Here is a 57,671-nt window from a genome sequence, read left to right on the forward strand (position 1 = left end):
GCCGCAGCGGGCACGTATTATGCCTTTTATTACGATTCAGTATTAGGTTGTTATAGTCCAGCGTCGACAGGAGTAGTTGTTACGGTAAATGCTTGTGATACCGATGGCGATGGAGATTTGGATACGACAGACCCAGCGCCTAATGATCCATGTGTATGGAGTAATAATCAAGTCTTAGCGAATACTACAACAACTTGGCGCAATGCAGATTGTGATGGAGATGGCGTTTCCAATTATAAAGAAGCTACTGGTACAGACAATGATCCGCTTACGATTGCTGATAATACTAATCCTTTGGATGGTTGTAGTTATAACGATATAGACCAAGTACTTGCGAATACTTCAATAGATTGGAAAGCACTTGATTGTGATAAGGATGGCAATCTCAACGGAACCGATAATCATCCTAAAGTACCATTTGTCGCAGACGATGTTTTGAATGTTAGCTTCGGTATAACTGGTATGGTCAATGTCCTAGCAAATGACGATTTTATCGGAGGTCTTGCAACAAGTTTGACAAGAACAGGAGGCACAGCAACTGGTACCGTTTTATTAAATGCTTTGACAGGTATCATGAGCTACACGCCAAATGCTTCTGAACCTGGCTCGAATGTTACTGTGATTTATCAGGTGTGTAATACTGCCACAATTCCAAGTGTTTGTGCTACCGCCACAGTCAATATCAGTGTGCCATTGGCTGGAGATACAGATGGTGATGGTGACCCTAACAATACAGACCCAGAACCGTTAAACGGATGTGTATGGAGTAATAATCAAGTTTTAGCCAATACTACTACCGCTTGGAAAAATAGTGACTGTGATGGTGATGGAGTGACTAACTACAAAGAACTCACAGGAACGGATGATAATCTAGCTACTACTGCCGATAATACTGACCCACTGGATGGTTGTAGTTATAATACTGTTGACCAAGTATTGCTAGCGACCAGTCCACTATGGAAATTGGCAGATTGTGACAAAGATGGTAATCTGAATGGCACAGACCCTAATCCAAAATTGGCAGTTGCCAACGATGATAGTTTCTTAGCAAACTTTGGAAGTGCAACTATATTTAATGTTTTGACAAACGACGATTTTCTTCCTGGTCTAGCTACAACTATTACTCAAACTGGTGGAACTGCTGGAGGAACTATTGCGATTGTTGGCTCAACAGGTGTATTGACCTACACGCCACTTCTGTCAGAACGTGGTACATTGGTAACGGTGATTTATCAGGTTTGTAATACTGCTACAACACCAAACGTATGTGCGTCTGCCACGGTGACTATCGCTGTACCTGCCGATACAGACTTGGATGGTATCCCTGATAGCCTCGATTTGGATGATGATAACGATGGTATTTTGGATACTGTAGAAGATGCTCAGTTGAGCGCTGATATTGATGGTGACGGAATTCCTAACCGTTTAGACTTGGATAGCGATAATGATGGTCTCAATGATGTAGACGAAGGTTTAGGTATAGACCTCAATCGTGACGGTATGGCCGATGGCATCGTATCTGTGGCCGGGATTCCTGCCACTGCTCTTGGAGGTCTGGTATTGAGTGCTCTGGATATTGATTTGGATTCCTTGCCAAATCCTTATGATTTAGACGGCAACAATGATGGAATGTTTGATTTGGTAGAAAATGGACTAAACGCGAATCTAGATCTAGACAATAACGGTGTTGTAGATTGTGTAAGCAATTGTGACCCTGATGGTGATGGTATTTTGACGCCTGTAGACGGTTTGCCAAATACTTGGAAGGATGCTGGACTTCCTGATTTGAGCCCAACGACGGATATTGATAATTTGGAATTTACGAATGTTATTAATAGTCGAGATTTTATCGTAAATATTTTTGAAATAAATAACATTCTTAATATTTCAGGTAGAACCATTAGTTTCCGAGTAGCCAAAATTTCTGGGTTTGACATTACTTATTCTACAACCTCTGGTTTGTCTGACGTATTGGGTGGTACTTCGAATACTAATAGTGATTGGGATTTTACAGAAAATGAAAACTCAATTACTGTCACAGCCAAAGCAGGAAGTGTTACCTTACAAAATACCAAAAAAGTAGTAGGGTTTACTATTACTCGAAAAGCGGGCACTCCTAGTATTACAAGCCAAAATATCACAGTTACTATCATCTATGGTTCGGCAGGCGAAGAACGTGTAAGCAATAATATTGTTGAAACAAAAGTTACTGCCAACTAATAAAACCAAGCAAGCCTTATGAATATTTTGAAGAAAATCCGAATTCTCTTAGCCTGCTTGACACTTTTTAGTGTAAAAATAAAGGCGCAGGATGTTAGTATCAATATCATTAACCAACCTGCTACACTGACTCAAGGCTCTGCCTTGGGTCGGGTAATGGTTGATATTTGTAATAATGATGGTGGTAGTCGTAATGCAGTAGCAGGAAAACTTCGCCCTTTAATTAGCTTTCCGAGTAGTTTGGTTGGAAATACCGTTGTTCCTATTACGTTCGCTGGATGGAATGTCTTAACAAATGACGGTCAATCTATTAGACTAGAAAACACGGTGGCTATTGCCCCTGGCGAGTGCTCTCATATTGTATTGGGTTATACTGGGGTAAACATCGGGGGACCTCTCACGGTTACAGGCACAATGGGTTTTAACGGTCCTCAAACGGTTGGAAATTTAACAGGGAATGACAATAGTACCACCTCCATTACAATTGCTGCAGGAGGAACCGATAGCGATGGTGATGGCGACCCTGACATTTCTGACCCAGCACCCAATGACCCATGTAACTGGGGCACAGGGCAAGTGATTGCAAATACAACTCTAGTATGGCGTAATGCTGACTGTGATGGCGATGGGGTAACTAATTATGCTGAAGCAACGGGCTTGGATGGTAATCCATCGACAATAGCCGATAATACAGATCCTAAAAGTGCTTGTAGTTTGAATCTTACACAAGTAACGCTTATGGCAACAAGTTCGGGCGATTGTGATGGAGATGGAGTTACCAATAAAGATGAAATTAATGGTTTGGATAGAAATCCACTTACTGTCGCTGATAACACTCATCCTCTTGATTTGTGCAGTTATAATGCCATAGACCAAGTAATAGCTAACACAAGTATGACTTGGCGAACGGGTGACTGTGATAAGGATGGAAATTCAAATTTTACAGATCCTAATCCTAAAACTCCAACAGCCAACAATGATGTTTTAACCACAAACTTTGGGTCAATTGGATCCGTTAATGTATTAGCAAATGACGATTTTTTACCTAATATAACTTTAAGTATTACTCGCTCTGGAGGTACTGCGCAAGGGACAGTTAATTTTTCGCCGACTACTGGATTTATGTCCTATTCGCCTCTTGCTTCTGAGCAAGGCTCAACGGTTTCTGTGAGTTATATTGTTTGTAATACGGCGGTAAGTCCTAGTGTTTGTGCCAATGCGGTGGTGAATGTAACAGTTACAGGATCATCACCACGTTTGAGCATTACAAAAGCTGTTTCTTCAGGGTTGTATTCTCTTTTCGATAATTTTACCTATACCCTTACCGTAAATAATACAGGATCAGTACCAACCTCAGGTATGATTATTATCAAAGATACGCTCCAAATGGGTTTGGCTTTGGTTTCAGCAACGGTCAATACTGGCTGGGGTTGTAGTGCTTCGGGGCAATTGGTTACTTGTACACGTACCAATAGTATTCCTGCTGGTGGCAGTAGTGCTGTTACTATAACTGTAGCTGCCTTGCAAGCAGGCACTTTTTACAACAAGGCAGGTGTATACGGGGGCGGAGATGCCGTTGCTACTAATGGAAACACTGCGGCTCAATCAAATGTTACGACTACATTTGTGTCGCAATTTTCTGTAAGGGTATCGTTGAAAGTTTTCCTCAAAGGAGCGTATAATCCTGTCGATGGACTAATGCAAGACAATTTACGATCACTAGGGCTTATACCGCTGGTACAACCTTACGGGAAAGGAGCTTACGCAGATATTCCGCATTTAGGACCAGATGAAGTTACTACTGCTGATGTTCTGGCTGTAACAGGAAACAACGCTATTGTGGATTGGGTCTCAGTAGAGTTACGAGATAAAAATAATCCCGCAAGTATATTGTCGAGCCGTTCGGGACTCATACAGCGAGATGGAGATATTGTCGATGTAGATGGGATAAGTTGTTTGAGGCTCATGAATGTAAATAACAACAATTATTATATCGCTATTCGTCACCGAAATCATTTGGCTGCCATGAGTGCTTTGAGTTATCCACTGACAGGTGCTTGTTTTAATTTGATTGATTTTACCAGCCCAAGTGTGAGCTTATATACAAAATCTAATACAGATCCAGAATTTAGTGCTTATCCGATGATGGATGTTGGAGGTATTCGTGCGTTGTGGGGAGGTAATGCCAGTCCTGATAGATTTGTCATATATCAAGGTCCTAATAATGATAGAACCTTTGTGGGAAGTGTAATTTTGACAGACCCTAATAATACAGAAAATTTGAATAATTATATGGTAACTGGGTATTTGCGAGCAGACTTAAATCTGGATGGGAATACCATTTTACAAGGACCGAACAATGATATAAATTTATTATTCAACGAAATATTTACACACCCTGAAAACGCTGAAAAGCTAAATAATTTTATTATTTTTCAGCAATTACCTTAAATATCTATTCAATGAAAGCTAAGCCGTTTAGCTTTTTTCTAAAAACCACGCAGTCTTTACGTAGTCTGTTTAAGTATGTTAACTTTAAAATTTACAACATTATATGTTAGCGGTCAAAATTAAAATTATTTTACCCGCACTAAGCTCTAGGCTTTATGCAGTAGGCTAAAAGTTAGATAGTATTTTTTATGAAGTATTAGATGCTTTTTTGCCTAATGCCTACGGCTTACGGTCTGAAGCGTATTAATTCAATTTTATGTTGTACTAATACCTAAGTTAGTGGGCAAAATATAATTAATTTTACCCGCACTAAGCTCTAGGCTTTATGCAGTAGGCTAAAAGTTAGATAGTATTTCTCATGAAGTAATAGATGCTTTTTTGCCTAATGCCTACGGCTTACAGCCTAAAGCGTATTAATGCAATTTTATGTTGCATTAATACTTATAAAATCGCTAAATAAAAAAATTGGTTAGGGTATTAGCTCTCTTTCTTAAGTAGCTGATACCCAATAACCTTTTAAAGTTTGTTTGGCATGTTTTGTGTAGTTCAAAAAACATCAAATTGATAAAATCTTATGAAAGCGTTTCTACATTATTTATTCCCTCTAATAGGGCTAATAGCAAGCTGTAATACTACTTTTGCTCAAAAATCAGTGAATCCTCATATTAGTTTTAAAATAGAGTTACGCCCAGATGGCTACTACTATGGAACCATGAAGTCGGATACAACGCTGAGTTCAGTAAGTCCCAGTAACAACATTTCTACCATACAATTTACGGTAGTTGCCCCTATAGGAACGTTTTCTCCTATCTCTTATACAGGCTCAACGGTACTTAACCTCCTAGGAAGTATTGAAGATTTAGTATCTTCAGACAATCTTGGTTCATATTTGTGGACTATTCAGCGATCTACCTACGATGCTAATACAGAGTATGCTTTTATAGGAATGACTGGTTCACCACGACTTACAAATACGATCACAAAAGATGTTGAAATTCCCTTGTTTCGTTTTAGACTGCAAAATTGTTTAGGAAATATCCGTATGTATCAAAATGGCATAGATTTACCAAGCCGTTCGGGAACAGCCTTGCTAAATACGGATTGCTCTGCCTATATCACAGGCATTAGTAAAGGTTTAGCTGACGCCTACAAAGATAATTATGGTGGACCCGCAGTATGTCTCACCGCTCCCGTCCCCGACTTGATGACGTCATTGACTGCACCATCTTCTGGTGCTCCCAATACGGCTTACACCTATACCATCAGCGTCATGAATGTAGGCTCAGGTGCTAGTTCAGGAATTGTGTCAGAAAGTTTTAGTTTGCCCGCAGGTTTGACTTTTAATAGTGGAGGAGGCAACGGCTGGACTTGTGCCGTTGCAGGCACATCCTCAGGGACAACGACAGTCACCTGTACCAATCCCGCACCCAATTTGCCTGCAAGCGGAAGTATCAATTTTCCATTAACGGTAACACCAACAAGTCTGGGTGCTTTTACCATCACAGCACAAGTATCGGGTGGGGGAGAAACCAATACCAATAACAACAATGCCACAAGTAATACCACCAGTATCGGTTGTGGCGTAAGCGCAGGAGGAATCAACAGACTTTAATCAATTTTTTGATTAAAGAGAAGACATATAAGCCTAAGGAGGACAGCAATAACAGCACTGCAAAGCGCTTTTATTGGCAGAAATTCAATAAGATAAGGAGTAACTATTTTTTCGTTGCGAGCGAAAATCAATACTTCAGCAGTACTAGAGGTTGGTATAATCTGCCAACCTCTTTTTTGGGAGATTGGTCGAGTGATTGGCGATAAAAGGATAGTTTTATGGTGGTAGTTATAGTTACGCTTGTTCACAATCATTTAATAAGAATGGATTCATACGAAATACTTAAAAGTACGCATAAAGTTGGACAACGCATTTCTGGCGTAGTTATAGGATTTGAACGATTTGAATATCAGGATTTTGTGACTTATCAAGTAGAGGTTGAAACAAACTCTAAATACAAATCAATATTAGTATATGATAGCACTCAATATGATTTGAATCTAACAAATGAAATTATACCTCAAAAAGGAACATATATTGAAATGGTTGTGAAAAACTTTGTTGATAAAACCTTATATCTAAGTGCCAATCCAAATGATTTAGACGAAACCGAGATAAAACTATATGAAGACTTTTATCATTTAATTGCAACTATTAAAGAAGGTACTAAACTAAAGGGTAAGATACTTAAAGTTAATCCTTTTGGAATTTTTGTTGATTTAAACTTCCCATTTATTGGGCTTGTAGATATTGGACACTCTAATTTTAATGAGGGAGAGAAACTTCCTAAGGACTTTTATACTTGGGCAAAAGAAGGTGACAGTATAGATTGTATTGTCTCTTATTATCGGTTTTATAACAGACAAATAGGATTAGGTTGGTTACCTGATGAAACAAAATAAATAGAAAACATTAGCTAGTGCTGGATTCCTATCCAGTATTTCATATTATGATATTCTTTGATTTGCTCTTATGTGAAATCAACCAGATAGTTATTTAGACAGTCTCATAATTAAATATGATAGAAGACTTAATTTATAAAGAACAAGATGATGTAGTTTGTATATTTCATCGACAATTATATTATGATTTCCTGTATAAATATGTTACGGAGGTATTGAAAGAAAAAATAGATGAAGAATCGAATAAACATTTCTTAAAGGTTTTATCAGACATGACTACGTTTGAAGATGTAGCCCTAATAACTATGGAATTTAGTTCATTTTGGATGTATATGATTATGGGTAAATTAAAAGATGGCTATGCCGAATACAACATAGTGAATCATCCTTCGATGAATGAAGGAATATTTCAATTTAAAAAAAGATTTTTTGTTGAAAATAACATAGAAGGATTTATAGAAGAAGTGCTTCCTGATGGTAGTTTTAAGAAATCATGTTGGTTATAGAATATTTACGACTAACTACCTTGCAGTCGCTCAGCTCTAGCCGAGTGAGGCTTATCAGTGAGCTCTCTGGATAGGAAATGAATTAAGATTAAAGGAAAAATATGTGAATTAATTCGTCAACTCATGGCATGGCTTATCATATTGAAGAGATTAATATCCTTAGGTCTAAATAGGAATGTGATAGACACTAAGCTTGCAGACCCAACCAGAAAATGTACATGGCTTGTTATGGAAAGATAATGGGCTAAAGTCTTGAAAGCTAAATAAAAGGTGGGTGAAAAAATTGAAGTAAAGTATGGAGCTGATATAAGATCAACAAGGTTTGTTGTAAGAGTATGGTTAAAAATTTTACTTGGCACGTATTTGTAAAACAAAATTTCTGTTCGCCACACCTTACTTTTCTTCACTGGGCCTGCCTCACATAGACGTACTCGTCTAACGCAAGAAGAGTAACCGCGCGGCAGCCGCAAAAGAAAGTCAAGAAATCTTAATTGATGACTTATAGAGTTTAAGCATACTCCAAACTATACAATTGATGGTATGAAAGCTTCTCCTAAATTTTTCAAATTAATTTATTATCATATGGAAAGTACAGAGCTTAAAACATTAATAGGCTTTATCAAAGAAAATACAGTTTTTAATGAAATAATATCAAAAACAATCATTGTAGAATATTATACTATTGAGAAAGGAGGAAGCCTAGATTCGATACTTCATTTGAAGAATGGAGATATTATAACATTCAGAGATTTTGATACCAGCTTTATTTGGAGTATTTGGTCATTAATTAATTTATATTTTAATGCAACCTCTTATAGTACAAATCGATGGAACAAGGCTGAGTTTACTGTATATAAAGATGGGCGATATGATGTAAAAACATGGTGGGATAGCGAATTTCAGATTTCTTTATATGGCGAAGACAACTAAATAATACACTAGCTACCGCTAGATTCCTATCCAGCACTCCTTTTTTCTAAGGATTCTATCCCTTGCAGGAGGCTGTCCAAAATGGATAGAATCCTGCAAGGGTCAATGTTATCGCAAGCTATAGTTTCCTACTCTTAGTTTAGCCAAGTCCAATTTGGATGATTTGAAGAGTTTATCATTTTCGGTAGTCTAATGGTGGCTTTCTATCGCCTGCCAAGGATTTATATTCAAATATTTTTGTTCCTCGTCTTTGGTACAATTCCTCTTTGGCTTGTTCAATCAAATTGGGTGATTTAAACAAGTTTTGAGCCGTTAGGGCAATCGTTTGGGCGGCGTTCATCATGCCTTTATGCCCAATACTCATACCATTGCAGGCAACAGCTTGCCAGCTGTGGGCGGGCACGCCTGGCACCCACGTGGCAGTAGAAAGCCCAGCCGTAGGCGTAACCCAACTCACATCGCCCACATCTGTAGAAGCAAGAAAAGCCAAGTCTGTGGTATAAGGACGTACCGTTTGGGCAGAAGTGATCGGGGCAAGTGTTTGGGCATTTACCGTCTGACGAATTTTTTCGGCAAAAGCTATTTCTTCAGGTGTGTAAGGTACACCTCCGACTTTTTCAAGGCTTTTTTGCATTTCTTTTGCCAAAATATCATTGGGGAGTAAATTGTATAATCCTGCCAAAATTTCGTAGCTCATTTTCGTTTCTGTACCATGAGCTGCCGCTTCTGCGGTTTTGAGGAGGCGTTGCCAAATTTCTTCTAAACCCTGTGCTGTAGGGTTACGAATTGTATATTCGACCATTGCATAATCGGGCACGATGTTGGAGGTAAGTCCACCGTTTTTAATCACATAATGAATACGTGTTTCGGGAGAAATATGTTCTCGCATCAAATTTACCATATAGTTCATGGCTTCAACGGCATCTAAAGCCGAGCGACCTTTTTCGGGACTAGCCGAAGCATGAGCCGCCAAGCCTGTAAAACTAAAATTGGCTACTCGATACGCCAAAGACGAGTTCGGACTAGCGTTGTTGTTATCGCCCGGGTGCCAGTGTAATACAGCATCTACATCTTTAAAAATACCTTCTTTTACCAAGTAGGTTTTGCCACCGCCAGCACCTTCTTCAGCTGGTGTGCCAATCAGACGAATGGTTCCTTTGATATGGGCTTTTGCCATCCAATTTTTGGTGGCAATGGCTGCCGCAACCGAGCCGACACCAAACAAGTTGTGTCCGCAAGCATGGCCATAGGCATTCACAAATTTAGCTTTTCTAAAAGGTACTGCTTCTTGTGATAAACCGGGCAAGGCATCCATTTCTGCCAAGATACCAATCACTGGAGAGCCAGTGCCGTAGGTAGCTATAAAAGCCGTTTGTATCGCTCCAACCCCTTTTTGTATTTGAAAGCCAGCTGCTTGCAATTCTTCTATCAGTGCGTTGGCGGTTTTGTCTTCTAAATATCCCGGTTCGGCCCATTGCCAAATTTTATCTGATAAGGCAGCGTATTGGATGGACTTTTGTTGTAATTCTTGGGTAATTTCTTGTTGAGCCAGCGCACACGGAATGCCTACCCAAAGGCAGAGGCATACATACAGTAGTTTTTTCATGGTTTTAGTTTTGGTGAATGAATGGAAAACAATTTTTTGACGTATTTTCGCCAATATCAAATTTAACCCATGAGCAAATCTAAATCAAGCAAGTAGCAGAATGTTATTTTGATGATACCCAAGCAAAGAAAATAAAATGAAAGCCTAGCTAGTGCTGGATTCCTATCCAGCACCCTTTTTTCGTAGGATTCTATCCTACATATCCCTCCATGGTTATGTTCTAATTAATCCAACCTAAAATCTCCACTACAAAACCCGATTGCGCAGTCTCATAAAGGGCTTTTCTATCAATATTTGTAAAAAGTAAGCGAATACGATACAAGTGATCGTCGAGATGACCAACATAAGATTGGGGTTCGATATATACTTAGATAACATTTGGTGTGTGATATGTATGATGCCTTTGTGAGTAAGATATAAACCATAAGATAAGCTAGCTAGTTGACTGGTAACCATTGATTTAGTTCGATACAAAAAGCTGTTTGGATTAATAGCTCCTGCTACCATCAAACCGTAACCTATGGCAATTATAGGAAAACCAAATACAGAGGCGTTGAAGGTTGTTTGATCTTCACACAAAAAATAAGCAAAGGATAACATTGCTAATGATGCCACCAATAATAAGTTGCCATACTGCGATATACGACCCCATACTTTGGGTGAAAATTGATAAAATCCTGCGATTGAAACGCCTACCAACAGTCCGTCGAGCCTTGTGTAGGTTGGATAGTAGAGATATTTGTACCAATACATCCAACTTAAGTTATCGGTACTTTTGGGCAGATATAAATACGTGTAGCTATAATAACGAATGGCAAATCCCCCCAAAAACAGCAAAATTAATAACCAATAGGAATACTTAAACACTGATTTGGCTTGTAATAAAAGCAATACCAAAGGGAGAAATAAATAGAAATGCTCTTCTACGCACAGTGACCAAGCATGTGAAAAAGCACCATTTAATTTAAGATTTAAGCCTAAGTTTTGGATAAAAGTTAGATATTTCCATAGAGGAGCTAAGCTATCTTTTTCTCGAAAAAAAGGTACACAAAAATAGAGTATCACCGTAAAGCCAAAGGCGGGAATAATCCTGAAAAAGCGTTTCAGGAAAAATGTTCTGAAGGAAATACTTTCACCTATTTTAATTTGTTCAAACAACTGTGATGAAATCAAAAAGCCGCTCAATACAAAAAATAAATCAACTCCTGTCCAGCCAAAGCTTGCCACTTTAGGTAGCCATTCGGGCTGACCTCCACTTAGAATATAATAATGAAACAAGAATACAACCAGAATGGCAAAGGCTCGCAGGTGGTCTAAGCCATAAAATTTGTGAGTGACAGTTTTGTTCAAGGTTTTGAATATTTATAGAATAGAATAATAAGGTTCGTTGCTATCTGGTTGGTTTAGTGTTGATTAGATGGTAAAATTGGAGCTATCCATTTGATAAAATCATGAGGCTCTAAGATATTCCAAATATGAAAGCCTCTGTTTTTTGTCGTAATATATTCTACATGTTTATTTCCCAGTCTTTGTAGCAACTGTTGAAGCTTTTCAGAATCTACCGCATTTATGTCTTCAAATTGTAGGGCTTCACAATACGTTTTTTGGACAAAAGCCAAATCTGGTTCGGCATATAAGCGAATTGGAATATTGGATAATAGTTTGGCGTTTCCACCATCTGCCTGATTCGCTGAAAATACAGAATTATGAATATATGCCTCTTGTTGTTCATTAGCTGAACCCTTTAACTTACCCTCTAAGTTATTTTTGATTGATAATCCTTCTTTTTTAATAAGATTGCTGGAGCAAGCATACTCTATTTTTCTCACCGAAGAAATATATAGCCTAGTTAAATCTAAAGGTGGGTCTATCGTAAAAATAGCATCTACTTTGGAAGGCGATTGTTGCGATGCCAAGTATTCAGCGTAGTGCAAAGCAATCGTTCCTCCAATCGATAAGCCTCCCAAAACACATGGGATATGTTTTGTCGAGGAGGTATTTTGGAATGTACGAATCAACTCATCAAGTTGAGCGAAAGTGTTTGGTTCTGGGGTAAATGATGGAGTCAGTTCTGGAATGATTGTCACAAAGCCTTTTTCTAGTAGTAAATAGGGGAGTTTATTTTTGTAAAAAACACTTTTGGGCTTTTCTCCCCAAGCAGGAATAAGCAAAAGGATGCCCTTGATTTCTTCTTGGGGTTTTAGATAGAAATAAGAAAAAGATTTATCCAGTGATTTGGCTTTCCCTTTTTGAATAGTTTGTCCGTGGCTTGTACTAAACTGAGCCATAAGACAAAGAAAGAGGATAAAGATTTTCATTAATGTTGTTTAGAGGAATAACGAAATATTTAAGAAAAATATTGATGAGGAATTTCCAAACTGGTGCTAGAATCTCTCGTTAGAGTTTGATTCTTATCCAGCCCTTTTTTTCTAAGGATGTTATAAAACACTCCTATTGTTTTCTTCACATTCAGTTCAACTGTTTTTTGTTAGTCTTGCATAATGCTTCTAATTGACTTCTCAACTGTATGGACTTTTTCGCCATTTGTGAGTGTACATACAAAGGTTTAAGTCTTTTGGTTAATGGTTATTTTGCCCTTGACAAGCAAGTAATGACAAGAGGAATAATGCAAAAACAGTGAATCTGTTAACAACCCACGGAGCTTTTGTTTTTCAGAAGTAAATAGTTACAAATTACGAAAATTCTAATAACAGGATATTTATAATAGTTTTTGTATAGCATCTACAGCTTGTTGAAAACGATTATCCCAATCACCCGAAAGTAAGATGTAATCGATTTTTTGAGATGCTAATTCTTGTTTATGGGAAAAATGCAACTTGAGTCTATCTTCCTTTTCAAGCCTAGTCCCATCCTGTACGAAGGGGGCGTCAATATCCGAGAAAAGGTATAAATCAAACGTATTCGCTTGCTTAATCCAATCGTCTATTAATAATTCTTTGTTAAATAAAAACTTGGCGTATGAATTTGTGATGTTCACATCGGTGTCAACAATTAATATCTTATTGGACAAAGGTGTTTTTTCAAGTATAGTTATGGCGTGTAAACTAGCAATTTGTTCAAGATGTGATAGCGTACATTCCTCTGTTTTTTCAATAACCTCACGTGCCGTTTCTGGGACATAATTAGTCTTGAAATACTGTGCTAGGTTAACAGTAAGAGTCGATTTTCCAGTACTCTCAGAACCATAAATACAGATTTTTTTTACAAAATACGGCTTGGCTGAATCAGCAATATAATCCCAATACCTTAATGGATGTTGCCTAATCAAACTAGCAGAGATGTTTGTGATTGTACGAGCAATGTCGTAAAAAATGGATTCACAATGAAGGTATTCTGCTAAATATGCGCCATAGGGTTCGGAGCTAATAATATAATCTAAATCAGGAATAAGACTCAGAATTTTATTTGCCCATACTTGCGAAACTTCTCTGGAGGAAACAGAAGTATTAGGCAGCTCCGACTCGTGGTATTCAAGAAGTATGGGATTAATATTAGGGCAGTTATTATATGACTTTTTTATCCATTCTAATCTGGTTTGCCCATCAATGCTTTCTGTATCTGAAGCACAAATCAACACGAAAAGTATATCACATTGCGTCTTCGCAAACTCAATTAGTTTTAAGTGTCCAAGGTGTAAGGGATAAAATTTGCCAAGAGTAAGCCCTTTCGTCATGATTTAAGAGATTTTTTCCAAGTCGACAGTCCATGAATGGCTAAAGATAGAAATATGAAGTACTCGATGCTAATGAATAATATGTTTTTTTGAAAATACACAAAAACACATAATATGTCAGTTAGAATCCAAAGAAGCCAGTTTTCAAGAATCTTTCTGGCTAATAGAACATTGGCAATGATGCTCGAAATAGCAATAAATGTATCAATATAAGGATAGGAGGCTGGCTTAGTAAATAAGCTGGGAAAAAACAAATGAATATGTTCGATGAAATAGCCCAAAATGCCCGTAGACAAAACTAGAATGATCAATATAGTTTGCTTTTGACGAGACGAAAGTTGTGTGATTTTAAGGGTATTATCTTCTTTTCTTTTCCAAATGAACCAGCCGTACAAACTTACTATAAAAAAATATACTTGTAAAAACATATCAGAATATAGACTGACTTGGGAAAAAATGAGGAAAAAACATACGACATTAATAATCCCTGTAGACCAAGTTAAAATATTTTGTCTTGTCGCAAAATATACGGATAATAGACCAAATAACGTCCCAACAAATTCTATATAGCTCAAGGGATAGCCCCAAACATTAGCAAACGTTGTGTTAATGTCGAAATAATACATTTTATATTTCTGCTTTTAATGAAGTAATAAATTATAACGCTATATGCTATTAGCCGCTGGGAATCAGAAAGAATAAAATTATCCTTTTCTAAAACCTAAAAAACTAAAAGAGAAGTATTAATTCTTCCGCTAGGTTAATAGAGGAGTTGCTTTACTCATGCACAAAGTAAATTTCTTTTACAAACTCAAACCCTAATCCGCCTTTTGCAATACAGATTTCCATAGGTTGATTTTCTTTGATTGCCATCCACATATCTTTATTGATGCTTAACCGTTCTTTTTGGTTTTGGTGTTGAAAATAAATGAAGTACGAAGAAGGGGTTCTTGAACTTTGTCCTTTTTCTAAAATAGGGAAAATGGCGCACGTTGTTGAATTAAATGGAAATGTTCGGTTATAAAAACTTGCTAAAGAAGGAGTACCTATCAGAAAGAGGAAAAATAGACTTTTAAGAAAAAAGTTCTTTTGGGCCATTGGATGACTAAGTAAGGGAGTTCTTTCTTTTATATGGTATATGGTTTGATAGCCTAGAATCAATCCAACCACTAAGAAGATTACAAACAACGTGCCTCCAAAGAAAATCTGATCCATTTGTTCGATTTCTAAACAAGCAAGTATAGTAATAAAAACCAATATGAATGCTAGCCCATCAAGTATTCGTAAAATGTTTATACTCTTTTGAGGCAAGGGAGGAAAATATTTAGTAGGCTTTCTTTTCTTTTTCATTCTCGGATTAGTATGTGAATTTTGTCAGTGCTACTTAAGGGCTAGCTAGTGCTGGATTCCTATCCAGCACCCTTCGTTCCAAGGATTCTATCCCTCATTTAGGCAATGTATTCGAAACCGCACTTGAATGAATACCTGATACGGATAAGTTTGACCAACATATTAAGTCGTTACTAGCCCAGAGAAGATTCCAATGAGGATAATTAAAAAGAATAAAAATGAGTAAGACATAGTCAGTAGTATGAACTTTACAATCGTTTTTACCCAACTTTGCTGATATACGTTTTTGATAGAAATCATGAAATACACTAAACTCAGAACTATCACAAACAATCCAATGTATCCTGATTGATCATAAAAATCTTGATTGAAAAAGTATTTGTGTAAATCATTCAGCAATTCACATATTGCCCAAAACACAAAAATAGCTGAGTGGGTATATAAGGTAAACACAAGGTGTTGAAAGTAATACCGCCACTTGGTACGTCTTTCGAAAAACCATAAGATATAGGCTGCAAACGGTAATAGAATAAACATGATTGTAGGCAAATAATTGTTGAACAACAACGTTCTGCCATTTATTTCTGATTTTAAGCCGTACTTTTCTTCAAGATAGCGATGGTATTCCTTCACAATACTATTTTTGATAGTTTTCCTGACAGGGAAGAATGTAGATATTCCCTTAGCTGTCAACACGGAATCTAAAGCCTCATCATTTAATTGAAAGTAGTAGGTGATAGAATCTTTTGGAATGATTAGTTTTTTGATAAGACCCAAATAAAATTTGGAGCCATCTTTTCTAGCATTATACTCTTTTTGAGCATCTTTCATACCTTTTCTGAATTCATCCAGATTACTTTTTGAGACAGTATCTGATTCCGATTCGAGGTTATGCGAAAGGTCTTTTTTAAATTGTCTAGCAAAGTTTCTACCGCTATTATAGTCTCTATTTTCAGCTTTTCTCAGCGAATCAATGGTAGTTTTGCTCTGTTGCTGGGTGCTGCTCTCATCTTTTAGTAGGTCTGAACTCATGATGAAAAAGAAGATAGCACTAACCCCAAAATACATTCTTACAGGGTGCATATATTTAACTCTTTTTCCTGAGTTAAAAGCCAAAGTCAGTTTACCTGGATGTGTGAAGATAATTCTTACTGTTTCAATATATTTTGTTTCAAAAAAAGTAATACCTCCAATAAATTCCATAATCAGGTCTTTCATGGGGGCATTCAAATTGTGGTTTTCTTGTCCACAATCATGGCAATAATTTTCATTGCGTTCAAGTACAGTTTCACAATTTGGACATAAATGGGTTTTACGACGTGCTTTTCTTTTTCGCATTATAAAATAGTAGTAGTAGGATTGAAAATGAGGTTATACAAATTTAGATAGTTTTAGGAAAAACTCCTTAAGCCTTCCTCGCTAGTGCTGGATTCCTATCCAGCACCCTTCGTTCTGAGGGTTTTATCTTTTTTAAAGCGTTTTATAGAATACTCATCTCTTTCTCATCATGTCTAGTCCAAATATATTCTGTTAGTCTTGCATAATGATCCTGATAAACTTCCCTACTGCATTGAATTTTTGTGATTGGTGAGTGCAAATGTCACTTCTTTCCCACCCATCCCAAATGCGTATGTTGAAAGCTATCGGTATATTTTAGTCCATAGCCCATGACTCTGTCCATAGCTGAATGACCAAACAAAATGATACCTGATAGAGTCATGAGGTCATGATTGAGCCAATATCCAAGACCAATTACAGCGATACCCAATAATTTGTGATGAAATAAGTTGTATGCCCAAGCGCCAATTTTGGTATTAAATAGGTATCCTAACATCGAAACATCTGGTAATAGAATACACGCTGGGTATATCCACCAAACATAATCTAGTTGTTGAAATAATAGTATTGAAAGCAGTAGCTGACCAAGTTCTTCTAATTTGAGGAGGAAATTCATATCTTTTGTCATGTTCGTTTTTGTTTTTGTGATGACACAAAATTCGAGCATTAAAAAGTATTTACTCTTGACAAAAATCAAGAACTCTCGGATTTACGTTTTCTGATACGACTAAATGTTTCGGCGCTCATGCCCAATACCGAAGCGATGTATTGAAGCGGAACTTGATTAAAAAGCTCTTTATTGTGTTCGAAGTACGCATCATAGCGTTCTTCGGCGGTCATCGACAAATGTGAAAACACACGATTTTCAATCATGGCAAAGCATTTGACAATGAATCGTTTTTCTATATCTAGCCATTTGGGAAACTCCTGGCAAAGTTTGAGATAATTTTTTTTCGAAAGGGTCAACAATTCAACATCGGTAAATGCTTGAATCGACCAGCGATTGGGCTGGTTGAAGAAAAAGCCTGCAATTTCGGTAATAAGATAATTTTCGGTCGAAATCCACTGGGTAATTTCCTTGCCATCTACAACAGCATAAACCCTTAGAATCCCACTTTTGATTAAACTAAGCTTATCACAAACTTTATCTGATTGGGTAAAATAAGCATTTTTAGGAAGTTTTTCTTCTTTAAAGAAGGAGCGAAGGAGTTCCAACTCAGCCTCAGAAAGTTGCCCGAAGTTGTCTTGAATAATAAGGTTAAAGTCTTGCACGGAAAAATTTGTTATAAATCTTGAGCATTTTCTGGATATAAGTAGAAAATGGCAATGAGCTGGTTTGTTGCTGTATCCCAAAACATCATATAAGCTTTTTCCTCAGTACTAAAAGTATTTAAACACACTTCCTTTGCTGAGGAACTTGAGAGTTGTTTAATCGCTTCTTCCCAAGAACTTATTTCTTCATTTTCAAAAAATGACCTTTTTAAACTTTTGTTAATTCTTAACCTTGTCGTGTATAATCCAGTTAGATACTCTCTCGTTTGAACTATTTCCTTTAGAATACTCTCAGGATTTTGTTGGAGTGCGACTGCACATTCTTGCGCCAGAAAAGACTCCTTTTCTGCTTGAAGGCCATTTAAAACTTGCTCCTGTGTCATTTAGATTTGGTTTTTGGATAAAAGGTGTCAAAGATATATGTCTAGTTACTGAATGTAGAGTTTAGGAGTGTTAAGAGTGCGCCAACTTAGCGTATCAGTGAAATATAGCAGGCTATGTTCTTAAAATCTTCTCCATTTTTTTACCTTTTGCTAGCTCATCGACTAGTTTGTCAAGATAACGAATTTGTTGCATCAATTTGTCTTCTATCTCTTCAATACGATATCCGCAAATGGTACCCGTAATTTTAAGGGCATTGGGGTTTATTTGAGGAGCATTGGCAAAAAAGCTTTCAAAATCTATTTTTTGCTCAATAATATGTTGAATATTGGCAACATCATAGCCTGTTAACCAACAAATCACTTCATGTAATTCGTCTACAGTCCGTCCTTTCTTTTCAACTTTCTGCACATAGTGAGGATACACACTCGCAAAAGACATTTTGAAAACTCTGGTATTCGTATTCATTAGTAAAGCGAAAGATTAATTGATAGTTCTATTTATAGGTTAAATGTACCATCCTTCTAAATATACCATTCTTCAACAGAAACGTATTGTCGGACATACCAGAACTTGCAGACTAAGTTTTACAAATAAAGATATAGCAAAAATTTCCAAAAGAAAATAAGTCATGTAAATAAGCTTTAACAAGCAAGAGTCTTTGTATCTTTTTGTAAAAAAGCTCTGTAAGAGCGACAGTTTGGTAGTATCAACTATAAACTAATGACCTCAGAGCGCCGTAGGTGCGAAAGATTACAGGTTTATTTTCTTTCGCACCTACGGCGCTCGTTTAATTATTCGGAATGATTGATTCAGTGCTACCAAACTGTCGCTCCTACGGAGCTGATGTAAATGAATGTTTCATTGCGATGTTATCAATAAATATGAGCCTAAAACCATTTAAAGTAATGAAGAAGAGCGACAGTCTGTGAATGTAATCTTGACATGAATTAAATTCCAAAAACCTCATTGAAAATAGCATTGATTTTGTCCTCAAGTATTTCTATCAACTCCACATCCATAAATTCATAATCATCGGGAATGCCTAATACTTCTATAGGTGGTAAATCAAGGAAGGTCTTTCTGTCATAAATGCTTTTTAGATATTTGATACTAATGTGACACTATTTTCAATCCAATAATAGAGCCAATTAAGGTACTGATAAAGAATAAGCGCCAAAAAGTAGCAGGTTCATTAAACACAAGGATTCCCAAAAGTACCGTTCCAACAGCACCAATGCCTGTCCAAACAGCATAAGCTGTAGCAATAGGAAGCGATTCAATGGCTTTCATCAAGAGCCCCATGCTGATAATCAAAGCCATGATAAATCCTGCGTACCAAAAATATACTTCGTTTCCTGTACTTTCTTTTACTTTGCCCAAACAAAATGTAAAGGCCACTTCAAACAAGCCTGCGATAATCAATACAATCCAATTCATATTTTTTGTGTTAAAATTCACCAGCAAAGTTCTGAATCGGAGTGGAAAATAAATTTTACAAATGTTAAAAAATACTTTTTATCGAATCTCAGCTCTAATTCTACTCAGACTTACTTGGCTTATGCCAAGGTATGAAGCAATATGCCCCAGTTGGACTCGCTGAATTAGGTCAGGATGTAATTGCAGAAGTTCATGATAGCGTTCGCTGGCGGTTCTGAATTGTCGGGCAATAAATCTTTCTTCCGTTTTGACGAGCTCTAGTTCTGCCAATTTTCGTCCCCAATTAGCGATATGAATATCACTTTGATAAAGATTTTCCAACACTTCTGTCTTTAATTGGTACAGTTCACAGTCTTCCAGTAACTCTACATCTTCATAGCCTTTTTGTCCAGTGACATAGCTTTTTAAAGACATTAAAGTATCCCCTTCTTTGCAAAACAGAAAAGTAACTTCATTGTCAGGCGTTTGAGTATAGAGTCTTGCAATTCCTTTTTTGATAAAATAAATACTACTTTCCACTTTATTGGCTCGCAGTAGAATATGACCTTTCGGGAAACTAACCTCAGAAATATGTTCTTCCAGCTTTTGCATGGAAGCTTCAGGTAAAGGGTAAATTGTATTTGAAATTTGTGATAGAGTCATATCAGTTGGAATCGATTGCTTCCCATTTTCCTTTTTTGAAATAGAGATTATTGAATTTAGGAGAGTAAAAAACTAAATGAAAGTACCAGGGATAACGGTAAGTTGTAGGGTTAGAACTGAGGATATGATGTGTTGGTTGAGCCATATTGATGAGTAAGTGTTCAGAAATATAGTTTTTAGTAACCCTGATTTTGCCTACATAAGTCCTCATGATTTGCTCTTTTTTGGTTACATAGAAATAGATGGAATCATTATCCTTTATTTCAAATCGAAAATGATTGTATTGCCAATCGGCTTGTTTTCCCGAAAAATAGGTTCTATCTACAATGTACAGCCCATAGTAATCATCTTTTTCTAGATTGGGTTTTCCTAATATCCAATTTAGACCAGACAAAACCATAACCATCGCCAAAAGACCCGACCACAAGAAGCCAATGATTTTCCCCCAATGATGTTTTCCTGTTATGAACCATGTAATCAAAAGAATTGCGGATAGAGGAACCACAAATAATATCATGAACAGGTTAAAGCCGAAGCCCATATATCATTGAAATTTAAGATAAATACTTGTAGGCTATTTGACAAAATCCAAATTCTGCATTTTATCAATGCAAGCCTCAACCGAATCATCCGTAGACTTCAGTTGATATTTTAAAGACCAAGTTTTACTTTTTACTAAAAATATTCCTAAAGATTTTTCGAAGTAAGCCTCTACTTTGCTGTCTATACCTACATCAGGATTGGTAAACTTTAATATCTGAATAGATTTTTGATGGATAGTATAGTCAAAAGAATCTACAGCAACCATCCTATCTGAACCCTCAGGAATATGATTTGTCCAAAGTGTGTCCGATTTTCCATACTCATATTTAACTACGTAGAAGCTACTCACTTTTTGTTGAACCGTTTTTTGCCTTTCAGTGCATGAGCTCAAGGCTATAAATACGATAATATGCAAAATTTTTGACATAGCATTATTGATGAAGTAATGTCAATAAATCAGTGTGTTGAAAGTTTTACGAAATTCGAAACAAAGATGAGAATATTCATTGGTTGACCATAATTTGTGAGATACAAAGAATTAAGGTATGGTAAACTTAAACATATTAGTGAATGAATTTATCAGTTTGATAGCAATTAATATAGACTTACACAACCATAGACGTGGTTTACCCCAGATTTTACCTCACAAATAAACAAACTAATTGGGTATAGAATAGCATATTCTTACTTATCTATTCTGGAAGAACATGATAAGATTTTAATGCAAAGTGTACGTGTATTGTCCGAGCTTGAAAGTTAACCCCAATTCAATCAAGCAATTAGTACAATCCCAAGAATAAATTTGACTTGTAATTAGCGAAAATTTGCTAAATGTATTTATAGAAATATTTGGTATAACTTCGTTTGTCATGGAATAATATTGTGTAGGTAGATACTTTGAGATAAAATTCTTTGTTTTATCCTGTTTAGTACAGTAAACGAAGATGCTATAAGGATTAGACAATATCTCAGAAAATCTTCTTCAAAAATTAGAATAAATAAAGATTAACGTCAAAAAAAGCGTTGAAAGAGATAGGTTTTGAAGTGAAAAAGGACACTTGAACAAAAATGCCACTCTCAAAAAAGTATAACGTTTAGCACGAAAAAAATTAGATTGTCGTGGAATTGTGAAATTTCTTCCCTAATTTTGCACCCGAAAAGAGTTAGTAAGTTTAAGATGTAATAAACCCCAGCCAAGCAAAGCGAAAAAAATCTCTTTCCTTATCTTGTAAAGGACTTGCATCCAACGAATAACCTCTCAAATCGAATTCCAAAATCACAAATCCAACTATAAAGAAATGGCATCAGTCAGACCAGATGAAGTGTCAGCCATCTTGAGAGAACAACTTTCAGGATCTAAGTCAGAGGCTGAACTCCAAGAAGTAGGTACCGTGCTACAAATCGGTGATGGTGTAGCTCGTATTTATGGACTATCGAAAGTACAAGCGGGTGAGTTGCTCGTATTTGAAAACGGCTTGAAAGCCCTAGCCCTTAACCTCGAAGAAGACAACGTAGGTGCGGTATTATTGGGTGAATCATCTGAAATCAAAGAAGGTGACACCGTAAAACGTACAGACGAAATCGCCTCTATCAAAGTAGGTGACGGTATCTTAGGTCGTGTCGTGAACACACTTGGCGAGCCAATTGACGGCAACGGTCCAATCGCAGGACAATTATACGATATGCCACTTGAGCGTAAAGCTCCAGGGGTAATTTATCGTCAACCAGTAACAGAACCTCTTCAATCAGGTATCAAAGCGATCGACGCTATGATTCCAGTAGGTCGTGGTCAACGTGAGTTAGTTATTGGTGACCGTCAGACAGGTAAAACAACTGTTTGTATTGACACAATTATCAACCAAAAAGAATTCTACGATGCAGGTCAACCAGTGTTCTGTATCTATGTAGCTTGTGGTCAGAAAGCTTCAACTATCAAACAAGTTGAGCAAGCTCTTCGCAAAGCAGGTGCTATGGATTACACAGTAATCGTAGCAGCTGGTTCAGCAGACCCAGCTCCAATGCAGTTCTTTGCTCCATTTACAGGTGCTGCTATTGGTGAATTCTTCCGCGATACAGGTCGTCCAGCATTAGTAGTGTATGACGATTTGTCTAAGCAAGCGGTAGCTTACCGTGAAGTTTCATTGCTTCTTCGTCGTCCTCCAGGTCGTGAAGCTTACCCTGGTGACGTATTCTATTTACATAGCCGTTTGTTGGAGCGCGCTGCGAAAATCAACGCATCTGACGAAATCGCAAAAAATATGAACGACCTTCCTGAATCTTTAAAAGGAATCGTAAAAGGTGGTGGTTCATTAACGGCTCTTCCAATTATCGAAACTCAAGCGGGTGACGTTTCTGCTTATATCCCGACTAACGTAATCTCTATTACTGACGGTCAGATCTTCTTGGAAACTAACTTGTTTAACGCAGGTATCCGTCCAGCTATCAACGTAGGTATCTCTGTATCTCGTGTAGGTGGTAACGCTCAAATCAAATCAATGAAGAAAGTAGCTGGTACATTAAAATTAGACCAAGCTCAATTCCGTGAATTGGAAGCCTTCGCTAAATTTGGTTCTGATTTGGATGCCTCTACTAAATTGACTATCGAACGTGGTCGTCGTAACCTTGAAATGTTGAAGCAACCAAATGGTAGCCCTCAACGTGTAGAAGATCAAGTCGCAATGATTTATGTTTCTACAAACGGGTTAATTGATTCTGTTGCGGTATCAAAAGTACGTGAGTTCGAGAAGGATTTCGTTACAGTTATGCATGCTACTCAAAAATCTACTATGGATGCTTTGAAAGCAGGTAAATTTGACGATTCTTTGACTGATGTATTGAAGAAAGTGGCGAAAGAAGTGGCAGTTAAATACCAAGGATAATATTTGAATGTAGGAGAGGGTAGCACGCTACTCTCTCTTTTACAGTAATTAATCAATCGACGAATTTTGAATTGTGAATGAGAAATCATCATAATACTCTTTCGAAAAATGATTACCGTTACAAAATATAAAATCATTACTTGACTTGAGGTAACTTTAACGTAAACTTTCTGAGCTCTTACAATTAACAGATACACCAATCACAAATAACGATTTTATTTACATCAAATACATCATTTCTATCATTCACTGTTTCAAACATTAGCAAAAGATGCCTTCATTAAAAGAAGTCCGTAACCGAATAGTGTCAGTAAACTCTACTCAGCAGATTACTAAAGCCATGAAAATGGTTTCGGCGGCTAAACTTCGCCGTGCAACTGATGCTATTGTTCAAATGCGCCCTTATTCGCAGAAGTTAACCGAAATGATTGCAACTGTTTCGGCTAATGCAGAAGGTGCTCAATCGAACCCATATACTATCACTCGCGATATTCAAAAAGTGTTAGTAATCGTTGTTACTTCTGACCGTGGTCTTTGTGGAGCATTCAACGCCAACGTTGGTAAGGCAACAGTAAACCTTATCGCTGAAAAATACGCTAGTCAAAATGCCGCAGGCAATGTTGAGGTTTTGGCTTTGGGTAAAAAAGGTGCTGAATACTTAACTCGTCGTGGTTATAAAGTAAACGAAAAATTTGTTCATATCTTCTCAAAATTATCTTTCACGTCGGTTCGTCAAGCAGCAGAATATGCAATGGACGGATTTGTTGCTGAAAAGTTTGATGTTGTAGAAGTTATTTTCAATGAGTTCAAAAACGTGGCAACTCAAATTTTGAGAGCAGAACAGATGTTGCCATTAGTTGATAAACAAGATAGTAACGTGAAAGCTTCAACTGTTGATTATATCTTCGAACCTTCGGAAGAAGAAATCATCAGCGAGTTGATTCCTAAAGCGTTGAAATTGCAAGTTTACAGAGCTGTTTTAGAATCAAATGCTTCTGAACACGGTGCTCGTATGACTGCAATGGATAAAGCTACAGAAAACGCAGGCGAGTTGTTGAAAGACTTAAAACTTGTTTACAACCGTTCTCGTCAAGCTGCGATTACGAAGGAAATCCTCGAAATCGTTGGTGGTGCCGAAGCGTTAGCCTCAGCTTAGTCTTGTTAAAAGATTATAAAAAAGACCTTCCGAAAGAAAGGTCTTTTTTTATGTTTAGACTTTAACATCTACAGAATTTTAAACTCGTCATTTCCTATTTTCTAGAATCTTTGAACACAATTACGACTCTTCCAATCAATCCTACCGAGATAATCCCACCAATAAGTAGAATAAAAAAGGTTTTTTCATTGAATCCATTGGTCGAATCAAGCAGTGCTATAGCACCCCAAGTGATTAATGCGACGGTGGAGATAATAGCTACAACCAGTAATATATAGGCAATATTTTTCATGAATTTTTCGATTTTTTCTAGTTCAAAACTAAAAGAAGGATATTGCTTAAACAAGAAAATAATAGAATTGTTATTTTGCTTACCTATTTGCTGGTCAATTCATCATAAGCTGCCGTCAAACTTCTTTGGATTCCATCGCCTTTCCATTCTGGTGCATTCGGAATGGCAGTTGTTTTAAGAATTTCTTCTTTACTTTTTCCAGCCTTTATTTCTTGTGAAACATAGCCTAAAAGCTGTTCTAAGTAGTTTTTGAAAGCTTTGATATCTTCGTGAGTACCTGTAATTTTCTCAGGATCAAAAGCATGTCCAAAGACAAAAATAGTATCCTTGTCAAAAGTAGCATTGATTTTGTCCAGCACATTGATCCAAGAATTCATACTAGCGCCAGCGTTGCGGTCTACCACAGGAAAGCGACGGTTGAATACCAAATCCCCACAGTGTGCTACATTGGCACGTTCAAAGTGAATGATAGAATCGCCATTGGTATGACCTGCACCAAAATAATGCATTTTTATAGTCTCTTTTCCTAATTTCTCTTTGTGGGTGTCTTGATAAGTGATATCTGGGAAAAGCTGTTTCTCTACCGTGTTTTGTTTTTCTGCAACGGCTTTTTGATTTTTCAAGGAGTTTTCGTGAGCAATAACATGTTCTACAATACCTTTAAAAGAAATATTTCCACCAGAATGATCACCATGATGATGGGTATTGAAAAGCAATTTTATAGGATTTTCTGACATCCCTTTCAAAGCTTCAATCAAATGGTTAGATTGTTCAGGAAATTGAGAATCTACCACAGCAATTCCCTTACTAGTTGAGGCGAAGGCAATAGTACCGCCTCTTTCGGTAAATACTCCCACGCCATTGCGCAACTCCTTGATTTTGTAAGGAGTATCAAATGGAAATTTATAGGAACTCACACCGAGACTTGCCATCAAGAAAGCAGAATGTTGGAGAAAGAGTCTTCTTTGCATAGAATAATGATTGTTAGAGTTGTGTTGAATTTAGAGAAAGAAATGATTTATTAAAAAACTAACATTTATCAGATTGGGATTGTTTGATATGAAGGCACAAAAGAAAATAATCAACGTAATCAGAGACTTAAGTATGAGTGATGAGTTTTGAGTGTAATTTTATGATTACTAATATTTTATCTGATTAATTTGATTAATTGGAGATGTAAGATATTGATAATTAAAATTTTACATTCACAATTCAAAACTCATAATTCAGCACTAATTATGAATACATTGCTCTCGAGTTATTCCTTTGTGCCTTTACTTTGGAAATGGGTTACCGAGGAAAGACATAGCAAAATTTAGTATATTTTTATGGTAGTAAAATGCTATATTTAAGTTTTCATCCAAACTTTTCGACCAACGAAGCAATTAGGATTCTGAACGAATATGCAGCATCTCAAAACAAAACAATATGGTCCTGTCAAAGCTTTTGAACTGGGGTATCATTGGCCTGGTTTGCCAACTTTTACGGTACATATTTACTACATCGACGGACTTTTGATAGATACAGGACAGTATAATTGTCGTCAGACAGTTTTATCATTGTTTAAACAGATGCCTCTTCAACAAATTGCACTTACGCATTGGCACGAAGATCATATTGGAAACGTTTCTACACTCTATAATCACTTTCATCCAGTTGTTTTTGCGCATCCTTTAACAGCCGAAAAAGTACGACAAGGTTTTGATGTAATGTTGTACGAAAAGTATTTCTTCGGGAAAATTCGCCCACAAGATATACCCATGCAAACGCTCCCAGAAGTGATACAAACCTCCAAATATTCGTTCGTTCCTATCTATACGCCAGGGCATAGCGATGACCATCATGTTTACCTTGAACCGAATGAAGGATGGCTCTTTTCAGGAGATTTATTTGTAAGTCAGCGCATAAAAGTTTTTCGAAAAGGAGAGAATATCTGGCAACAAATAGATTCGCTCAAACGAGTCTTAGATGAAGATTTCGATAAAGTATTTTGTGCGCATAATCCACAAGTAGAGTTTGGTAGAAAGTCTCTGGAACGTAAACTTGACTATTTTGAATCGTTCACCGAACAGGTGTGCTTTTGGTATAATCAGGGCTATAAAACCGCTGAGATTATTCAGAAAATGGCGCTGAAAGATAAGAAAATGATTAATCTTATGACGGGTTATGACGTCAGTGTCCATTGGATGGTAGGTTCTGTAATCAAACATTTGCCAGTACAATTATAAATGCCGATAGGGGAAGGAATAGAGTTATTGGTCGAATTTTTACATCTTCTTGTCGCTATAATATGCCATTAGGTAAAACAAAGTTGTACTTTTGACTGTTCAAAATGATTGAATAGTCTTCAAACAATTCTCCAATTTTAACATTATCATGAAAAAGATTTTATTAGCATTAGTAGCCGTGGCTTCTATCATGACAGCACAGGCTCAAGGTATCAAAACTCCTGCACCTAGTCCAACACAAACTATTAAGCAGGATTTTGCGCTTTCTTCTATCGAAGTAAACTACTCAAGACCCAATATGAAGGGCAGAACTGTATTTGGTGACTTGGCTCCTTATGGCAAATTATGGAGAACAGGTGCTAATGCAGCAACTAAAGTAACTTTTGGTGAAGACGTAACCGTAGGCGGTGTAGCTGTAAAAGCAGGTACTTATGTGCTTTATACTGTTCCAAACAAAGATGAATGGGAAGTGATTTTCAACAAAGGATTAGGTAACTGGGGTATCGATGGTTACAAAAAAGAGGAAGATGTTGCTCGTTTCAAAGTGAAACCTGTAGCATTGACATCATCAGTTGAGACTTTTACGATTCAATTAGGTAATGTAACTCCTGCAACGGCTGATATTCAAGTTTCTTGGGAAAAAACACAAATCAATATTCCTGTAGTAGCAGACATCGACGCTAAGATTTCGAAGTCAATTGAGACAGCTATGAACGTAGATAACCGTCCTTATTTCCAAGCGGCTAGCTACTATTTCGAAACAGGAAAAGATTTGAAACAAGCTTTAGCTTGGACAAACAAGGCTATCGAAAACAGTCCGAAAGCTTTTTGGATGGTACATTTAAAAGCAAAAATCTTAGCTAAAATGGGTGACAAAACTGCTGCAGTAACAGCAGCAAATCAGTCTATTGTATTGGCTAAAGAGGCTAAAAACGATGATTACGTAGCATTGAATGAGAAATTGATTGCTACTTTGAAATAATTTCATGCCTTAGGATTTAAGCAATATGCCATAAGCGAAGAGTTAAAGAATATTTCAAATGAAATGATACATACTCTTTGGCTCAATGTCTAGGTGTTAAAGCATTTAATTTTAAAAGGCGGTCGAAAATTGTTTTTCGACCGCCTTTTTGATGCTACTATGCTAGATTTTACTCAACCTAAGACGCAAAGCATTGCTTCTCTACTGGTGGTATGTAGATTTAATCACTAAATCACTCAATCTCAATTCACTCATTGGTATTTCATCCTAATAAAATCTACCTTAACTATTTTACAGTAAATAAAAAAACAGTACCTTTGCAAAAAAATAAAAACACCCTTAGGGTAAAGTCATGAAGTTCCTATATTTTTCTCCTAATTTCTTCTCCTAGTAAAGGCATTTCATTGAACCTTTACATCATTTTAGAATCTATCAATCGGATAGAGGCTCTATGGACATAGTTCATAAGAGGGTATTCATTGCTTTTGATTCATTACAAATTATTTTAGGGAACTTAGTCATTGTAAATTTCAATTTTTTTGTTTTAGCAATTGTTATGTATTCAGAAGCTATTCTGGATGTCATTGCCCAATTCGTTCATTCCGTAGCATGAAATGAATACGATGCCCAAAGACTTAGTTTCCCGCCACGTAAATAACAATTAAACTTATGAGCACAGAACAGAAGGTTGAAATAAACCTAGAGGAAATAAATATCAAAAAACGTCGCCTAGAGGTTATCAAACAAGAGCTGAAATCCGAATTTATCGGCATTGACTATATTATCGACGAATTAATCAATTATATCCAAATCTGGTATTTGATGCCAGATGTATTGGTTCGCCCTATTGTTGTAAACCTTTGGGGTATGACAGGCGTAGGAAAAACTGATTTGATTCGCCGATTGGTTTCAAAACTAGAATATCAAGATAGATTTGTAGAGGTTGAGTTATCACATGGCGAAAATTATTGGTACACTTCGGTAGCTTCTATTTTTGAGAGCAACTGTATCAATGATGGCAAGCCAGCTATTGTATTATTCGACGAAATACAACGCTTTTATACCATCGACCCCGAAGGAAAAGTGGTTACAAATACCCGTTCTCAGGATTTTTGGGAGTTGTTATCCGATGGACGACTTTCCAAAAAAGACAACAAAGAGTCGATAGATGAATATATGCAGCGCTATATGCATTCTTCTACACAGCGTCAGAAGCGTAAAAATAAACCTTTGGACGATGATATATCTGATGAAGATGATGATTTGGTAGGGTTATGGGAAGCGTATAATTTGAAGAAAACTTTTGTCCTTAATGAGTCTGTACATGAAATTGCAGAGATGAAAGAGGATGATATGTTGAAAATTATGCAACAAAAACGAGATAAAAAGACCGTTTTTGAACCGATTAATCATGCTAAAACTTTAATCATTATCAGTGGTAACCTCGATGAGGCATATTCAATGGCTGATGAAGCAGGTGAAACAGATGTAGATGCTGATATTTTTAGAGCTTTTACCGAAAAAATCACGATTATTGATATTAAAAAGGCGCTATCTAGAAAGTTTAAACCAGAACAAGTCGCACGTTTCGGAAATATTCACCTGATTTATCGTTCACTCAAAAAGCAAGATTTTAATGCGCTCATTGATTTAGAAATTCGTAAGATTGAGAAACGTAACATTGAGCATTTTGCTTTGAAAACAACGATAACGGATGCCGTTAAACAACTGGTTTATCAAAACGGAGTATTCCCTGTTCAGGGGGTTAGACCTGTTTTTTCGAGTATTGTAGATGTTGTTGAAGCCAACTTATCCAGTGTTATTTTTGAAGCATTAGTGGAAAGTGCAGAGGAAATTACTTTGGATTATAATTTTGTTGAAAAAGAACTCATTGCTACTTGGGGCGAAACCTCCGAAAAGCGTATTCCTTACATAGGAAAGGTAGATTTGATTCGTCAAAACAATTTGCCAGATATGATTGCTAATATCTCTGTGCACGAATCTGGACATGCAGTGGCATATTCTTTACTGTTAGGTGTTGCTCCATTACAGCTTAAGTCAAGGGTGGCGTCATCGTATGCGGGAGGGTTTTCGTTTCCTCATCAGATACACATGTCGGAGCAAAATGTTTTAAAGAAAATCAAAATTTATTTAGCAGGAGGATTAGCCGAATCATTAATTTTTGGCGAAGAAAACGTCACAATTGCACAAAGTTTCGACCGAGAAGATGCGGCAGGTTTAGTGATGGAATATATTCGCAAGTTTTGCTTCGACCGTAATTTTGCTTCTTATTACATGAGTTCTGCAGAATACAGCATGGATATGACAGTAACCGACTGGTCGATTGAGAAAATGATGAAAAATTTAGAGCAAGAAACGCAGGAGCTTTTGGTACAAAACAAAGATTATTTGGTTGCCTTGTCGAAAGTATTATTTCAAAAGGGTAGTTTACAGCCTCAAGAAGTCGTAGAAATTGCACAAAAATATGGTCATACACTGAGTATCCATAATGAGAACCACCTAATTATTGCGCCATATCAGGATACATTAAATCAACAATCATAACAGAACTTAGTATGCCGATGCTTTAAAGTTTGAGATGCTAACTCTAGCAAGAAAGCTGTATCTTTGTCATTCGGCTTTATGTTATCAAATGAATGATTTAACCTGATATAAATCTCTAGTAAATATAAAATAATTTTGTCTGGCATAATCGGATTCCGTAAGCCTTATGCCATTTATTTGCACACACACTTAGAGCGGATATAGCTTTGAAACACATTGATTCAGCGATATAAATCTTATCCTCTCGGTAAGTGAATTCGATAAATAAGCTTTATGCATAGTACTTATAAAGAAAAAGAAACGGCAGTTTTGGTTGCCGTCCAAACACAGAAACAAAATGCTGCTCAGACCAAAGAATATCTCGATGAGCTAGCATTTTTGGCAGATACTTCGGGTATCGAAACACTGTACACTTTTACTCAAAAACTCGAACGCCCCGACAACCGCACGTATGTAGGAAAGGGACGTATGCAAGATATTTTGATGTATGTAATCGACAACGATGTGGATATGATCATCTTCGATGATGAGCTTTCTCCTATTCAGATTCGTAACATCGAAGCCGAATTTGCGCATTTTCAAAAAGAGGTAAAAGTATTAGACCGTAGTTTGCTGATCCTCAATATTTTTGCGATGCGTGCGCAAACTGTACAAGCACGTACGCAAGTAGAATTGGCGCAACAGCAATATATTCTTCCTCGTTTGACACGTATGTGGACTCACTTGTCTAAGCAACGTGGGGGTGTGGGTATGCGTGGTCCAGGTGAAAAAGAGTTGGAAACTGACCGTCGTACGGCCAACGACCGTATCTCATTTTTGAAGGAAAAATTACGTCAAATCGATAAACAAGCACTAACTCAGCGTAAAAATCGTGATAGAATGGTGCGTGTATCTTTGGTTGGCTATACCAACGTTGGTAAATCAACTTTGATGCGCCGTTTAGCAAAAGCAGATGTATTTGCCGAAAATAAATTGTTTGCAACAGTAGACTCTACCGTTCGAAAAGTTACGATTGATTCTATCCCATTTTTGTTGTCAGATACCGTAGGATTTATCCGAAAATTGCCAACCATGTTGATTGAATCATTCAAATCGACACTTGATGAGGTTCGTGAAGCAGATATTTTGCTGCACGTTGTGGATATTTCACACCCTAATTACGAAGAGCAAATTGGTATTGTAAATGATACTTTGACTGAAATTGGTGCAGCGGATAAACCAACGATTTTGGTATTCAACAAAATCGATAAGTTTGAGGTAGAACCCGAAACAACTGAAAAAGAGCAGGACGATTGGGAAGTTGTTCATGGTGAGAATCCTTGGGAAGAAGAGCCAAAAGATCAAGCTTCAAGAATTCAAAAAGTTACAGAGTTTTTGAAAAAATCATATTTGCACACTCCTCAACCTATGGCGGTATTTATCTCAGCAGAGCAGAAGGAAAATCTAGACGAATTAAGAGATACTGTGCTTAATTTGGTAAAAAATAAACATATCCAGATTTTCCCTAACTGGCTCACTACTGATGAATCATACACTGAAAATAGCGAAAGCTGGGCAGAATAAAGTCTTTGTTTCAATTTGAGAAACTTTTAATTACTTACTTTTTTAAGTAATTTTGTTTTGTGTGGTCTCGTATGGTAGACCACTTGGCACTGTAGTTCAATGGATAGAATAGGCGTTTCCTAAACGTTTGATGCGGGTTCGATTCCCGCCGGAGCCACCACATTTTCTAATACTTCTTCTTGTCTATCCCTTTTCTTCATGCTTGCTTTGATTTGTGCCACTAGATTACGGTAGATAAAAAAGTAAAAGAACATTCCTTTTTCGGCACGATTGAGCTTGTATTTCCCAGAGGTATAAACCGAAAGCGTATATTTTTCTATCCCCAAAATCCTTTCTATGTCTTCAAATTTTAGCTTCTGCTGTGCCATTTTATCCAAAATCCACTGAGCATCTACTACGTCAGTATTTGTTGGAATAAAAAGTTTGACGCCGATACGTAATCTTCTACCATACAAAAATGGACTAAACACTTCCTCCGTTACTTTCACCAACACTTCTTTAATATTGGGTTCATTGTCTTCTTTTTGAAGCTGACTTGTCTGAATAATTATCTCATGGCTTGTGACTTTCATGATTTTAAATAACACATGATACTTTTTCATTTGTGTTATGGCTCTTTGCTCGAGAGCTGCTTTGAGGGTCGGGCTCAGATGTTCAAAGCGATGTAAATTGTCGAATTTAGGTGTCATAATAGTACACAATAGTGGGAGATTATTGAATTAGAGAGAATAATACATTATTGAAAAAAATGTAAAACTAAAATAAATTGAGTTGAAAAACTTAAACTGAAAAAGGGTAGAATTGTAAATTTGTTGATGATTTGTGTAAATACTTTTTGATAAAACTTGAAAAATGTAGCTTACAGAGGAGAAAAATATTTTTTTGCTGTGTTTTGATAAACCAATAGAAATATTGATGAGATAAAGTTACACAAAAAAACAAAAAAAAGGAATTATACTCAATTTTTTACTTGGCTCAAATGTTATTCCTAACTCTGTTATTTTAAAGTTTAGGAAAAAATGAAAATTTAATATTCTGGTAGTCAATTTATTAAACATTTTTTTCAGAAAAACTTCAACCTCGTTCCAACCTTCCGTTGATTTTGCGCACTCTTTAAAGCAAAACAAATCAACACAACATTATGAAAAAATACCTTTTTAGTATCATCGCTGCGGCTACTTTGATGTCTTGTTCAGACAATGATAGCTTCCCTACACGCTTTGTTTTATCTGATAAATTTACCACAAGTAATCAAGGTTGGATCGGCGATTTTGCAGATTATCCCAAAACGGATTCTGTATTTTATGAATTAAGCTACAGCCATGCCAAACTACCTGCACCATTAGACACCGCGAAAAAAGCTTTACGAATTTCAGGAAATAATCACAGTGATGATTTATTTATGTTCTTGAAAAAGAGAGTAACTGGTCTGAAACCTAATCAAACCTATAGTGCAAAATTTGAAGTTGAGTTTGCAAGTACTGTACCCAACGGCATGATGGGAGTGGGTGGTTCTCCAGGAGAGAGCGTGTATTTCGGAGCAGGATTTAGTGCAATCGAGCCGAAAAAAGAGGTTGATAATGGCTATTACAGAATCAAAAATGTAGGAAAAATTTCTCAGGCTGCCGATGGCAAAGACATGAAAGTAATGGGAAATGTAGCTAATGGCACCGATAAAAATCAATACACTTTGGTGAAGCGCACAGGTACTTTTACTGGCAAAACTGATGCAAATGGACAATTGTGGCTTATCATTGGTACAGATTCAGGCTTCGAGGCGACTACGACTCTGTACTACACAGGGGTAAATGTAGAATTTATTGAACTAACAAATCAATAGTTTTAGATGATTTTTACTGAGCGATTGTCGTATCTTCTTCAATCGCTCAGTAAATTTTACTAGTTGACCAAATGCTCCCAAATGACTTGGTAAACCTCTGTAGCATCGATTTCCTTTTTGTCGAGTGCTTTGTCTGTAACTAGTATAGGATAATATTCTTTACCAATGTTAATACCACCGTGCGAGCCTTTTACCAGTGTGGCATCCAATGGGATAACATCCATTAAATATCTGAATCCTAGAAGTTTACGGGCAAGTTTGTAAGCAGCGCGTAACTTAATCAAAGGGTTTTTAGGATTCATGAACATCTCTACTGGGTCATAGCCTGGTTTACGGTGAATATCTACCAAACGAGCATAGTCTGGCGCCACAGCATCGTCAAACCAATAGTAATAGGTAAACCAGCTATCTGCATCGGCCATTAAAACAAAATCGCCCGAACGTTCATGGTCAAGATGATAATCTTTTTTGGTATTTTCGTCCAATACTAAAGCTACACCAGCAATATTATTTAAGATTGTTCTTACCTTTTCTAGCTGAGTTTTGTCGTTAACATATACATGTGCTATTTGGTGGTCAGCGGTTGCAAATGCTTGTGAAGCGCCTGCATCCAATAGCTCTAATCCTTTTTCTACACGAACATTGATTAGGTTGTTTTCGCGTAAAATACGATTGACATGAATAGGATTGTTGACGGTATTGATACCATATTCAGAAAGCAAAATAATGTTACAATCCTTTTGGCGATAATGCGTCACTAAATCTTCAACCAATTTGTCTACTTCACCTAATTCTTTATGAATTTTCGAAAAATCAACGCCATATTTTTGTAAACAATAGTCCAAATGTGGAAGGTAGATTAAAGTCAAAGTTGGGTCATGTTTTTTGTCTACCCAAACAGAGGCATCTGCTATCCACTTCGAAGATTTTAGATTGGCATTGGGTCCCCAAAAGTTAAAAAGTGGGAACGTCCCAAGTTCAGCTTGTAGTTCATCTCTCAAACTCGAAGGGTGAGAATAACAGTCGGGTGCTTTTACTCCATCGGCATGATATTGAGGTCGAGGTGTTACGGAATAATCGGCAGTTGAATACATATTGTACCACCAAAACATCTTTGAGCAAGTAAAGTTAGGATCTAATTTTTTGGCAGCATCCCAGATTTTTTCTGATAGTACTAGCTTATTAGATTGTTTCCAAAACTTCACTTCTGAGTCAGTTCTATCATACCAGCCATTCCCTACAATGCCATGATTATCAGGGAATTTTCCAGTTACATACGTGCTTTGAGCCGTGGTAGTTACGGCAGGAAGTACAGGTTTGATATGAGTAAAATGATGTTCTTCAAAATACTTTTTTAAAAATGGCGTATGTTCACCAATTACGCTGGTACTTAGTCCAACTATATCAATAACAACAGTTTTTTTCATGTTTCTACAAAATTGGGAGCAATAAATTTAGGGCTAGACTAAGGTTTTTACCCATGCTATTTCTCGAACGATAGAATCATTTAAAGGCGCTTGCACTTCTGCGGGCAATACTCCCCAAGTGTATGTTTCGATTTCGAGATGATTAGTGGCTGGTTTTTGTTTGTGCAAAGCCAATGTTTCAACAATATCGTTTCTGGTAGACGACAAAAGTCCATAATGTTCGATAAACAAAGGGACGTGGAAATGTACTCGCCATTCTTGATACGATACGGTTTGAGCAGCGGTTAAGGCATCGCCAAGGTCTGTGAACTTTTCAAAACTTCCATCCTCCTTTAAAGCAACTACTTGGTGCAAATAGGTTGGTTCGTTGTATTGTGCCAAAGCTGCGAGTTTTTCCGCTTTTTGTTCATCAAATATCACTCGAATCGCTGAGCTAACCTGAAATTTGCCAATTTTAATCCCTAATTGCTCTAGTTTTGCCAAAGCTTCTTCAGGCTTTTCGTAGTTTACCGCAAAATGACAAATATCATAACATAGCTGAACATGTGTATGAATGAGTTCTTCTATTTGCTTGTCTGTTAGGTTTTTATCTTTAAAGTATTCTTTTGCTGATGGCAACAAAATATGTTGATACCAGTCGATGAACTCAGCCGAGTTTTCGAGAATACCATCTGGTTCAGGTTCTATATCCAAGTGCAATACTTTGCCTGTTGCTTGCTGAATTTTAGCTAATTTCTCCACAACCTGCAAGATATGAGTCGTAGAAATAGCAATGGCTTCAGCTAGTTTTTCTGGCGTTTCCCACCAATAACGATAGGAGAGAGGAGAGGTCGAAATCCCACCTTCTTGCATATCGTTTGGTAAAATATCTGCCAAAATTTCAAACATTCGGATGGTATAATCACGACGGTTGGTGGTAGTCCAGTCAGGTGCATGAACTTGGTCTTTTACTACAGCTTCATGAAAATCTCCATAAGGAAATCCATTCATCGTGAATACATAACAATTTTGCTCGGAAAGCCAATTTTTGAAAGCTTCAAGGTTTTCTTTTTGGCTTAAATCAATACTCGCCTGATTTGCCAAACGCAAGCCAATTCCCATCGGACTGTTGGGACTCACTTGTTGTTTGATTACTGGAATACTATTTTGAAGTACCGAAAAATGATGTTGCCAATCTTCGCCTGTATGGATATTGCTACAATAAGTCAAATGACCATTGAGAGTTTTCATGCTAGTTTATTGTTAATTTCGTAAAAGCCTTAAAATACACAAACCTTCGATGCCAAATAATCTACAGCTTGTTTTACTAATTCAAAATCTATCTCGTGAACTTCTTCACCTTTGCCTAATGCTTTTAACAAAGTAATGGTTAATTGACCACCAAGATGTTCTCTAAATTCATTTAAGCCTTTCCAAAGATTGATTTTATCGTTTTCAGCTAAGGCTGGGTGATATAATTCAAAACCTAAATTTTGTAAAAGCGTAATGATTCTTTGTAAATCATTTTCGGTTAAATCACCTTTAAGATGCGAATACACCGAATCCAAGGCAATACCAATTGCAACAGCTTCGCCGTGACGAATACTAAAATTGGTAAGATATTCTAATTTATGCGCAGCCCAATGCCCAAAATCCAAAGGTCTTGCCGAACCACTTTCAAATGGGTCGCCACTAGAGATATGTTGGACGTGCAATTCGGCACAGCGGAAAATATGCTGGTACATGGCGTCTTCATCACGATTTGCCAAAGCAAACGCATGCTCTTCAAGCCATGTGAAAAACTTCAAATCCTTGATTAAGGCTACTTTAACGGCTTCTGCAATACCAGAACGCCAATCACGGTCGTTGAGGGTTGTCAAGAAGTTACTATCATTGAACACCGCTACTGGTGGCGCAAATGTGCCTAAGAAGTTCTTTTTTCCGATATAATTAATCCCGTTTTTTACGCCAACTCCCGAATCATTTTGAGATAAAACCGTAGTTGGAATACGGATATGCTTGACTCCACGGTGCGCCACTGCCGAAGCGTAGCCTGTCATGTCCAAAAATGCACCACCACCAATGGCAGCTACAAATGAATGGCGGTCTATGCCATAAGTATCAATTGCTTCGAGTACTTGATCGAAATAACTTGGTTGATTTTTGACGATTTCTCCTCCTGGCAATACCAAAATATCTGAAGCTAGTTCGATGGCATCTTGTGTTGCAAAATAATTGCGAATAGCATCTTGCAAGTAAGGATGTGCCTCAGCAACGCCTTCGTCGATGAGAAAAAGTATTTTCTTTTTGAAGGTTGGACTGCCGTAATTACGGAGAAAATCTATCAATAATGAGTTTTCAGGCGCAAATAAGTTTTTAGTAAATTGGATATTATAAGAAAATTGTACCTGAAAAGATTGCTGAATAACTGACATTGAATTAAGATTTTAAGTCATTTAGTGCCTAAGACTACTTTCGAGCACTAAGTCATACAATTAACATGTGGTGATTTTTAGTGATGAATTGTGAGTTATGAATAAGGACTGTATGAAGGATTTCAAGCAATTTCAGATTTGGGATTTCTGATTTCGGAAGTTTAAAAAGTGCTTTAAACTTCCGAAATCCAACATCCGATATCCGAAATAAACGGTTTTATAATCCTTTGTGCAGTACTAATTCACCATTCACAATTCATCATTCATACTCACGTTACGGCAAACATTTTTGCCAAACGCATTGATAGTGGTAAAAGCAATACAACGATTAAGGTCTGAACAATATTTCCTGATAAACTCACCCAAGCGGCATCCATAATGATTAAAGATAACACGCCTGCTTTTACGGCTTTTCCGATATTGGGACCTATAGGATGTTGAATAGCTTTGAATAAGGGTTTTCCTATCAAATAAAGATGGCTTGCAACCAAAATGGCTGTTAACCAAAGTGTTCCTCTTGTAAAAGATACATACAACTGAGCCGAACTTACCAGCAGGTATAAAAGTGCGGCAAAGTATAGGATATTTTTACTTCCTCCGTGCACCTCGCCACGACTTACCATCGTAATAGCTGCAATATAAATAACAGGAATAATGGCTAAATATTGGAAATCTTGCCATTGTTCTGGCATTACACTCATGCCAAGTAACAGGTTAAAACCTCTGCATAGGCCCATGTTGATGGGACCTAAAAATGAATGATGTTTTCCCCATTTGTCATAAACTAAGGCTGCAATAGCGGTTATAATAGCAAAAATGGCACTTAAAGGACTTTGTAAATAAGCACTAATCACACCGATTAATAATAAAATACTTCCTAAAATACTTGCCTCGGTAAGAGTCACTTTTTTGCTTGGAATCGCTCGTTCGGGACGTTCGATGGCATCAAGTTCAGCATCGAATACGTCATTGAATACCACGCCACCGCCATACAGACCCAAAGTGGATATAGACAAGTATAGAACAGATTGTACATGAAAATAGTTTGTGTCAAACACAAAGTGTACAATACTCATACCTGCCAAAATGTCTGCGACCGCCGTTATCATATTCGCCGGTCGCATGAGTTGTAAATAATATTTAAGTTTCAATTTGTCTATTAAAGAAGTTAAAAATAGAGAATTGGTTTATGCGCTTTAGGCTGTAAGCCGTAGGCTACAGGCAAAAAGCTTTGGTTATTTCATGAGAAATACTTTTCAAATTTAGCATAATGCTCAGCACCTTAGTAAGTAAGCAAAATAAAATTCAATTTTTGAGCTTTCGGCTTTCAGCTATGGGCATTCGGCAAAAACCTATCTAAACAATTTAACACTCTTTGCCTTATGCCTGTTGCCTAGTGCCTAAACACATAACTTAAATCTTATTCTGCACAATTACTTATCGTATCACTATCGCATTTTTATCGATACGAGGTTGCTGTCCTCCTCTCAAAATGGTATTTCCATTAAAGGTTTTACTTTGGTCAATAACCGTATTGTTTTCAAAATCCTCCACATTGATTTGACCACTTTGAGCAAATGCATCGATGGCGTTTTGATAAGTGACCATTTTGATGTCATGATCCGAAATTCCTTTCATTTTCATCAAAGCAGCAGTTTTGGCAACGGCAAGTGGGTCGCTAATACCCCAATCGGCAGCAGAATTAATCATGATTCTTTCTGAGCCATATTGCTTTACAATTTCTACCATTCTTTCGTTACCCATTTTGGTAAATGGATAAATCGTAAATGCGGCATAAAAACCTTGGTCGAGCACACTTTTTACGGTTTCCTCATTATTGTGGTCAATGATTACCATATTGGGTGCAATACCATGTTCGAGCGCTATAGCCATACTACGTTCGGTACCTTTGCGTTTATCGCGGTGTGGCGTGTGAACTTGTACGGGTAAATTAGCTTCTTTGGCTAAATCTAATTGCCAACGATAATACTTTTCTTCTGCGGGAGTTTGATCGTCAAAACCAATTTCACCAACCCCAACAACACCTTCTTTGTAAAGATACAATGGCAAAATTTCCATGACTTGTTCTGCTAAAGGTTCGTTGTTGGCTTCGCGAGAATTAAGCCCAATTGTGCAGTAATGTTTGATGCCAAACTGCGACGAACGGAATCTTTCCCAACCCACAAGGCTACTAAAGTAATCTTTGAATGTTGCCAAACCTGTGCGAGGTTGCCCCAACCAGAAAGCAGGTTCGATAATCGCTACAACACCAGCGTCGGCTAAGGCTTGGTAGTCGTCGGTCGTACGTGAAGTCATGTGGATATGAGGGTCAAAAAACTTCATATCCTTAATATAATCCATGAAATTGGCCTGCACGTGTTGTGCAGTTACTTTCTCCTCTGCCGAGCCTTCAAAGTGCGAAGGGTTTTGTTGTATTTCTGAATGTTTATTACACATAATCGAATGAGTGAATTAGTCGACTACAAAGGATTGTAAGCACCATCTATTTGGGATATCGGATGTTGGATTTCGGAAATATAATCCACTTTTTAAAGTTATATATTGTAAAAAAGTGTGTTATACCTTATTTCCGAAATCAAAGATCCTCAATCTGCAATCGTATAAAATCCTTTATGCAGTATTACAAGTAAATTGAAAATGAGTGAGTTAGTGAGTTGTTGGCGTTTCCTTCTTATCTTTTGAGTCACTACACATAACACAGTTGATGAACCTCCAATTGCTTCCAGCTCAATTGTCCTTTTTGTACGGAAGCTCTTAATTGAGGGTAATTTTCTAGCAAACTCTCAGCGCCAGGAAACGTTGTTTCGGAGCATACCAAAGCTGCTGCTGTTTGATTTTGGATGTCATTTGACTGAAAAAGTTTATCCAAATCAGCCAAAATTGTATCATTCATAAAATTGGTCACCAGACGCCATACCTGCGCAGGTACTTTACGGTCGGCCGCCCAGCGCTCATGAGCAAAGTCTGAAAGTGTTTCAGCAAGTTTGCGGTTGGCACGTTTTTCCAATCCTACAATTAAATGAATAGGCTTATCATTGAAAATACATTTTAACACCAATTGATTCCATGCTAGTTCTGAAAAATGTAGAAAAGGGTAAGGATTACCAAACCCGATGGCATCAAAAACTACACCCATATTGGAACGAACAGCCTCTGTGGCCCTAAAAAGCCATTTTTCTGGATAGGATAGCACTGGCAATGCTGAGTATAAAGCTACTAACTCGTTGATTTCGGCAGTATCAAAAAGTGTTTCAATATTTTTGACATATTCTTCACTCTGATCGCTTGGGATATGTAAGAGGAGATATACACGCACTAATCGTTCTAACGTCCACTCTTCAATTTGCCAATTTGGCACTGCCTCATGAAGTACTTTTTCGTCGATACGAATAGCTACTTTGCGAATAAACCTAGGCGCTGAAACAAAGGCTATTTGAATAGCTTTTACATCAGAATTAGCCTTAGTTTTCACCCATTCTAATTCTTTTTCGTTTGCTGTGGCCTCAATAGCACTCAATAGTATATGTTGGATAGACGTCATCGTTTTGGGATAGTTTTATGACTTTGGACTTTGGGATTACTCAAAATGGATAAATTTCGGTTGACCAAAATCTTTTTCTTTCTTTTTGTAAAGATAAAAACATCTATTCAGCTTGGTGTCTTGTTTTTTAGGGAAAAACATCATTTATGACAATAATCAATGTTTACTCCATTTATTTAAACGTACGAGTAAATGATTTAAAACAAAATTAAATAGAAATAATTCAATTATTGTCTCTTTATGAGAAAATAAATACATTAGCCAGATAAAATGGTTAGCACAAACTTCCTCGGGTGTTCTTCATAAGTTTTTTTGCAAAAACAGGAAGCATCCCAGACTTTGAAAGTAGGGTAATTTCCTTAATTTCATCAAAAAAGCGGTCAGAAAAATAACTCCCGACCGCTTTTTTGATGAACTCTTAAGACTTGAACTAGAACCTCCAATTTTGTCCAGCTAAAAGCCTTAGGCATTAGGCAGAAAAACTTCTATTGATTTATGAGAAATATTTTTAGCCGACTGCCCAAAGCTGAAAGCCCAATGCTAGTCCTAATTTCTTAAAATGATTTTGGTAGTTTGGGACTTTTTATTGGTATCTATTTTGAGCAGATACATGCCCGAAGGAAGTCCCTGCAAGTCAAATACTTCCTCTGTATTGGCACGTAACATTCTGGTATTTTGGATAATACGACCGCTCAAATCAATTAATGTTGCCTGCGCATTTTCGGTCATTTTTACATAGACATACCTACTGGTAGGATTAGGATAAACCTGACTAATCAGGTCTTGCTCGGTGCCTGTGATAACTACTTTGGTAAGATTTTTCAGTACCCTCAATCCTCCTGTATTAGTGCCTACGATTACATCAGGAAGCAAATCGTTGTCTAAATCACCTATAGCAATCGTGGCGTTTCCTCCAATCAATAAATTTTCAGGTTTGTTGCTAAAACTGTTGAATATCAGACTAGTATCTGCTACAAATTGATTGATGTTCTGTTCCTGAAAACTTCTATAAATACTCATATTGCCAGTACGATTTCCTACTAGCAAATCTGTTTTTCCATCAAGATTGACATCGCCTGTTGTCAGAAATATATTTCCTGCAATGTAATCCGTCTGAAGCTTACCTAAGTTATCATTTTGTACCACATATTTGGGCGACTGATTACTTCCTGTATTTTGAATAAAGCGAATATTCCCACGTGAGGTACCGTGCAAAATATCGATTTTACCATCTTTATCAAAATCAAAAAAAGTAACAGATTCGCCAGCTAAAAAGTCTGTAAATGTGGGCAATAACACCGCGTTACTCAACTGAATATTAAAAGCTTGATTACCTGCAGCCTTGTTTGGAATATATCTGATTTCCATGCCTTTAGATGAGTTGGAGCTAAAGCCCAAATCATCGACACCGTCACCATTGATGTCAGCTACAAACGGGCGAATATCCAATAATTGCATAGATTTTACGATTCCTAAATAATCGGTATCTTTTACTTCGAAAGTATTATCGCCTTTATTTTCTAGTAAAACCAAACCTGCCTTTACTCCAGTTGATGTGATATTTCCGCTGTATCCGATAACCAAATCTTTGTCGCCATCACCGTCAATATCGACCAAAACAGGAGAGGCGTTTTCTCCCAAATCCAGCATCGTATTTTGGAGAAAATTTTTACCCTGATAATTCCAGATGGGCAAGTTATCTTTTCCAGTGTTTTTATAGAACCAGACGGATTGTTGAAAATCAATAGTTCTTTCGGCACTATCAAAGCCGTTGGGTGCTGCCACTAGGTCTTTAATACCATCAAAATCTAGATCCTCGAAATATACCGCAGGAAATATAGGGAAATCGATGGCAGTGGTATTGGTTGGATATACATAACTAGCCGAAGTGAAAGAGGCACGTTGCTGCGTACCTTGATTGATAAGAGCCGCTATGTTGTTACAGGTGATATGACCAAATAGTACATCTTTTTTATTGTCGCCATTTAGGTCGAGGAGGAGCAGGGCATTACCCGAATGAAGGACTTTTTGAGCACTTGGCTCAGTGGCTTTTTGTCCTGCAGGAGTATTGCCACAATCTATTCCAAACTGAAAGTCCTGACATAGTTGCTTGATAAAATCACCCCAGCAATAACCTATTTTTACAAATTCAAGACGGGTAGGGTCATTGTATTTTTCTACGGCATTATTTCTATGAAATTCGACAAAATCACCAGAAGGGTCAAACAACAATACATCAATATCGCCATCATTATCAATATCTGTAATCGCAGGAATATCTGTGGCGGTTACGTTGAGGTTGATTTTTCCTGAAAAACCAATACTATATAAAGGATTTGCAATCAATTGCCATGAAACCTTATCGGCTGTGGTGGTATTGCGATATAATTTCAAACCTGCCGATGAATGTGTGAACAAATCTTTGCGACCATCTTTGTCATAATCAACCAACAACATCCAGTTTTGAAGTGTAGGAAATAACGTTTCGTATTGCGGAGCATATTGCCAATAATATTGTCCAGAGGTATTCTTAGTGGCCAAAAAAGTAAATACCTTTTGAGCGGTGCGATCATAAACCACTAAGTCTTCGGGACCATCGTTATTGAGCTGACAAGTCGAAAATTGTGGTGCATTCAAACCACCAGCAAAAGCATTGACAAGGTTTTGTCCATTCTGAAGGATTTTTACTTGGTCGTTATACTTAAAAGAGATTTCTTGGGCATAAATTTGAATAGAAGACCAAACTATATAGAGCGTAAGTAATTTTTTCATTCGATATTTGTTTGCTTATTTCGTAGTTGAATTATACGAAATTCGATGAGTATTTAACAGATAACTAGTTTGTGAGGTTTAATTGATTATTAATCAGTATATTATTTTTTTTAACGAAAAAAAGAAAAGACCACCTTGCCTCAAAGACCCAATTGAATATAGAGAGGGTTGCATGTTTTTTCAAAATAAAATAAAAAATAGCGTAGTCCTCACAACTACTTTTAGAGATTCTATAAACTTCAAACCTTTTCTTCGGCAAATTGTTGATAACAACTAAACGACAAAAATGATGATTTCGGTTAGCGAATTATACCAAAAATACAAAGAATGTACTGGCGTATCTACCGATACCCGTAAGATTGATCAAGGTGTTTTGTTTGTGGCATTGAAAGGACCCAACTTTGATGCCAACCAGTTTGCTACTCAAGCACTAGAAAAAGGTGCTGCTTACGTGGTAGTTGACGATCCAGCAGTTGTTCAGAATGAGCGCTATTTATTGGTGGAGGACGGTCTACTGGCTTTACAACAACTGGCAAATTACCACCGTAAACAATTGAATATTCCTTTTGTAGGACTCACAGGTTCAAATGGAAAAACTACCACTAAGGAATTGATAAACTGTGTTTTATCCAAGAAATATAAAACTTATGCAACGCTTGGTAACCTTAATAACCATATTGGCGTACCTCTGACTGTTTTGGCGATTGATGATTCTGTAGAACTCGCCATTATCGAAATGGGCGCTAATAAGCAAGGAGATATAAAAGAGCTAGTGGATATTTGTGAGCCTACGCACGGCTTTATTACCAATATCGGAAAAGCGCATTTAGAGGGTTTTGGTGGTGTTGAAGGCGTTAGAAAAGGAAAAGGTGAATTATTTGATTTTTTATCAGAAAATCATCGTACCGTTTTTGTCAATGTAGCATCGGTTCCAACCTACGAAATGACGCAAGGCAAAAACTTTGCTGAGGTAATTACTTACAGTGCTGAGCCAAGTACCGATTTTGCTACCGTAGTTACTTTGACTGAAGAAATTCCCAATGTAACTTTTGAAGACTTGGATGGTCATTCATACACGACGCACTTGACAGGAAAGTATAATTTCTATAATATGTGCGCTGCTATTAGAATCGGACAATATTTTGGCATAGATACCCAAACGGCTTGTCAGGCAGTGGCAGATTATGTACCAAATAATAACCGTTCTCAGTTTGTTGAAAAAGGTACAAATCTTGTGCTCATGGATGCCTACAATGCAAACCCTTCTTCAATGAATGCGGCTATCACCAATTTTAATAATTTGAAGGCGGATAAAAAAATGGTGATTTTGGGCGATATGTTTGAGTTGGGAGAGGAGGCGGAAACAGAGCACCGCGCTATTGGAGAGCTATTGAAGAATTGTAATTTTGACTATATTCTTTTGGCAGGAAAATTGATGGAATCCGCTGTGTCTCAGTTGCCGATTATGAAAGTCCATTATTTCCCTGACAAGTTTGGTTTGCACGTATGGTTGCAAGACCATAAAGTCGAAAATACTCATGTCCTTGTAAAAGGTTCGAGAGGAATGGGTCTAGAAAGTGTATTACAGTTTCTGTAAATTAATATGCTTTAGGCTGTAAGCCATAGGCGCTTGGCAAGAAAGTTTCGATTCTTTCCTGAAAAAAACATTTAACTTTTAGCTTACGGCGTATAGCTTACAGCCTAAAGTGTTATAGTGCAATTTCTCTAACTTTGTTTGAAAATATGAGTAATGATTCGTTTAAAGAACTAAGAGGACCTAACCAAGGTGTCAATGGAATGCTACGTGCAGGTATCGCTGTTGTATCGGTGGTAGCTGCGGTGTTGCTATACATGGTGATTCAAAGCAATGATATTAAAAAAAGTCAACAAGAGGTCATTGAAGAAAAGGTAGTGCAGTTGGCCGAGACTCGTATCAAGCTAGACTCAATTATGCACCAATTGGATAGTAAAATTGCGGAAATCCAAGAATTAGGTGGAGATATTTCGGAGCTACAAAAAGCAAAAGCTAAGTTGGAGCTAGACAAGGCACAACTCCTCAAAAATACTTCTGAAGAGATTGCCAGTATAAAGGCAACGTATCAGGCTAAAATTCTGAGCTACGAATCCTTGCTCACCGTCAAAGAGCAAGAAATACAACGCTTGCGGGCAGAGAATACTGAATTGGCTTCACAAAATGAAGATCTTAGCGAAGAGAACACCAGTTTAAGATCCGAAAAGTCTGCACTTGCCAATACTGCCGCTCGAATACGCGCCCAAAAAGAGGATGCGGATATTCGGAATAAGGCATTAGCCGAAAAAGTCTCACGAGCTACAGCCTTAAAAACGGAGTTTGTGAAAATTACAGGCATCAATCAAAAAGGCAGAGAATTTGATGACAGAAGAATGAGAAATGACAAATTAGCTCGTCTCAAAATTTCTTTTATGTTAGCAAAAAATGAATTGACCGAACATGAGAAAAAAACGGTTTTTATCCGTATTCTCGATCCTGACGGTTCAACTCTTTTTGATGCAGCAACAGGCTCAGGTAGCTTTATTTTTGAAGGTAAAGATTACGCTTACACCACCAAAGCTGAAATTTATTACGATAACATCAATCAATTTGTAGAGGTTGCCTATCATAGAGGTACCGCATATCGTTCGGGTAAATACACCGTTGAGTTGTTTGCTGAAGGTTTTAAAATTGGAATTGGCGGTTTTGAGATTAAGTAGGTATTTGTCTAAGAGATATTTTTAAAAAGCATCGTACAAATCGGATAATATTCATGGGTTTGTACGGTGCTTTTTTATTTTTAAAACAGATTTAGTTGAAATAAATAAATTATCTTTATTTGGTTTGTATTTTAGATAATTTATTGAAATTAGATACTTTTGTGTTTTATAATTTCTATTTTTTGATACAATACTAAATGATTTATTGGTTTGCTTTTTAAATCTTCCTAAAACCTACTAATTTTGTACTTTATAAAGAATTGAGTAAAAATGTAAAAAATGCTTTAAGGATTTAAGTATCTGAAATAGAGTTTTTTAAATGCTTGATTTTTCAAATAGTAGAAATAATAAAAGTAAAAAATAAATGTCAACTACAACACAACCGTACACTCCGTACAAAGTAAAAGACATCGCCCTAGCTGATTGGGGTCGCAAAGAAATTCGTTTGGCTGAAGCTGAAATGCCAGGTTTGATGGCGCTTCGTGCTGAATATGGTGAATCTAAGCCATTGGCAGGTGCTCGTATTGCAGGATGTTTGCACATGACTATCCAAACTGCTGTATTGATTGAGACATTGGTAGCTTTGGGTGCTGATGTAACTTGGTCTTCTTGTAACATCTTCTCTACACAAGATCACGCTGCTGCTGCTATTGCTGCTGCGGGTATCCCAGTTTATGCTTGGAAAGGTATGAACGAAGAAGAGTTCAACTGGTGTATCGAACAAACTTTGTTCTTCGGCGAAGATCGTCAACCTTTGAACATGATTTTGGATGACGGTGGTGACTTGACTAACATGGTATTTGATAACTATCCAGAATTAATCGATGGTATCAAAGGTTTGTCAGAAGAAACTACAACTGGTGTTCACCGTTTGTATGAGCGATTGAAAAATGGTACATTGTATTTACCAGCTATCAACGTTAACGACTCAGTTACAAAATCTAAATTTGATAACAAATACGGTTGTAAAGAATCATTAGTTGACTCAATCCGTCGTGCGACTGACTTGATGTTGGCTGGTAAAGTAGCTGTAGTTGCTGGTTATGGTGACGTAGGTAAAGGTTCTGCTGAATCATTGCGTGGTGCTGGTTGTCGTGTATTGGTTACTGAAATCGACCCAATCTGTGCGCTTCAAGCGGCAATGGACGGTTTTGAAGTAGTTACAATGGACGAAGCTGCTACTCGTGCAAACATTTTTGTAACAGCTACAGGTAACGTAAACATTATCAAAGGTCGTCATTTCTTAGCAATGAAAGACAAAGCAGTAGTTTGTAACATCGGTCACTTCGATAACGAAATCGATATGGCTTGGTTGAACGGAACTTACGGCGCTACTAAACAACAAATCAAACCACAAGTTGATTTGTATACTGTAGAAGGAAAAGAAATCATTGTATTGGCTGAAGGTCGCTTGGTGAACTTAGGTTGTGCAATGGGTCACCCATCTTTTGTAATGTCTAACTCATTCTGTAACCAAACTTTGGCTCAATTAGAGTTGTGGTTGAACACAGACAAATATGAGAAAAACGTATATATCCTTCCAAAACACTTAGATGAGAAAGTAGCGAAATTGCACTTAGCTCACATCGGTGCTAAATTGGAAGTATTAGACGAAGAGCAAGCTGCTTATATCGGCGTAACAGTAGAAGGTCCATTCAAATCTGACTTGTACCGTTACTAGGATTTTGTCCTAAAACGACCTATATATCAAAGCCTCAATTACTTCGGTAGTTGGGGCTTTGTGCTTTAATGTAGAAGTCTCCAAATATTTTGAATTTATTCAAGAAGTCTACTAAATTTGGACAAATTCCTCCTCATCCTATCCTTTAAAATTTCAAACTTGATGTTGTTCTATAACCTTTTAAAAGAATTCCTAAGAATCTTACACTACTAAATCTTAAGTAGCTTTCGATTACTTTTGAATCGATGAGCTTTTATACGAACCCAATACCTCAATTTATATATTTCGTTGCACAACCACTTACCTATTTGTTGAGTGAATTACTGATTTTTATCCTTTGTGCTTTATATGAAAGGTATTTTACAAAATGCTTACTTAATATTTTTACTAGTTACTTGTGGAAATCCGCTGTTTGGCAAAGAGTTCACTTCTGATTCTACCAAACAAGAAACTGGACAAGCTTATGCGCCATCTACGCTTACTTTACGTATGCGTGATAAACATTCCCGAAAATATATTTTTGGACAATTTATCGTACAGTTTGAAAACGGACAAAAAACACTTGTCGAAACCGCCTCTACGCATGTTATTACTTTTACCAAAGAGACAAGACTAACGATAATCGCCCAATCAGAGGGTTATCAGAATCAGCAAAGAACTTTCCAGATTTTATTGGCTCCATTCGGAAAACACTATGAATTTGAGGCTTTTATGGAAAAAGCTGTAGGCGTCATCCGTGTTAATGCCATTGATGCTGAGACTAAGAAGAATGTCAAGAAAGTCAATTATATTGTCAGAAATACTGATACTGAAGAGCTACAAAAATACCTAGCTATTAGTACCGAAGGCTTAGTATATCTAAATCTCTTTGATACGCCTCTCAAGTATGAGCTCGAAATTTCGGCAAAAGGATATGAGCCTCAAACTATCAAATTAGATTCGACAAGCCTCGACAGGGTGTTAAACTATATGCTGACGCCCGTTAAAAAAGCGAGTGTCGTGATTCCATTAGTGGCGCAAGACCAGTTGACCAAAGATTTGATTCCTGTATTTGAGGTAGTTTCTACAAACTTAAAATTGACCGAAACCATGCCTTATAAAGTGCTATTGGTAGATGGCGATGAAATAGATATAGAACTGTCGGCGAAAGAATATGTAAGGTATTCTAAGCACTTTGTTGTGACAGATACTCTTTTAAATCTTGCTAAATTGATTGTGCCTCTCGAACGCAAAAGCTATACATTTCTCCTAAAATCTTGGGAAGACCAAGAACTTACAGAACACATTCAGGCTTCGTATAAAGTATTTGATTTGGAAACGAATACCTTGTTGCCTTTGGCTTTTCAAGGATTATTTCCAATGGTCGAGTTACATCCTTTCAAAGAGTATAGTGTTCATGTCGTGGCCAATGGCTATGAGCCAGTCATTGTGCGTTTTGCGCCCTTAAATTTTATCAAGAGTAAACAGTTTTCGAAAGATTTTATCTTAAAAAAGAAAAAAGTAGTACCTAAAGCAGAACCTAATATCGTTATCCAATCAAAAGAGTTTGGTGTAATCGAAAAAGGTAAAGCTATTACCTTGCGTAATTTATATTTCGACCAAAGTAGTCCAGTTTTACGAAAAGAATCCTTTCAAGAATTAGATTCACTCGTAAATCTTTTGAGAGATAACCCAAGTCTCAAGCTCGAAATACGGGGTCATACCGACAATGTGGGAGATTTTAACCTCAACTTAAAACTATCACAAGACCGTTGTCAGTCAGTCATTGGATATTTGATAACAAAAGGTATTCAAGCAGATAGGCTAAAAGCTGTGGGGCGTGGGCCACTTGATCCTGTTGTTCCGAATTCTACAGAGGAAAATAAAAAGAAAAATCGCCGTGTAGAATTTATCAGACAATGACGTGATTGCTGATATAGGATGTTTGATTTCGGATTTCTAACTTACTATTTCACATTATTTCCGAAATCAGCAATCCCCAATCAGCAATAATAAAAAAATACATTCACAATTCACCACTCACAATTCAGCACTATTATTTAATAGTGGTATCTTATCGTCTAAAATATAAATAGAGAAAAAGCTTTTCTCTGAAAATCAGTATAAATACCCACTCGTTTACTTTTTCGAGAAACAAACTTACTACCTTTATGTCTACTTCAAACCGTCGTCAGTTTATTGCTGACTTAGCTATGATTGGGGCTGCTTCTATGATCTCACAATCGCTTTTTGCAGCCAAACCATCATCTATCAAAATTGCCTATTCTGCTATTACTTGGGGAGGGAAAGACCTCAATGCTATGCAGGATATTGCCTCATTGGGCTTTAAGGGAATTCAGCTTCGTGCTAATGCCTATGATAATTACAAAACTAAAGTTCAGGAGTTAAAAGACTTATTGAGCCAGCATCATTTAACACTAGCTATGTTTTCGAGTGGTAATGTAGAGGTTGATCCAGCTCGTATTTCAAGCAATGTGGATTACCACGTGGCACATGCGAGTTTTGTAAAAGCATTGGGTGGCGATGCCCTTCAATTGACCAACAGTTTGCGAAAAAATAATCAAGCGCCAACCAAAGATGAATTGAAAGCTTTGGCAAAAGTAATGAACCAAATTGGAGAACAAACGGCAGATTTGGGTGTTCAAACTACCTATCACAATCACATGCACCAATGGGGAGAAACACCAGAAGAAGTAGATATTTTGATGCAAGAGACGAATCCTAAATTTGTGAAAATGCTCTTAGATGTGGCACATTATCACCAAGGAGGAGGCGTACCAGCAAAGGCAGTTGAGCAATATAAAGACCGATTATTTGCTTTGCATATCAAGGATGTAAAAAGTCCTCTGGCTGACAAACCTAATGACCCTAAAGCCTATAAATTTGTAGAGCTAGGACAAGGAAATGTGGATTTGCCAGCGGTATTTAAGGCTTTAGAAAAAATTAAATTTAATCGTTGGGCTGTAGTTGAGCTAGATGGCGTACCCGAGCCTAACCGCACGCCTCTCGAATCAGCAACCATCAGCAAAACCTATTTGAACGATAAATTGAAACAAAAGATATAGAATTTTTGAAGGTATCTGAGTGATATTAAATATTCAATTGAGTGAATTGAGACTGTTGAATGAGCGATTATTTTAAGATAAATTTTACTTATAAAGAAACAATTCTTTAGCTCTAAAGAGGTATCATTCGGAAATATAATATCAAAAAAGGCGTTTGAAAAACTAATTTCGAACGCCTTTTTTGATAAACTGTTGGTAAATAACCCCAATGCCAAAATTTGGGATGACTCAGCTTAAGACACAAGCATTGCGTCTCTACCACTAGAATACAGATTTTTAAAATAATCACTCATTCGCTCAACCACAACAAAATCACTCAATATAGTAATACCTCATATTTTGCCTTTTTCTACAAAAACACCTATCTTGCAGGGTTTTCAAAACCAACATATTATGAATTAACAATTTCCTCTAAGATTTGGTGTAGGCATTGGATAACCCTATCTAGTACACCTATTAGCTGGCTTCTGACAGCGAAAATGCCCTTTCGAACATTCTTTTATAATACATTTTCGGTAATTATTGACTTTCTGATTTTCAGACAGTGTACTTATGGTCTCATGAAAAACTATCATGCTGAGTGATGCGGTAATTCATGCTATCATAGTGATGTATTGTCTGATAAAAAGTTGATGTCCTGAAAAACCTTAAACAATCGCTAAACACTTCGTCGTTATGTCGGACAAACGCAACCCTGCAATTATTTTTATTTTTATCACAATGCTCATTGATGTTCTTGGTATAGGCATTATTATCCCGATTTTACCAGACTTAATTGAGGAGTTTGTAGGAGGGGGAACCTCCAATGCTGCTATTTATGGTTCAATGCTAATGGCATCTTATGCGGTTATGCAATTTTTGTTATCGCCTGTTATAGGCGGTTTGAGCGACCAATATGGTCGTCGTCCTATTATTCTGGCATCCTTACTGGGCTTTTCAGTCGACTATCTATTATTGGCTTTTGCCCCTAATATTACTTGGCTATTTGTCGGTCGTTTGATTGCAGGCGTTACAGGAGCGAGCTTCACCACTGCAAGTGCGTATATTGCTGATATTACGAAACCTGAAGATCGTGCCAAAAATTTTGGAATGGTCGGTGCTGCATTTGGTCTCGGTTTTATTATTGGTCCTGTCATTGGGGGTGTTTTGGGTGAAATTCACATCAAATTACCATTTTTTGCTTCGGCAGGTCTTACCGCAATCAACTGGCTTTATGGGTATTTTATTTTGCCTGAATCTTTACCCAAAGAAAATCGTCGTCCCTTTGACTGGCGTCGCTCCAATCCGATTGGGACATTGTCGAACATGACCAAGTATCCTCTATTGTTTGGCTTGTCTATTGCGTTATTCTGCATTCAATTGGCTGGACAAACCAATCCTAGTACATGGGCGTATTATACCAAATTGGTATTTCACTGGACCAAAACCGAGATAGGTTTGTCATTAGGTTTTGCAGGTGTAGCAGTGGCTATTGTACAAGGATTTTTGAGTAGAAAAATTATACCAAAACTTGGCGAAAAGAAGTCAATCTTGGTCGGTTTAGCGTTTTGGTCAACAGGTTTCTTCTTGTATTCTCTAGCTTGGAAAGGCTGGATGATGTACGTCATTATGATGCCCTTTGCCATGGGCGGTATTGCAGGACCTGCTATACAGTCGGTCATGACACAACAGGTTGGGGCTGATGAGCAAGGTGAGTTACAAGGTGGAATCACCAGTATATTTAGCATGACCTCAATATTAGGGCCTATTATTGCCTCTAATTTATTTAGCTATTTCTCTTCACCAGAGGCTCCTATCTATTTTCCTGGAGCAGCGTTTTTTTCGGGTTCTGTGTTAGCCGCTCTAGGACTTGTGATTGCGTATTTATCATTTCCCAAAAAGAAAGTACAACCATCTGTCAGCGAATAATACGTTCTGTCCCAATTCCGTTTGATAAGTAGAGATAATTAAAGTAGCTTTCAAGCGTAAATTGGAGCTCAAAGATTTGATTGAGGTAAGCCAAAAGGTTAAATAGTATTTTGAAGAAATCATGAATACATTTTTGCCGAAAGCCCAATTGTTAAATCTTATTATGAATGTAAAATGTTGATAATTAAAAAATACATTCACAATTCACAACTCATAATTCAGCACTAATACTTATTACCTTATTAACTAAAACTAAACAAAAAATGAAGGTTTCAAAATTTTTGGTCTCTGCACTAGTTGTTGTTGCAACTACTGTGTCATCAATGGCTCAAACAGCCGAAGAAATTGCAAAAAAGCATATCGAAGCTATAGGTGGAGTAGAAAAATGGAAAGCAATTAAAAGTATCGAAATTCAGAATCGTATGTCGATTGGTGGCATGGAAGTCGAGTCCAAATCTATCATTTTAGTTGGAAAAGGACTTCGTACTGAAGCATCAGTGATGGGGCAAAAAATTATTACAGCATTAGATGGCGATCAAGGTTGGACAATCCTCCCTACGATGATGGGTGGTACAGGCGAACCTCAAGAATTGCCAAACGCCGTGACAAAACAAACCAAAGGTCAAATGAACTTTGGAGGTGCACTCATCGATTACGTTGAAAAAGGAGCTACACTAGAATTAGTTGGCAAAGAAAAAGTAGATAACGTTGAGGCTTATCGTTTGAAATTGACAGAAAAAAATGGAGATGTAACAAACGTATTTGTTTCTCCATCGACATATTACATTGTAAAAACGACTGCCAGCAGAGTGATTAATGCAAAAAATACAGATATAGAATTGTCTTTCTCAAATTTTAAGGCAGTAGATGGCTTGATTTTCCCATATACAACCGAAATTCCATCGCCTATGGGTGGAGGTCAAATGACTATGGAAGTAGATTCAATCAAGTTGAATCCAAGTGTGGATGAAGCTATTTTCAAAAAGCCTGCAAAGAAATAAAATAGAGAAATTTACCAACTCATTCAAATTTGAATCGATGAATGAGGAAAAACTTTTCTATTTGACCAAAACAATTTCAAAACCTCATAGCTAAATCCAAAAGCTGTGAGGTTTTTGTTTGCCCTTTTTGTAATTTTGTCATTGTAATAAATCTTAAAAAGTCCTCCAATCCTACAGATACGGGCGCAGATTCTGACAATACAATGTATAAACTTTTTTTACAGCCACTCTTATTCCGTTTTGATGCTGAGAAGGCTCACTATTTTACTTTTGATTTAATAAAGGCATTATTCAAAATCCCTTTTTTTCCAACCATTTTTAAAGCCATCTATCAGTATGAAAACCCTGCTTTGGAAAAGACAGTTTTTGGACTCAAATTCAAAAATCCAGTTGGCTTGGCCGCAGGTTTGGATAAAAACGCAGTGCTTGTAGACGAACTTTCTGCGATGGGTTTTGGCTTTGTGGAAATAGGTACCCTTACTCCAAAGCCTCAGCCTGGCAACGACAAACCTCGTTTGTTTCGTTTGAAAGCTGATGAAGCGTTAATTAACCGAATGGGTTTTAATAACGATGGCGTAAAGGAGGCAGCAGCTCGTTTGAAAAAGCGTAATAGCAACGTATTGATTGGTGGAAATATTGGTAAAAATAAAGTAACACCAAACGAGGAAGCGGTGAATGATTATATGATTTGCTTCAATGAACTCTTTGATGTGGTTGATTATTTTGTGGTAAATGTAAGCTCGCCCAATACGCCAAATTTGAGAGCTTTGCAAGAGAAAGAACCCTTGAAGGATTTATTACAAACTTTGCAAAAAGATAATGAACGTCGTCCGAAACAAAAGCCAATTTTGTTGAAAATTGCACCAGATTTGACCGAATCACAATTGGACGATATTATTGAAATTGTTCAAGAAACAAAAATTGCGGGAGTGATTGCCACCAATACCACTATTTCGAGGGAAGGCTTACAGTCTTCTGAGGAATTAGTCAAAGAAATAGGAGGGTTGAGTGGAAAACCCGTAACCAAACGCTCAACAGAAGTGATTCGTTATTTATCACAAAAATCAGGAAAAGCGTTCCCTATCATTGGTGTGGGAGGTATTCATTCTCCTGAAGATGCTGAAGAAAAACTAAACGCTGGCGCTGATTTGGTTCAAGTATATACAGGTTTTATTTACGAAGGTCCAGGGCTAGTAAGTAGAATTAATCGTTATTTAGCGAAGAAGTAGTAAATAAAGGCATAAGTTATAAAGGCACAAAGTGGTAAAGTGTTTAGTATTTATAGTTAAAATAACTATTTCACTTTATGCCTTTGAACCTTTGTCCCTAATTGATATTTTTTTCCTTACTCTAATCCGATTTGAGATTTTGTTAAGTCACAAATCATCCTTTCGAAGAGTGAATACCCTTCGAAATATTTAAAATGTTATGGCTAGAAATATTCCCAAAGATCCTGAGCAAAACCGACCTAAGGAAAAAGCTCGTTCAGCTTCACCAAGCCCATTCAAATTAGATTTTGGTGGCTCAGGTGTTGAACGTGCCCGTTTACTGATTGGTGGTGTTTTGGTGTTGTTTTCCGTATTTATGTTTTTCTCATTTTTTTCGCACCTTTTTACAGGAAAAGCAGATCAAAGTGAGATACATAACTCTTTGTCGAGTTTGGCAGAAACAGGTAAGAAAACCAAAAACTTTTTTGGGGTATTTGGCGCAAAATTAGCTGACCTTTTAGTACTTCGTTACTTTGGGGTTTCGGCTTTTTGGTTAGTGCCAATGACATTTTTTACAGGAGTACAAATCGGACTAAAACGAAGCCTTGTTAATTTAGAAAGGTTTACCAAACTTTCTATTTTTGGTATTTTGTGGGGAAGTACCTTCCTAGGATTTTGGGTTTACACATTTCATATTGCCGACAACTGGAGCGATTTATGTGGAGGAATGGGCTACTATCTCAACGAATATATGGATAGTCTCATGGGACCTTTTACGATTTTTGTAATATTATTTCTGCTCATACTCTTTATCTCGTTTTTCTACGGAACTGAGGTTTTAGTGGAATTTATGGAAAGGTTATTAGCTCCTACCGAACCCGAAACAGAGACCAACGAAGAGCAAAATGCAGATGATATTAGCCAAGCCAAAAATATTCGCAGGGTAAGGGATGATCTTGAAAATACAGCTAAAAATACAAAGAATACTTTAAGAGTACCAGAGCCAGAGTTTGAGGATGATGATTTGCTGACAAGAGAAGATAATGCTGATGAAGAGAGTATCAGACCATATTTGCCACCAATTGTAGAAGCAAAAGCCAATACACCAGCTCAAACAATTAGCCCTGCGAGTACTGCTAGAAAAGAAGTCTCATTGACCATAGAAAATACCTTGGAAGGAGATTTACCTGAGACAATCGACGAAATCGAGGAGGATATTCCTGTTACAGAAACATCAAAAGACGAAGCTAGCGATGAGCTAGTCAAACGATTTGGTTTATACGACCCTACGCTAGATTTACCTAATTATCAGTTCCCATCCGTTTCTTTGTTGAAAGATTATGACATGGGGAAAGCACAGGTTTCGCAAGAAGAATTGAAGGCTAATTCGAATAAGATTGTTGATACTCTTGGACATTATGGAATTGGTATTGCCGATATTAAGGCTACAATTGGACCAACAGTAACGCTTTATGAAATTATTCCTGATGCTGGGGTTCGAATTTCGAAAATCAAAAACCTAGAGGATGATATTTCCTTAGCCTTGGCAGCTTTGGGAATTCGTATTATTG

General features: G+C 37.1%; 46 protein-coding genes and 1 tRNA gene (1 of these 47 running past the window's edge). 23 read left to right on the forward strand and 24 right to left on the reverse strand.

The window, feature by feature from the left end; genetic code table 11:
* From QM481_RS24155 to QM481_RS24180, 6 genes are all read left to right on the forward strand, one after another.
* The coding region (locus tag QM481_RS24155) for an Ig-like domain-containing protein (protein WP_374760927.1) at positions 1 to 2,220 on the forward strand (2,220 nt) is incomplete at its 5' end.
* 18 nt (positions 2,221 to 2,238) lie between these two features.
* A complete protein-coding gene (locus tag QM481_RS24160; protein ID WP_283383693.1) occupies positions 2,239 to 4,671 on the forward strand; it encodes a hypothetical protein in 2,433 nt (810 codons plus the stop codon).
* A gap of 574 nt (positions 4,672 to 5,245) precedes the next feature.
* Positions 5,246 to 6,283, forward strand: a complete 1,038-nt coding sequence (locus tag QM481_RS24165; protein ID WP_283383694.1) for a hypothetical protein — start codon at positions 5,246 to 5,248, stop codon at positions 6,281 to 6,283.
* Positions 6,284 to 6,546: 263 nt separating this feature from the next.
* Positions 6,547 to 7,125 carry a S1 domain-containing protein gene (locus QM481_RS24170; RefSeq protein WP_283383695.1) on the forward strand — a complete coding sequence of 193 codons (579 nt, stop codon included), beginning with the start codon at positions 6,547 to 6,549 and terminating at the stop codon, positions 7,123 to 7,125.
* Between the two features lie 116 nt (positions 7,126 to 7,241).
* On the forward strand, positions 7,242 to 7,631 hold the full coding sequence (locus QM481_RS24175) for a hypothetical protein (protein ID WP_283383696.1): 390 nt from the start codon (positions 7,242 to 7,244) through the stop codon (positions 7,629 to 7,631).
* A gap of 540 nt (positions 7,632 to 8,171) precedes the next feature.
* A complete protein-coding gene (locus QM481_RS24180) occupies positions 8,172 to 8,561 on the forward strand; it encodes a hypothetical protein (RefSeq protein ID WP_283344820.1) in 390 nt (129 codons plus the stop codon).
* Between the two features lie 175 nt (positions 8,562 to 8,736).
* Here QM481_RS24180 and QM481_RS24185 read toward each other — a convergent pair whose 3' ends face one another.
* The 15 genes from QM481_RS24185 to QM481_RS24255 form a co-directional block, all read right to left on the reverse strand.
* Positions 8,737 to 10,167, reverse strand: coding sequence for an amidohydrolase (locus tag QM481_RS24185; protein WP_283383697.1), 1,431 nt, complete (start codon positions 10,165 to 10,167; stop codon positions 8,737 to 8,739).
* Positions 10,168 to 10,413: 246 nt separating this feature from the next.
* Positions 10,414 to 11,517, reverse strand: coding sequence for an acyltransferase family protein (locus tag QM481_RS24190; RefSeq protein WP_283383698.1), 1,104 nt, complete (start codon positions 11,515 to 11,517; stop codon positions 10,414 to 10,416).
* Between the two features lie 53 nt (positions 11,518 to 11,570).
* Positions 11,571 to 12,485: an alpha/beta fold hydrolase gene (locus QM481_RS24195; protein ID WP_283383699.1), complete on the reverse strand. Its 915-nt coding sequence runs from the start codon at positions 12,483 to 12,485 to the stop codon at positions 11,571 to 11,573.
* A 401-nt stretch (positions 12,486 to 12,886) separates the two neighbouring features.
* Entirely contained in the window at positions 12,887 to 13,861 is a 975-nt protein-coding gene (locus QM481_RS24200; RefSeq protein WP_283383700.1) for an AAA family ATPase, read from the reverse strand.
* Complete coding sequence (gene pnuC / locus QM481_RS24205; RefSeq protein WP_283383701.1) at positions 13,858 to 14,487, reverse strand: nicotinamide riboside transporter PnuC; 630 nt, start codon at positions 14,485 to 14,487, stop codon at positions 13,858 to 13,860. Before pnuC ends, QM481_RS24200 begins: the two co-directional genes overlap by 4 nt.
* Before the next feature lie 151 nt (positions 14,488 to 14,638).
* Positions 14,639 to 15,211 (reverse strand): hypothetical protein, encoded by a 573-nt coding sequence (locus QM481_RS24210; protein ID WP_283383702.1) that lies wholly within the window; start codon positions 15,209 to 15,211, stop codon positions 14,639 to 14,641.
* Between the two features lie 162 nt (positions 15,212 to 15,373).
* Positions 15,374 to 16,549 (reverse strand): DUF3667 domain-containing protein, encoded by a 1,176-nt coding sequence (locus QM481_RS24215; RefSeq protein ID WP_283383703.1) that lies wholly within the window; start codon positions 16,547 to 16,549, stop codon positions 15,374 to 15,376.
* A 262-nt stretch (positions 16,550 to 16,811) separates the two neighbouring features.
* Complete coding sequence (locus QM481_RS24220) at positions 16,812 to 17,177, reverse strand: DUF4260 domain-containing protein (RefSeq protein ID WP_283383704.1); 366 nt, start codon at positions 17,175 to 17,177, stop codon at positions 16,812 to 16,814.
* A gap of 65 nt (positions 17,178 to 17,242) precedes the next feature.
* Positions 17,243 to 17,821, reverse strand: coding sequence for a Crp/Fnr family transcriptional regulator (locus QM481_RS24225; protein ID WP_283383705.1), 579 nt, complete (start codon positions 17,819 to 17,821; stop codon positions 17,243 to 17,245).
* A gap of 11 nt (positions 17,822 to 17,832) precedes the next feature.
* On the reverse strand, positions 17,833 to 18,204 hold the full coding sequence (locus QM481_RS24230; RefSeq protein WP_166549208.1) for a hypothetical protein: 372 nt from the start codon (positions 18,202 to 18,204) through the stop codon (positions 17,833 to 17,835).
* A gap of 112 nt (positions 18,205 to 18,316) precedes the next feature.
* Positions 18,317 to 18,670 carry a DUF2200 domain-containing protein gene (locus tag QM481_RS24235; protein ID WP_283383706.1) on the reverse strand — a complete coding sequence of 118 codons (354 nt, stop codon included), beginning with the start codon at positions 18,668 to 18,670 and terminating at the stop codon, positions 18,317 to 18,319.
* A 645-nt stretch (positions 18,671 to 19,315) separates the two neighbouring features.
* Positions 19,316 to 19,642 (reverse strand): DMT family transporter, encoded by a 327-nt coding sequence (locus QM481_RS24240; RefSeq protein WP_283383707.1) that lies wholly within the window; start codon positions 19,640 to 19,642, stop codon positions 19,316 to 19,318.
* A gap of 78 nt (positions 19,643 to 19,720) precedes the next feature.
* The gene (locus tag QM481_RS24245; RefSeq protein WP_283383708.1) at positions 19,721 to 20,233 is read right to left on the reverse strand and encodes a Crp/Fnr family transcriptional regulator; all 513 of its coding nucleotides are present in this window, start codon (positions 20,231 to 20,233) and stop codon (positions 19,721 to 19,723) included.
* 52 nt (positions 20,234 to 20,285) lie between these two features.
* The gene (locus tag QM481_RS24250; protein WP_283383709.1) at positions 20,286 to 20,825 is read right to left on the reverse strand and encodes a hypothetical protein; all 540 of its coding nucleotides are present in this window, start codon (positions 20,823 to 20,825) and stop codon (positions 20,286 to 20,288) included.
* A gap of 33 nt (positions 20,826 to 20,858) precedes the next feature.
* Entirely contained in the window at positions 20,859 to 21,254 is a 396-nt protein-coding gene (locus QM481_RS24255) for a hypothetical protein (RefSeq protein WP_283383710.1), read from the reverse strand.
* An 871-nt stretch (positions 21,255 to 22,125) separates the two neighbouring features.
* Between QM481_RS24255 and atpA the strand changes: the two genes are divergently transcribed.
* A complete protein-coding gene (gene atpA, locus QM481_RS24260; protein ID WP_283368946.1) occupies positions 22,126 to 23,706 on the forward strand; it encodes a F0F1 ATP synthase subunit alpha in 1,581 nt (526 codons plus the stop codon).
* A 271-nt stretch (positions 23,707 to 23,977) separates the two neighbouring features.
* On the forward strand, positions 23,978 to 24,862 hold the full coding sequence (gene atpG, locus QM481_RS24265; protein ID WP_283383711.1) for an ATP synthase F1 subunit gamma: 885 nt from the start codon (positions 23,978 to 23,980) through the stop codon (positions 24,860 to 24,862).
* A 94-nt stretch (positions 24,863 to 24,956) separates the two neighbouring features.
* Here atpG and QM481_RS24270 read toward each other — a convergent pair whose 3' ends face one another.
* Positions 24,957 to 25,208 carry a hypothetical protein gene (locus QM481_RS24270; RefSeq protein WP_283383712.1) on the reverse strand — a complete coding sequence of 84 codons (252 nt, stop codon included), beginning with the start codon at positions 25,206 to 25,208 and terminating at the stop codon, positions 24,957 to 24,959.
* Positions 25,209 to 25,237: 29 nt separating this feature from the next.
* Positions 25,238 to 26,125 carry an MBL fold metallo-hydrolase gene (locus tag QM481_RS24275; RefSeq protein ID WP_166549195.1) on the reverse strand — a complete coding sequence of 296 codons (888 nt, stop codon included), beginning with the start codon at positions 26,123 to 26,125 and terminating at the stop codon, positions 25,238 to 25,240.
* 432 nt (positions 26,126 to 26,557) lie between these two features.
* On the opposite strand from QM481_RS24275, the gene QM481_RS24280 reads away from it, so the two are divergent.
* The 6 genes from QM481_RS24280 (at position 26,558) to QM481_RS24305 (ending at position 34,332) form a co-directional block, all read left to right on the forward strand.
* A complete protein-coding gene (locus QM481_RS24280) occupies positions 26,558 to 27,382 on the forward strand; it encodes an MBL fold metallo-hydrolase (protein WP_283383713.1) in 825 nt (274 codons plus the stop codon).
* A 148-nt stretch (positions 27,383 to 27,530) separates the two neighbouring features.
* Complete coding sequence (locus QM481_RS24285; RefSeq protein ID WP_166549193.1) at positions 27,531 to 28,364, forward strand: DUF2911 domain-containing protein; 834 nt, start codon at positions 27,531 to 27,533, stop codon at positions 28,362 to 28,364.
* A gap of 669 nt (positions 28,365 to 29,033) precedes the next feature.
* Positions 29,034 to 30,929 carry a ClpB D2-like domain containing protein gene (locus tag QM481_RS24290; RefSeq protein ID WP_283383714.1) on the forward strand — a complete coding sequence of 632 codons (1,896 nt, stop codon included), beginning with the start codon at positions 29,034 to 29,036 and terminating at the stop codon, positions 30,927 to 30,929.
* A 273-nt stretch (positions 30,930 to 31,202) separates the two neighbouring features.
* Positions 31,203 to 32,492: a GTPase HflX gene (hflX, locus tag QM481_RS24295; RefSeq protein WP_283383715.1), complete on the forward strand. Its 1,290-nt coding sequence runs from the start codon at positions 31,203 to 31,205 to the stop codon at positions 32,490 to 32,492.
* 85 nt (positions 32,493 to 32,577) lie between these two features.
* Positions 32,578 to 32,652: transfer RNA gene (locus QM481_RS24300), tRNA-Arg, on the forward strand.
* A 981-nt stretch (positions 32,653 to 33,633) separates the two neighbouring features.
* Complete coding sequence (locus tag QM481_RS24305) at positions 33,634 to 34,332, forward strand: hypothetical protein (protein WP_283383716.1); 699 nt, start codon at positions 33,634 to 33,636, stop codon at positions 34,330 to 34,332.
* Positions 34,333 to 34,391: 59 nt separating this feature from the next.
* Here QM481_RS24305 and QM481_RS24310 read toward each other — a convergent pair whose 3' ends face one another.
* The 7 genes from QM481_RS24310 to QM481_RS24340 all read right to left on the reverse strand — a co-directional run bounded on the left by QM481_RS24310 (position 34,392) and on the right by QM481_RS24340 (position 44,507).
* Positions 34,392 to 35,759, reverse strand: coding sequence for an alkaline phosphatase family protein (locus QM481_RS24310; RefSeq protein ID WP_283383717.1), 1,368 nt, complete (start codon positions 35,757 to 35,759; stop codon positions 34,392 to 34,394).
* A 33-nt stretch (positions 35,760 to 35,792) separates the two neighbouring features.
* Positions 35,793 to 36,989: a metabolite traffic protein EboE gene (gene eboE, locus QM481_RS24315; protein WP_283383718.1), complete on the reverse strand. Its 1,197-nt coding sequence runs from the start codon at positions 36,987 to 36,989 to the stop codon at positions 35,793 to 35,795.
* A gap of 29 nt (positions 36,990 to 37,018) precedes the next feature.
* Positions 37,019 to 38,173, reverse strand: a complete 1,155-nt coding sequence (locus QM481_RS24320) for a 3-dehydroquinate synthase (protein WP_283383719.1) — start codon at positions 38,171 to 38,173, stop codon at positions 37,019 to 37,021.
* 269 nt (positions 38,174 to 38,442) lie between these two features.
* Complete coding sequence (eboC, locus tag QM481_RS24325) at positions 38,443 to 39,297, reverse strand: UbiA-like protein EboC (RefSeq protein WP_283368959.1); 855 nt, start codon at positions 39,295 to 39,297, stop codon at positions 38,443 to 38,445.
* 313 nt (positions 39,298 to 39,610) lie between these two features.
* Positions 39,611 to 40,630 carry a TatD family hydrolase gene (locus QM481_RS24330; protein WP_095162375.1) on the reverse strand — a complete coding sequence of 340 codons (1,020 nt, stop codon included), beginning with the start codon at positions 40,628 to 40,630 and terminating at the stop codon, positions 39,611 to 39,613.
* Positions 40,631 to 40,880: 250 nt separating this feature from the next.
* On the reverse strand, positions 40,881 to 41,735 hold the full coding sequence (locus tag QM481_RS24335; protein WP_283383720.1) for an EboA domain-containing protein: 855 nt from the start codon (positions 41,733 to 41,735) through the stop codon (positions 40,881 to 40,883).
* 546 nt (positions 41,736 to 42,281) lie between these two features.
* Positions 42,282 to 44,507 carry a T9SS type A sorting domain-containing protein gene (locus tag QM481_RS24340; RefSeq protein ID WP_283383721.1) on the reverse strand — a complete coding sequence of 742 codons (2,226 nt, stop codon included), beginning with the start codon at positions 44,505 to 44,507 and terminating at the stop codon, positions 42,282 to 42,284.
* 286 nt (positions 44,508 to 44,793) lie between these two features.
* Here QM481_RS24340 and QM481_RS24345 point away from each other — a divergent pair, with 286 nt between their 5' ends.
* The 9 genes from QM481_RS24345 to QM481_RS24385 all read left to right on the forward strand — a co-directional run.
* Positions 44,794 to 46,104 (forward strand): UDP-N-acetylmuramoyl-tripeptide--D-alanyl-D-alanine ligase, encoded by a 1,311-nt coding sequence (locus QM481_RS24345; protein ID WP_310589684.1) that lies wholly within the window; start codon positions 44,794 to 44,796, stop codon positions 46,102 to 46,104.
* A 146-nt stretch (positions 46,105 to 46,250) separates the two neighbouring features.
* Entirely contained in the window at positions 46,251 to 47,237 is a 987-nt protein-coding gene (locus QM481_RS24350) for a DUF8428 domain-containing protein (RefSeq protein ID WP_283383722.1), read from the forward strand.
* 364 nt (positions 47,238 to 47,601) lie between these two features.
* Positions 47,602 to 48,918 carry an adenosylhomocysteinase gene (ahcY, locus tag QM481_RS24355; RefSeq protein WP_166549181.1) on the forward strand — a complete coding sequence of 439 codons (1,317 nt, stop codon included), beginning with the start codon at positions 47,602 to 47,604 and terminating at the stop codon, positions 48,916 to 48,918.
* Positions 48,919 to 49,266: 348 nt separating this feature from the next.
* The gene (locus QM481_RS24360) at positions 49,267 to 50,820 is read left to right on the forward strand and encodes an OmpA family protein (RefSeq protein WP_283383723.1); all 1,554 of its coding nucleotides are present in this window, start codon (positions 49,267 to 49,269) and stop codon (positions 50,818 to 50,820) included.
* A gap of 248 nt (positions 50,821 to 51,068) precedes the next feature.
* The gene (locus QM481_RS24365; RefSeq protein ID WP_283383724.1) at positions 51,069 to 51,983 is read left to right on the forward strand and encodes a sugar phosphate isomerase/epimerase family protein; all 915 of its coding nucleotides are present in this window, start codon (positions 51,069 to 51,071) and stop codon (positions 51,981 to 51,983) included.
* 675 nt (positions 51,984 to 52,658) lie between these two features.
* Positions 52,659 to 53,891, forward strand: a complete 1,233-nt coding sequence (locus QM481_RS24370; RefSeq protein ID WP_166549177.1) for a TCR/Tet family MFS transporter — start codon at positions 52,659 to 52,661, stop codon at positions 53,889 to 53,891.
* A 263-nt stretch (positions 53,892 to 54,154) separates the two neighbouring features.
* Positions 54,155 to 54,892 (forward strand): LolA-like protein, encoded by a 738-nt coding sequence (locus QM481_RS24375; protein ID WP_283383725.1) that lies wholly within the window; start codon positions 54,155 to 54,157, stop codon positions 54,890 to 54,892.
* A gap of 203 nt (positions 54,893 to 55,095) precedes the next feature.
* Positions 55,096 to 56,121 (forward strand): quinone-dependent dihydroorotate dehydrogenase, encoded by a 1,026-nt coding sequence (locus QM481_RS24380; protein WP_283383726.1) that lies wholly within the window; start codon positions 55,096 to 55,098, stop codon positions 56,119 to 56,121.
* Positions 56,122 to 56,320: 199 nt separating this feature from the next.
* On the forward strand, positions 56,321 to 57,671 hold the 5' portion of the coding sequence (locus QM481_RS24385) for an FtsK/SpoIIIE family DNA translocase (protein WP_283383727.1). It continues 1,211 nt past the right edge of the window; 1,351 of the gene's 2,562 nt are visible here — the first part of the coding sequence; the start codon lies at positions 56,321 to 56,323; its stop codon lies beyond the right edge, outside the window.

It is taken from the genome of Flectobacillus rivi (assembly GCF_030056655.1).
Lineage (GTDB): Bacteria > Bacteroidota > Bacteroidia > Cytophagales > Spirosomataceae > Flectobacillus > Flectobacillus rivi.

Coding starts and splice junctions, on each gene's coding strand:
- QM481_RS24160 (WP_283383693.1), top strand. CDS start 2,239: ATGAATATTTTGAAGAAAATCCGAATTCTCTTAGCCTGCTTGACACTT.
- QM481_RS24165 (WP_283383694.1), top strand. CDS start 5,246: ATGAAAGCGTTTCTACATTATTTATTCCCTCTAATAGGGCTAATAGCA.
- QM481_RS24170 (WP_283383695.1), top strand. CDS start 6,547: ATGGATTCATACGAAATACTTAAAAGTACGCATAAAGTTGGACAACGC.
- QM481_RS24175 (WP_283383696.1), top strand. CDS start 7,242: ATGATAGAAGACTTAATTTATAAAGAACAAGATGATGTAGTTTGTATA.
- QM481_RS24180 (WP_283344820.1), top strand. CDS start 8,172: ATGAAAGCTTCTCCTAAATTTTTCAAATTAATTTATTATCATATGGAA.
- QM481_RS24185 (WP_283383697.1), bottom strand. CDS start 10,167: ATGAAAAAACTACTGTATGTATGCCTCTGCCTTTGGGTAGGCATTCCG.
- QM481_RS24195 (WP_283383699.1), bottom strand. CDS start 12,485: ATGAAAATCTTTATCCTCTTTCTTTGTCTTATGGCTCAGTTTAGTACA.
- QM481_RS24200 (WP_283383700.1), bottom strand. CDS start 13,861: ATGACGAAAGGGCTTACTCTTGGCAAATTTTATCCCTTACACCTTGGA.
- pnuC (WP_283383701.1), bottom strand. CDS start 14,487: ATGTATTATTTCGACATTAACACAACGTTTGCTAATGTTTGGGGCTAT.
- QM481_RS24210 (WP_283383702.1), bottom strand. CDS start 15,211: ATGAAAAAGAAAAGAAAGCCTACTAAATATTTTCCTCCCTTGCCTCAA.
- QM481_RS24215 (WP_283383703.1), bottom strand. CDS start 16,549: ATGCGAAAAAGAAAAGCACGTCGTAAAACCCATTTATGTCCAAATTGT.
- QM481_RS24220 (WP_283383704.1), bottom strand. CDS start 17,177: ATGACAAAAGATATGAATTTCCTCCTCAAATTAGAAGAACTTGGTCAG.
- QM481_RS24230 (WP_166549208.1), bottom strand. CDS start 18,204: ATGACACAGGAGCAAGTTTTAAATGGCCTTCAAGCAGAAAAGGAGTCT.
- QM481_RS24235 (WP_283383706.1), bottom strand. CDS start 18,670: ATGAATACGAATACCAGAGTTTTCAAAATGTCTTTTGCGAGTGTGTAT.
- QM481_RS24240 (WP_283383707.1), bottom strand. CDS start 19,642: ATGAATTGGATTGTATTGATTATCGCAGGCTTGTTTGAAGTGGCCTTT.
- QM481_RS24245 (WP_283383708.1), bottom strand. CDS start 20,233: ATGCAAAAGCTGGAAGAACATATTTCTGAGGTTAGTTTCCCGAAAGGT.
- QM481_RS24250 (WP_283383709.1), bottom strand. CDS start 20,825: ATGGGCTTCGGCTTTAACCTGTTCATGATATTATTTGTGGTTCCTCTA.
- QM481_RS24255 (WP_283383710.1), bottom strand. CDS start 21,254: ATGTCAAAAATTTTGCATATTATCGTATTTATAGCCTTGAGCTCATGC.
- atpA (WP_283368946.1), top strand. CDS start 22,126: ATGGCATCAGTCAGACCAGATGAAGTGTCAGCCATCTTGAGAGAACAA.
- atpG (WP_283383711.1), top strand. CDS start 23,978: ATGCCTTCATTAAAAGAAGTCCGTAACCGAATAGTGTCAGTAAACTCT.
- QM481_RS24275 (WP_166549195.1), bottom strand. CDS start 26,125: ATGCAAAGAAGACTCTTTCTCCAACATTCTGCTTTCTTGATGGCAAGT.
- QM481_RS24280 (WP_283383713.1), top strand. CDS start 26,558: ATGCAGCATCTCAAAACAAAACAATATGGTCCTGTCAAAGCTTTTGAA.
- QM481_RS24285 (WP_166549193.1), top strand. CDS start 27,531: ATGAAAAAGATTTTATTAGCATTAGTAGCCGTGGCTTCTATCATGACA.
- QM481_RS24290 (WP_283383714.1), top strand. CDS start 29,034: ATGAGCACAGAACAGAAGGTTGAAATAAACCTAGAGGAAATAAATATC.
- hflX (WP_283383715.1), top strand. CDS start 31,203: ATGCATAGTACTTATAAAGAAAAAGAAACGGCAGTTTTGGTTGCCGTC.
- QM481_RS24305 (WP_283383716.1), top strand. CDS start 33,634: ATGAAAAAATACCTTTTTAGTATCATCGCTGCGGCTACTTTGATGTCT.
- QM481_RS24310 (WP_283383717.1), bottom strand. CDS start 35,759: ATGAAAAAAACTGTTGTTATTGATATAGTTGGACTAAGTACCAGCGTA.
- eboE (WP_283383718.1), bottom strand. CDS start 36,989: ATGAAAACTCTCAATGGTCATTTGACTTATTGTAGCAATATCCATACA.
- QM481_RS24320 (WP_283383719.1), bottom strand. CDS start 38,173: ATGTCAGTTATTCAGCAATCTTTTCAGGTACAATTTTCTTATAATATC.
- eboC (WP_283368959.1), bottom strand. CDS start 39,297: ATGCGACCGGCGAATATGATAACGGCGGTCGCAGACATTTTGGCAGGT.
- QM481_RS24330 (WP_095162375.1), bottom strand. CDS start 40,630: ATGTGTAATAAACATTCAGAAATACAACAAAACCCTTCGCACTTTGAA.
- QM481_RS24335 (WP_283383720.1), bottom strand. CDS start 41,735: ATGACGTCTATCCAACATATACTATTGAGTGCTATTGAGGCCACAGCA.
- QM481_RS24340 (WP_283383721.1), bottom strand. CDS start 44,507: ATGAAAAAATTACTTACGCTCTATATAGTTTGGTCTTCTATTCAAATT.
- QM481_RS24345 (WP_310589684.1), top strand. CDS start 44,794: ATGATGATTTCGGTTAGCGAATTATACCAAAAATACAAAGAATGTACT.
- QM481_RS24350 (WP_283383722.1), top strand. CDS start 46,251: ATGAGTAATGATTCGTTTAAAGAACTAAGAGGACCTAACCAAGGTGTC.
- ahcY (WP_166549181.1), top strand. CDS start 47,602: ATGTCAACTACAACACAACCGTACACTCCGTACAAAGTAAAAGACATC.
- QM481_RS24360 (WP_283383723.1), top strand. CDS start 49,267: ATGAAAGGTATTTTACAAAATGCTTACTTAATATTTTTACTAGTTACT.
- QM481_RS24365 (WP_283383724.1), top strand. CDS start 51,069: ATGTCTACTTCAAACCGTCGTCAGTTTATTGCTGACTTAGCTATGATT.
- QM481_RS24370 (WP_166549177.1), top strand. CDS start 52,659: ATGTCGGACAAACGCAACCCTGCAATTATTTTTATTTTTATCACAATG.
- QM481_RS24375 (WP_283383725.1), top strand. CDS start 54,155: ATGAAGGTTTCAAAATTTTTGGTCTCTGCACTAGTTGTTGTTGCAACT.
- QM481_RS24380 (WP_283383726.1), top strand. CDS start 55,096: ATGTATAAACTTTTTTTACAGCCACTCTTATTCCGTTTTGATGCTGAG.